Origin of the sequence: Metapseudomonas cellulosilytica, assembly GCF_049334135.1 — a bacterium.
Lineage (GTDB): Bacteria > Pseudomonadota > Gammaproteobacteria > Pseudomonadales > Pseudomonadaceae > Metapseudomonas.
Genome location: NZ_JBHZGN010000008.1, coordinates 166,254 through 223,924, shown reverse-complemented (window position 1 = coordinate 223,924; position 57,671 = coordinate 166,254). Strand labels below are relative to the sequence as shown.

At 62.4% G+C, this 57,671-nt stretch carries 47 protein-coding genes and 1 pseudogene (2 of these 48 cut by a window edge); 26 read left to right on the top strand and 22 right to left on the bottom strand.

What is annotated here, in order from left to right:
* Positions 1-238, bottom strand: partial view of an ergothioneine biosynthesis protein EgtB gene (egtB, locus tag ACFW0H_RS12920; protein ID WP_422914297.1) — the 5' end (the start) only. 1,871 nt of this gene lie to the left of the window's left edge; the window shows 238 of its 2,109 coding nt (coding positions 1-238); its start codon is at positions 236-238; its stop codon lies beyond the left edge, outside the window.
* A gap of 540 nt (positions 239-778) precedes the next feature.
* Here egtB and ACFW0H_RS12915 point away from each other — a divergent pair.
* On the top strand, positions 779-1,276 hold the full coding sequence (locus ACFW0H_RS12915) for a BRO-N domain-containing protein (RefSeq protein ID WP_422914296.1): 498 nt from the start codon (positions 779-781) through the stop codon (positions 1,274-1,276).
* Positions 1,277-1,550: 274 nt separating this feature from the next.
* Here ACFW0H_RS12915 and ACFW0H_RS12910 read toward each other — a convergent pair whose 3' ends face one another.
* Complete coding sequence (locus tag ACFW0H_RS12910; RefSeq protein WP_422914295.1) at positions 1,551-2,456, bottom strand: LysR family transcriptional regulator; 906 nt, start codon at positions 2,454-2,456, stop codon at positions 1,551-1,553.
* A gap of 288 nt (positions 2,457-2,744) precedes the next feature.
* Here ACFW0H_RS12910 and aspA point away from each other — a divergent pair, with 288 nt between their 5' ends.
* The 4 genes from aspA (at position 2,745) to ACFW0H_RS12890 (ending at position 7,886) form a co-directional block, all read left to right on the top strand.
* Positions 2,745-4,172, top strand: coding sequence for an aspartate ammonia-lyase (aspA, locus tag ACFW0H_RS12905; protein ID WP_422914294.1), 1,428 nt, complete (start codon positions 2,745-2,747; stop codon positions 4,170-4,172).
* A 79-nt stretch (positions 4,173-4,251) separates the two neighbouring features.
* Entirely contained in the window at positions 4,252-5,547 is a 1,296-nt protein-coding gene (locus ACFW0H_RS12900; RefSeq protein WP_422914293.1) for a dicarboxylate/amino acid:cation symporter, read from the top strand.
* Positions 5,548-5,597: 50 nt separating this feature from the next.
* Positions 5,598-7,061, top strand: coding sequence for a cysteate racemase (cuyB, locus tag ACFW0H_RS12895; protein ID WP_422914292.1), 1,464 nt, complete (start codon positions 5,598-5,600; stop codon positions 7,059-7,061).
* A gap of 129 nt (positions 7,062-7,190) precedes the next feature.
* Complete coding sequence (locus tag ACFW0H_RS12890) at positions 7,191-7,886, top strand: RraA family protein (protein WP_422914291.1); 696 nt, start codon at positions 7,191-7,193, stop codon at positions 7,884-7,886.
* Positions 7,887-8,529: 643 nt separating this feature from the next.
* On the opposite strand, the gene ACFW0H_RS12885 is transcribed toward ACFW0H_RS12890, so the two are convergent.
* From ACFW0H_RS12885 to ACFW0H_RS12870, 4 genes are all read right to left on the bottom strand, one after another.
* The gene (locus tag ACFW0H_RS12885; RefSeq protein ID WP_422914290.1) at positions 8,530-9,033 is read right to left on the bottom strand and encodes an Hsp20/alpha crystallin family protein; all 504 of its coding nucleotides are present in this window, start codon (positions 9,031-9,033) and stop codon (positions 8,530-8,532) included.
* 27 nt (positions 9,034-9,060) lie between these two features.
* Positions 9,061-9,432, bottom strand: a complete 372-nt coding sequence (locus tag ACFW0H_RS12880) for an Hsp20/alpha crystallin family protein (RefSeq protein WP_422914289.1) — start codon at positions 9,430-9,432, stop codon at positions 9,061-9,063.
* Positions 9,433-9,459: 27 nt separating this feature from the next.
* Positions 9,460-9,915 carry an Hsp20/alpha crystallin family protein gene (locus tag ACFW0H_RS12875; protein WP_422914288.1) on the bottom strand — a complete coding sequence of 152 codons (456 nt, stop codon included), beginning with the start codon at positions 9,913-9,915 and terminating at the stop codon, positions 9,460-9,462.
* 485 nt (positions 9,916-10,400) lie between these two features.
* On the bottom strand, positions 10,401-11,294 hold the full coding sequence (locus tag ACFW0H_RS12870) for a LysR family transcriptional regulator (RefSeq protein WP_422914287.1): 894 nt from the start codon (positions 11,292-11,294) through the stop codon (positions 10,401-10,403).
* Positions 11,295-11,432: 138 nt separating this feature from the next.
* On the opposite strand from ACFW0H_RS12870, the gene ACFW0H_RS12865 reads away from it, so the two are divergent.
* The 5 genes and pseudogenes from ACFW0H_RS12865 to ACFW0H_RS12845 all read left to right on the top strand — a co-directional run.
* Entirely contained in the window at positions 11,433-12,530 is a 1,098-nt protein-coding gene (locus tag ACFW0H_RS12865; protein ID WP_422914332.1) for a 4-oxalomesaconate tautomerase, read from the top strand.
* A gap of 234 nt (positions 12,531-12,764) precedes the next feature.
* Entirely contained in the window at positions 12,765-14,069 is a 1,305-nt protein-coding gene (locus ACFW0H_RS12860) for a CitMHS family transporter (RefSeq protein WP_422914286.1), read from the top strand.
* 107 nt (positions 14,070-14,176) lie between these two features.
* Positions 14,177-15,448: an OprD family porin gene (locus ACFW0H_RS12855; RefSeq protein ID WP_422914285.1), complete on the top strand. Its 1,272-nt coding sequence runs from the start codon at positions 14,177-14,179 to the stop codon at positions 15,446-15,448.
* 202 nt (positions 15,449-15,650) lie between these two features.
* A complete protein-coding gene (locus ACFW0H_RS12850; protein WP_422914284.1) occupies positions 15,651-16,334 on the top strand; it encodes a TerC family protein in 684 nt (227 codons plus the stop codon).
* A gap of 114 nt (positions 16,335-16,448) precedes the next feature.
* Positions 16,449-16,592, top strand: a pseudogene (locus ACFW0H_RS12845) (damage-inducible protein CinA); the annotation flags it as partial.
* 8 nt (positions 16,593-16,600) lie between these two features.
* On the opposite strand, the gene ACFW0H_RS12840 reads toward ACFW0H_RS12845, so the two are convergent.
* A complete protein-coding gene (locus tag ACFW0H_RS12840) occupies positions 16,601-17,671 on the bottom strand; it encodes an AbrB family transcriptional regulator (RefSeq protein ID WP_422914331.1) in 1,071 nt (356 codons plus the stop codon).
* A gap of 115 nt (positions 17,672-17,786) precedes the next feature.
* Between ACFW0H_RS12840 and ACFW0H_RS12835 the strand changes: the two genes are divergently transcribed.
* Positions 17,787-18,695 carry a LysR family transcriptional regulator gene (locus ACFW0H_RS12835; protein ID WP_422914283.1) on the top strand — a complete coding sequence of 303 codons (909 nt, stop codon included), beginning with the start codon at positions 17,787-17,789 and terminating at the stop codon, positions 18,693-18,695.
* A gap of 274 nt (positions 18,696-18,969) precedes the next feature.
* Here the strand turns inward: ACFW0H_RS12835 and msrA are convergent, their stop codons facing one another.
* The 5 genes from msrA to ACFW0H_RS12810 form a co-directional block, all read right to left on the bottom strand.
* Positions 18,970-19,419, bottom strand: coding sequence for a peptide-methionine (S)-S-oxide reductase MsrA (gene msrA / locus ACFW0H_RS12830; RefSeq protein WP_422914282.1), 450 nt, complete (start codon positions 19,417-19,419; stop codon positions 18,970-18,972).
* Positions 19,416-20,342 (bottom strand): homocysteine S-methyltransferase family protein, encoded by a 927-nt coding sequence (locus tag ACFW0H_RS12825; protein ID WP_422914281.1) that lies wholly within the window; start codon positions 20,340-20,342, stop codon positions 19,416-19,418. Before ACFW0H_RS12825 ends, msrA begins: the two co-directional genes overlap by 4 nt.
* Positions 20,339-21,385: an ABC transporter substrate-binding protein gene (locus ACFW0H_RS12820; protein ID WP_422914280.1), complete on the bottom strand. Its 1,047-nt coding sequence runs from the start codon at positions 21,383-21,385 to the stop codon at positions 20,339-20,341. Before ACFW0H_RS12820 ends, ACFW0H_RS12825 begins: the two co-directional genes overlap by 4 nt.
* A gap of 8 nt (positions 21,386-21,393) precedes the next feature.
* Positions 21,394-23,448, bottom strand: a complete 2,055-nt coding sequence (locus ACFW0H_RS12815) for an ATP-binding cassette domain-containing protein (protein ID WP_422914279.1) — start codon at positions 23,446-23,448, stop codon at positions 21,394-21,396.
* A 347-nt stretch (positions 23,449-23,795) separates the two neighbouring features.
* Positions 23,796-24,686, bottom strand: a complete 891-nt coding sequence (locus ACFW0H_RS12810) for a LysR family transcriptional regulator (protein WP_422914278.1) — start codon at positions 24,684-24,686, stop codon at positions 23,796-23,798.
* Between the two features lie 177 nt (positions 24,687-24,863).
* On the opposite strand from ACFW0H_RS12810, the gene ACFW0H_RS12805 reads away from it, so the two are divergent.
* The 3 genes from ACFW0H_RS12805 (at position 24,864) to ACFW0H_RS12795 (ending at position 27,717) form a co-directional block, all read left to right on the top strand.
* Entirely contained in the window at positions 24,864-25,889 is a 1,026-nt protein-coding gene (locus tag ACFW0H_RS12805; RefSeq protein ID WP_422914277.1) for an alpha/beta hydrolase, read from the top strand.
* 25 nt (positions 25,890-25,914) lie between these two features.
* Positions 25,915-27,135, top strand: a complete 1,221-nt coding sequence (locus ACFW0H_RS12800; protein ID WP_422914276.1) for an MFS transporter — start codon at positions 25,915-25,917, stop codon at positions 27,133-27,135.
* Positions 27,136-27,375: 240 nt separating this feature from the next.
* Complete coding sequence (locus ACFW0H_RS12795) at positions 27,376-27,717, top strand: cyclophilin-like fold protein (RefSeq protein WP_422914275.1); 342 nt, start codon at positions 27,376-27,378, stop codon at positions 27,715-27,717.
* A gap of 212 nt (positions 27,718-27,929) precedes the next feature.
* Here ACFW0H_RS12795 and ACFW0H_RS12790 read toward each other — a convergent pair whose 3' ends face one another.
* Positions 27,930-28,424 (bottom strand): winged helix-turn-helix transcriptional regulator, encoded by a 495-nt coding sequence (locus ACFW0H_RS12790; RefSeq protein WP_422914274.1) that lies wholly within the window; start codon positions 28,422-28,424, stop codon positions 27,930-27,932.
* A 113-nt stretch (positions 28,425-28,537) separates the two neighbouring features.
* Here ACFW0H_RS12790 and fabF point away from each other — a divergent pair, with 113 nt between their 5' ends.
* On the top strand, positions 28,538-29,812 hold the full coding sequence (fabF, locus tag ACFW0H_RS12785) for a beta-ketoacyl-ACP synthase II (protein ID WP_422914273.1): 1,275 nt from the start codon (positions 28,538-28,540) through the stop codon (positions 29,810-29,812).
* A 186-nt stretch (positions 29,813-29,998) separates the two neighbouring features.
* On the opposite strand, the gene ACFW0H_RS12780 is transcribed toward fabF, so the two are convergent.
* Together ACFW0H_RS12780 and ACFW0H_RS12775 are read right to left on the bottom strand one after the other, a co-directional pair.
* Positions 29,999-30,430 carry a hypothetical protein gene (locus ACFW0H_RS12780; RefSeq protein ID WP_422914272.1) on the bottom strand — a complete coding sequence of 144 codons (432 nt, stop codon included), beginning with the start codon at positions 30,428-30,430 and terminating at the stop codon, positions 29,999-30,001.
* Positions 30,431-30,525: 95 nt separating this feature from the next.
* Positions 30,526-31,884 carry an aminotransferase-like domain-containing protein gene (locus ACFW0H_RS12775; RefSeq protein ID WP_422914271.1) on the bottom strand — a complete coding sequence of 453 codons (1,359 nt, stop codon included), beginning with the start codon at positions 31,882-31,884 and terminating at the stop codon, positions 30,526-30,528.
* A gap of 139 nt (positions 31,885-32,023) precedes the next feature.
* Here ACFW0H_RS12775 and ACFW0H_RS12770 point away from each other — a divergent pair, with 139 nt between their 5' ends.
* The 6 genes from ACFW0H_RS12770 (at position 32,024) to ACFW0H_RS12745 (ending at position 36,402) form a co-directional block, all read left to right on the top strand.
* Positions 32,024-32,428 carry a VOC family protein gene (locus ACFW0H_RS12770; RefSeq protein WP_422914270.1) on the top strand — a complete coding sequence of 135 codons (405 nt, stop codon included), beginning with the start codon at positions 32,024-32,026 and terminating at the stop codon, positions 32,426-32,428.
* An 82-nt stretch (positions 32,429-32,510) separates the two neighbouring features.
* Positions 32,511-33,140, top strand: a complete 630-nt coding sequence (locus ACFW0H_RS12765; RefSeq protein WP_422914269.1) for a LysE family translocator — start codon at positions 32,511-32,513, stop codon at positions 33,138-33,140.
* A 120-nt stretch (positions 33,141-33,260) separates the two neighbouring features.
* Complete coding sequence (locus ACFW0H_RS12760) at positions 33,261-34,118, top strand: PhzF family phenazine biosynthesis protein (RefSeq protein ID WP_422914330.1); 858 nt, start codon at positions 33,261-33,263, stop codon at positions 34,116-34,118.
* 33 nt (positions 34,119-34,151) lie between these two features.
* Positions 34,152-34,763 carry a DinB family protein gene (locus ACFW0H_RS12755; protein ID WP_422914268.1) on the top strand — a complete coding sequence of 204 codons (612 nt, stop codon included), beginning with the start codon at positions 34,152-34,154 and terminating at the stop codon, positions 34,761-34,763.
* A 273-nt stretch (positions 34,764-35,036) separates the two neighbouring features.
* Positions 35,037-35,666, top strand: coding sequence for a helix-turn-helix domain-containing protein (locus ACFW0H_RS12750; RefSeq protein ID WP_422914267.1), 630 nt, complete (start codon positions 35,037-35,039; stop codon positions 35,664-35,666).
* Between the two features lie 103 nt (positions 35,667-35,769).
* Positions 35,770-36,402, top strand: a complete 633-nt coding sequence (locus tag ACFW0H_RS12745; RefSeq protein ID WP_422914266.1) for a LysE family translocator — start codon at positions 35,770-35,772, stop codon at positions 36,400-36,402.
* 142 nt (positions 36,403-36,544) lie between these two features.
* On the opposite strand, the gene ACFW0H_RS12740 is transcribed toward ACFW0H_RS12745, so the two are convergent.
* The 7 genes from ACFW0H_RS12740 to glaH form a co-directional block, all read right to left on the bottom strand.
* Complete coding sequence (locus ACFW0H_RS12740; protein WP_422914265.1) at positions 36,545-41,221, bottom strand: CHASE domain-containing protein; 4,677 nt, start codon at positions 41,219-41,221, stop codon at positions 36,545-36,547.
* A gap of 30 nt (positions 41,222-41,251) precedes the next feature.
* Entirely contained in the window at positions 41,252-42,172 is a 921-nt protein-coding gene (locus ACFW0H_RS12735; RefSeq protein WP_422914264.1) for a diguanylate cyclase domain-containing protein, read from the bottom strand.
* A gap of 392 nt (positions 42,173-42,564) precedes the next feature.
* Positions 42,565-43,962: a GABA permease gene (gene gabP / locus ACFW0H_RS12730; RefSeq protein ID WP_422914263.1), complete on the bottom strand. Its 1,398-nt coding sequence runs from the start codon at positions 43,960-43,962 to the stop codon at positions 42,565-42,567.
* A gap of 273 nt (positions 43,963-44,235) precedes the next feature.
* Positions 44,236-45,513, bottom strand: coding sequence for a 4-aminobutyrate--2-oxoglutarate transaminase (gene gabT, locus ACFW0H_RS12725; protein WP_422914262.1), 1,278 nt, complete (start codon positions 45,511-45,513; stop codon positions 44,236-44,238).
* Positions 45,514-45,597: 84 nt separating this feature from the next.
* A complete protein-coding gene (gabD, locus tag ACFW0H_RS12720; RefSeq protein WP_422914261.1) occupies positions 45,598-47,046 on the bottom strand; it encodes an NADP-dependent succinate-semialdehyde dehydrogenase in 1,449 nt (482 codons plus the stop codon).
* A 37-nt stretch (positions 47,047-47,083) separates the two neighbouring features.
* Positions 47,084-48,334, bottom strand: a complete 1,251-nt coding sequence (lhgO, locus tag ACFW0H_RS12715) for an L-2-hydroxyglutarate oxidase (protein WP_422914260.1) — start codon at positions 48,332-48,334, stop codon at positions 47,084-47,086.
* 141 nt (positions 48,335-48,475) lie between these two features.
* On the bottom strand, positions 48,476-49,453 hold the full coding sequence (glaH, locus tag ACFW0H_RS12710; protein WP_422914259.1) for a glutarate dioxygenase GlaH: 978 nt from the start codon (positions 49,451-49,453) through the stop codon (positions 48,476-48,478).
* A 182-nt stretch (positions 49,454-49,635) separates the two neighbouring features.
* Between glaH and csiR the strand changes: the two genes are divergently transcribed.
* The 5 genes from csiR to capA form a co-directional block, all read left to right on the top strand.
* Positions 49,636-50,337 (top strand): DNA-binding transcriptional regulator CsiR, encoded by a 702-nt coding sequence (csiR, locus tag ACFW0H_RS12705; protein ID WP_422914258.1) that lies wholly within the window; start codon positions 49,636-49,638, stop codon positions 50,335-50,337.
* 305 nt (positions 50,338-50,642) lie between these two features.
* Positions 50,643-51,980 (top strand): purine-cytosine permease family protein, encoded by a 1,338-nt coding sequence (locus tag ACFW0H_RS12700; RefSeq protein ID WP_422914257.1) that lies wholly within the window; start codon positions 50,643-50,645, stop codon positions 51,978-51,980.
* Between the two features lie 62 nt (positions 51,981-52,042).
* Positions 52,043-53,218, top strand: a complete 1,176-nt coding sequence (locus tag ACFW0H_RS12695; protein ID WP_422914256.1) for a porin — start codon at positions 52,043-52,045, stop codon at positions 53,216-53,218.
* Positions 53,219-53,930: 712 nt separating this feature from the next.
* Positions 53,931-55,676 carry a caprolactamase subunit beta gene (gene capB / locus ACFW0H_RS12690; RefSeq protein WP_422914255.1) on the top strand — a complete coding sequence of 582 codons (1,746 nt, stop codon included), beginning with the start codon at positions 53,931-53,933 and terminating at the stop codon, positions 55,674-55,676.
* Positions 55,677-55,689: 13 nt separating this feature from the next.
* Positions 55,690-57,671 carry the 5' portion of a caprolactamase subunit alpha gene (gene capA, locus ACFW0H_RS12685; RefSeq protein ID WP_422914254.1) on the top strand. The gene runs 103 nt beyond the window's last position, so only the first 1,982 of its 2,085 coding nucleotides appear in the window; its start codon is at positions 55,690-55,692; its stop codon lies beyond the right edge, outside the window.

Genomic DNA, 57,671 nt, shown 5'->3' with positions numbered 1-57,671 from the left:
CCTCGTAGTAGGAGTTGAAGAGATAGGCGAAGCCGGGATCGAAGACGGGGTAGCCGGGCAACCGCTCACGCAGCAGGAAGGTCTCGAAGAACCAGGTGGTATGGGCCAGGTGCCACTTGGCGGGGCTGGCATCGGGCATGGACTGCACCACCATGTCCTCTTCGCTGAGGGAAGCCACCAGCGATTCGCTGTGGCGGCGTACTTGCAGGTACTGGTCGAGCAGTGCGGTGCTGTTCATCGGCGTCTCTCTGCAACCCTGTTGCCAGGGCTGTTGGATGCGCGGAATACAGGCGTCCGGGCATTCGATGCGAACGACACGGATCGTCACCAGGCGGGGGGTATAAAAGTTCTGATGCGCAGCGGCCGGGGAAAGTTCGGCTTGTTCGCATCATGGCTGGCATTCAGAGAGGATAGGCCGAGCGAAGCGATGAACCGCCATGGGCTGATGGATAACCTGTCCTTTCATCAGCAGCGCCCCTTGCCCCGCCCTCCCCGCTTACCTATCCTGCGGGCCGTCACGGTCAATCCCGTGGCCGGGTTTGACAGCCCGAACTAGTAGGCGCGATTGCGCCGCTCGGTGCATGCGAAAAACGGCGGATGTTTTTTGCAGGCCCTTGTACGCAAGCAGTTTTTACTGCAACGCTCCATGGCAGATCGCGCGGGGAGACCCTCGTGGTCTGCCGGTTCCTACTAGCCGGTCTGTCAACCCCGCGCGATTTGCCACCCTTCGATTGACAGCGAATGGCGGCAAGCTCATGGACCTAGTAGGAGTTCCACCATGCATGACGCATACACCCCAATCGTTTTCCAACGCCACTGCCACCAACTGCGCGCCGTGATGATCGACAACCAGCCCTGGTTCGTCGCCTTCGACTTCGCCCTGATGATCGCCGCCGCCCGCCCCTACCGCCTGACCAAACGCATCTACCCCCACCAGCGCCGCTACGCTGTCCTCCAGCACCACAGCGGCCGCTGCGAAGAACTGGAACTGGTCAACGAAGCCGGCCTCTACCGCGCCCTCTACCGCTTCGGCCACCCCGAACACTGCGCCCTCAGCCAGTGGCTCAGCGATGAAGTCGTCCCCACCCTCCACGACCACCACCGCACCCCAGACGCTAGCCCGCAACGGGCTTTCATGAGCTGGGCGGAGCAGCGCATCGGCGTGGTGAAGTGGCAAGGGGAAATCTGGATCGCACGCAAGGACTTGCCGCGATTCATGCTCGCGAATGAAGACCGCGCCCTGAGTGAACGACCGAGCTGGAGGCAGTTGCCCTAGGAGGCGGATGAAACACGAACGCCGCAGCAAGGCTGCGGCGTTTTGAGTGGTGGGTGGAAGCAGGTTGAGGAGATGGCAACTAATGGGCGGTAGCTGCTGTTCATGACAGGCAGAAACCGGCCCAGGCAGCCGGTTGCAAACTGTGGGTATCGGCCAAAAGACGCCACACTACGACTGATGCCGCAGGCCTAAGCAGGGTGGCTTAATCCCCTACCTTGCGCCAATCGATATTCATCCAAATCATGTGCGCAAACAAAAGTGCGCCTTTTCAACGCTAGCGCACGTCCTTTTCCAAAGATTTCCATAGCTCAAGCATTGTTTGGTTGGTGTTGCTAATCGACTTGAACGACCAGATTTCAAGCTCCGCGCTCCATTCGTTGCCGCCGGCTCGAACTAGCTTGCCGCCCGCTATTTCCTCTTCGACAGCCGACTCCGGCATCCAGGTGATCCCATACCCTTCACGAGCCATTCTCATGAGGTGCATAGCCATGTCCGCTTCATAGAAGCGCTTGAGGTGCGATTGCTTGGTGGCAATCCGATGAATAATGTCCACCACGCGACCGAGGAACGACGTGGCGGTGTATGCAAGATAGGGGATGGGCTGGTCGGGTGAGCCCGGCAACTCAAACAGCGGCTTTCCGCTGGCGTCTGGAGCAGAAACGGGAATGAGCGCATCTGTCCCCAAACGAAGCCCAACAAATTTGTCGGGATCAAGGAAAATAGGCACTTGTGGGTGGCTGTACCCAATCATCAAGTCGCAATTTCCTTCGGCGAGGGCAATTACGGCGTCGTGGACGTTTGCTGCCAGGACACGGGCGTTGAAGTAGCCATTTCGGCGCTGGAACTCGACAAACCACTTGGGCACAAATGTCATGGAAAGAGTATGGCCAGCCACTACCTGGATGGAGCGTCCAGGCATGCGGTCACCCTTCCTCAGCGCAGATCGCAGCTCCATAAAGGTTGCCAAAGCATCTCGTCCTTGATCACAGAATGTCCGCCCTGCCTTGGTGAGCTGAACTGGGTAGGTTCCGCGATCCACCAACTCGACTCCTACCCACTCCTCTAGGGATTTGATTCGTCGAGACAATGCAGACTGCGTAATGCAGCGGATCTCGGCGGCCCTTGAAAAGTTCTTGGTTTCAGCGACCGCCAGCAGGTCGTCTATCCATTTGGTTTGCATATTAGGCTCAGCAGTAACGGATGGAGGCGCACGAGCGTTGCAGGTGCGATCAGCAGATGCTGTCGAAATCAGCTTTGCATCCCTGACGAACCTTCTCCAGTAGGTCTCTGGCGACGCCGGCTCCGAGGGAACGGCGCCTGTCGAAAATGACAGCATGAAGGCAGAAATTAGCGTCCTTTCGCGGAGGTTGGATAACTATGAAAATCTCGCATAGAACTATGGCGCATACTCATCAACTGCTGGCCGGCATCCTCGTAGCCTGTACTCGTTGGTCCAAACGAGGCAGCCATGAATACCTACTCCAGCATTCCCGCTTATCGCATAGAGCATGACCTGATTGGTGATCGCGAAGTCCCCGCGAACGCGTACTACGGCATCCACACACTGCGCGCATTGGAAAACTTCCCCATCTCTGGTGAGCAGCTTTCCAGGTACCCCGCCATCGTCGTCGCCCACGCGGATATCAAGCAGGCGGCCGCGTTGGCCAACCGTGACCTGGGGCTTCTCGATCACGAGCGCTGCGCAGCCATCGTCGGGGCCTGCCAAGCCATTCGCGCCGGCGAATTGTTGGATCAATTCCCGATCGACCTGATTCAAGGCGGTGCGGGTACCTCCACCAACATGAATGCCAATGAGGTGATCTGCAACAAAGCGCTTGAGATGCTCGGTCGTCCGCTGGGTGATTACGACTTCCTGCACCCGAACGAGCACGTCAATCTCAGTCAGTCCACGAATGATGTGTATCCCACGGCACTCAAGATGGCCACCTATCGCAGCGGCCTGGATCTGCTGCATGCCATGGGCCATCTGCAGATGGCCTTCGAGGCCAAAGCGGTTGAATTCCGGGACATGCTGAAAGTCGGGCGGACTCAGTTGCAGGATGCCGTGCCGATGACACTGGGCCAGGAGTTCCGCACCTACGCCATCATGATTGGCGAAGACCGTCAGCGGCTGCAGGAAGCCCTGCAACTGGTCCGCGAAATCAACATGGGGGCGACCGCTATCGGGACCGGAATCAATTCGCCGGCAGACTATGTCAACCGCGTGCGTGAGCACCTGTGCGCGATTTCTGGCCTTCCGCTGGTCACTGCGCCGAACCTCATTGAAGCCACCCAAGACGTCGGCGCCTTCGTCCAGATTTCCGGCGTACTCAAGCGGATCGCCACCAAGCTCTCCAAGGTGTGTAACGACCTTCGCCTGCTGTCCAGTGGACCGCGCGCCGGCTTCGGGGAGATCAATCTGCCGGCTGTGCAGGCCGGCTCCAGCATCATGCCCGGCAAGGTCAACCCGGTGATTCCCGAGGTGGTCAACCAGGTGGCGTTCGAAGTCATCGGAAACGACGTGACCATCAGCTTCGCTGCGGAGGCTGGCCAGCTTCAACTCAACGCGTTCGAGCCGGTAATCGCCTACTCGATGTTCCGCAGCATCACCCACCTCACCCGGGCGTGTTCCGTGCTTGAGGAGAAGTGCATTCGAGGCATCACCGCCAATCCCCGCCGCATGCTCGACCTGGTGGAGAACTCCATCATCCTCGTGACGGCGCTCAACCCCTACATCGGTTACCGCAACGCCACCCGAGTCGCTAAGGAAGCACTGGTCTCCGGGCGCAAGGTTGCTGACATCGTCATCGACCAAGGACTTTTAACCGAGGCCCAGCTGGAACAGATCCTGAAGCCCGACGCGCTGACAGGCCCCCGCGACATCAACACCCTTTGAAGCAAAGCCTGGTGAGGGTGAGTTGCAATCTTCGGGGGGCGCGTCTCGGCGTGGTCCCCGCACAACAAGAGAGGTCCACATGAACAACAAGAAACTACCCAAGTACATTGCCATCGCGATACTCCTCGGCATCGCTGTGGGTTGGGGCTGCAATAAGTTCGCAGGCAACCCCGAAACAGCGAAGGAGATTGCGGGCTACTTCAGTCTGGTCACCGACATCTTCCTGCGCATGATCAAGATGATCATTGCACCGCTGGTCTTCGCGACCCTGGTGGGTGGTATCAGCAGCCTGGGCAACTCCAGTTCGGTGGGCCGGATTGGCTTGCGCTCAATGGCTTGGTTTGTGAGCGCATCCGTCTTCTCTCTGGCCCTCGGGATGTTGCTGGTCAACCTTTTCCAACCAGGCGCTGACCTGAACATGGCTATTCCTGATACGCCTGCCGCTGCGGTAGTGGTCAACGCCGGCGACTTCAGCCTCAAGGCCTTTATTGGTCATGTCTTCCCGCGCAGCATTGCGGAAGCGATGACCAACAATGAAATCCTCCAGATTGTTGTTTTCTCGATCTTCTTCGGGTTGGCATTGGCCTTCGTCAAACGCCAGGGTCACGATGCTATCGGTGGCCTGGTCGATGAACTGGCCAAGGTCATGTTCCGCATCACCGACTACGTGATGATGTTTGCCCCGGTCGGGGTTTTCGCAGCCCTGGCAGCCGCCGTCACGACCCAAGGCATCGGACTCCTCTTCGACTATGGCAAGCTGATTGGCCAGTTCTACCTCGGCATCGTCGTGCTCTGGGCCGTGCTCTTTGCCGTCGGCTTCTTCTTCCTGGGTCGTCCGGTCTTCACCCTCGGCAAGCTGATTCGCGAGCCTGTCCTGCTGGCGTTCTCCACCGCAAGCAGTGAGTCCGCCTACCCGAAAACCATCGATGCACTAGAAAAGTTCGGCGCACCCAAACGCGTCTCCAGCTTCGTACTTCCGCTCGGCTACTCGTTCAACCTCGACGGCTCCATGATGTACCAGGCATTCGCGATCATGTTCATCGCCCAGGCCTACAACATCGAACTGAGCTTCACTCAGCAGATCTTGATCCTGCTGACCCTGATGATCACCAGCAAAGGGATGGCCGGTGTTGCACGAGCATCCGTCGTGGTCGTGGCGGCTACCCTGCCGATGTTCCATCTGCCCGAAGCTGGCTTGTTGCTGATCCTGGCCATCGACCAATTCCTGGATATGGGCCGTACGGCAACCAACGTTGTAGGCAACAGCATCGCGACAGCCGTGATTGCCAATCTGGAGGCTGAGCGCGACCACGAAGCGGACGCGCTAGGCGCTCGACATCATCAGGTCGCGCACACCGCCACCCAGAGTGCCTAAGAACGGGTTGCTAACCCACAGGTCCCCTTCCCTGCCTAACTGAGTAAGAAATGAAACAGTCGAGAAGCAAGAACACCGGACGGACGCTGGGCATCATAGGCGGGCTGGGCTCGCTAGCCGGCGGGGACCTGTTCCTGAAACTGATCAAGAGTGAGCCGGTGCTAGCTGACCAAGGTCGCTATCACCTCTTGTTCGAACAGCACCCGTTCAAAGACCTGGCGTTGCCGCTGAGCAGCAATGCCAGCATGACGTCCAGGAAGCTCTATGTCTTTCAGGTCTGCCAAAGCTTCGCAGAGGGTGGTGCCGATGCAGTCCTGATTCCATGCTTCGCCAGCCACACCTTCGTGGACGAGTTACAGGCCGAGTTGGAAATCCCGATTGTGGACATGATGGCCGCGCTCAAGCAGCACGTGCGCCTGGTAGCCGAACCACGCGTTCGCTTGGGAGTTCTCGCGTCGGACTATGTTCGATCGGCCGGTCTGTTTGAGCGCCATTTCGGCAGTGCCTATGAGTTGGTGTATCCGTCCGAAGCTAATCAAGCCGCCCTCATGGAGGCGGTTTATGGCCCGGCCGGTATCAAGGCAGGCCACCTGGACGGCGTAGCCATCGAACTCCTGCATCAAGCCTGTCTCGACCTTCACAATCAGGGCGCCAAACTGCTTCTGCCGGGTATGACGGAGCTGTCTCTTGTTGTGCCCAACCTTCATCGCAGGGGCATCAGTTGCGTCGATGCCAATCAGGTCTACGCCGACTACGCGACCGCTAGCGAATCACCAGGAAACGCAGCTCCTTTCAAGCTCGGCATCGTGGGTGGAGTTGGACCGGCCGCAACAGTGGACTTCATGGGCAAGGTGGTGAAGAACACCCCAGCGGGAAGAGACCAGGACCACATCAAGATGGTCGTGGAGCAAAATCCGCAGATCCCGGATCGAACGGCGAACTTACTGCACAAGGAGATGGACCCTACCGTCGCGATGTATTCCACCTGCAAGCGATTGGAGTGCGAGGGAGCGAACGCCATCGCCATCCCATGCAACACGGCCCACGCTTACGTTGAGCGTATCCAGGGGCATCTGGGTATTCCCATCATCAACATGCTTACCGAGACCATCGACTTCATTCGGCGATCCTATGGTTCCGAGAGAAAGGTCGGCCTACTGGCGACCTCTGGAACGATCCAGAGTCGCGTTTACCACCATGCCGCTGGGCGTGTTGGGCTGCCGCTGCTGATTCCAGATGAGAAAGAGCAGGCTTTGGTGATGAACGCCATCTATGGCGAGCTAGGGGTAAAGGCCGGGCATACCTCTGGCCAATGTCGGGATGATCTTCTTGCAGCCGCTGAACATCTGACCAGGAAAGGGGCAACGGTCCTCATCCTTGGCTGCACCGAACTCCCGCTTATCCTGCCGCAGGCAGACGATTTTCATATCGGAGGGGTGAGCGTGGCACTCGTTGATCCCACCAACGTCCTCGCACAGCGATGTGTCGCGCTTGCCACGACCACCGCAGATTAAATCCCCGGGCAGTCGCGATCCTGGCGAATAAGCGCACCTCGTGGGATGAAAGCCAAAATCCTGTTCAGTTCCTGTCCGCTGGCTCGATGACCCAAGCTAGCTGCGATCCGTTTTTAGAGGTAGAACATCATGCTCAACGTCAAATCCAACCAGTCGTGGCCGGCTGGCTACATCATCAATCCGCCACCCCCTGCGCTCGACGCCAAATGGTTGGAGTCCTTTCGGGGCATGCCGAGTGCAATTGTTAGCGATTGCCTTGGGCGTAACGTCGGCGGGCTGGGGCTCAAGCCATTCCATGGTTCCCGGCATATGTGCGGCAGCGCGCTCACCGTACGAGTACGCCCCGGCGACAATCTCATGATCCTGAAGGCCTTGCAGATGGCCAGGCCCGGTGATGTTCTGGTCATCGACGGTAGTGGCGATCAGACCCGTGCGGTCATTGGAGGGATCATGCGAGCCATGGCCCTCAAAGCGGGTATTGCCGGCGTCGTCGTGAATGGTGCCATTCGCGACCTGGACGAATGGGCCGAAGGTGATCTTCCTGTTTTCGCACTCGGATGCGTTCACCGTGGCCCCAGTACGGACGGTGGTGGGGAAATTAATGTGCCGATCTCCTGCGCCGGTCTGGTGGTTAACCCCGGCGATCTGATCATTGGTGATGCTGATGGGGTAGTGGCGGTATCGCCCGCCGAGCTGGACGCGCTCCTGTCACGCTGCGGGGATTTGCTCGACCGGGAAGCGGGGCTAATGCAAGCCATCGAGGCGGGAACTCTCGATCCTCTGCGCTTTGACGACCTGCTCCGCAGCAAGGGCTGCCCCATCTGAGTTGTGGAGATGCTTGATTCGTCGGGAATCAAGCTTTCGCCGGCACGGTTCACCAGCGTGCCGGCGTCTTTTTTAAGCAGCGGATACGACGAGGCGCAGCCCGCATCGGGGCGCCCACCGTCATCTTGGCTTCGGCCCAGTTGCCTTGGTTTTTCGGCCGCGGGAGGCCGGCTTTACCGGTACGTTCCTCCCATACTCATTCCACCAGGTCGTTAGCGCCTCCATAGTTGGCCCAAGCCCACGGGCCTTTTGGGTGACAAACCAGCAGTCGACGAAGCAGCTTGACTAACTTTTCCAGTGAATGTGCGAATAAAAAATGGGGCCCCTTTTCGACATAGCAACCAGGGACAGACACAGGCTGCGCGGAAAGTGCGGACCACCGCTTGCCAGCCTAAGGTTGAAGCATACTTTGAACAAGGGCAGTCCCAGCATCGAAGAAGTCGCGCCACTGACGCCATCTCAAGCCAGGATCATGAGCTACTGCCTCTTCACGCTGCTGTAATCCGGAGTGGTGAGTTCTGGCGCCTTCTACTTCCTCGGTTGAAAACTGCCCGCCCGAGAGTTTGTCGCGGGCGGGCTACTGCGGTGTCGAGGCAATTTCCCTTGCCTGTAACCGGCAGGATGATCGCCAGGCGGCGCGGTGTCAGCCCTGGCGAACCTCAATGCGCCGGCCACGCGCACGCGCTTCCTTGGGCAGTTCGATACGCAGCACGCCGTTGCTGCACTTGGCCCTGGCCTTCTCGGCAATGACTGGCGCGGGAAGCTGGAAGCGGCGCCGGAAACTGCCGAACGTGCACTGGCGGACGCGGTAGCGCCCATTCCCCCGTTCCTGCTCGACACGCTTTTCACCGCGGATGAACAGAACATCTCCCCGCACTTCCAGCTCAAGATCCTCCTTCACCATTCCTGGTACCTCCAGCCGGACAACGATTTGTTCGCCATCCTCATAGAGATCGCCCGCCAGCAATCCCCAGTTCGAGGCAAGTGCTGGTGGCGAGGAGGCATCTTCCAGTGCGCTCCTGCTCCGATTGACGGGAGTGAAACGCGTCAGCGCCTCACTGGCACGATCGCGAAGCTGGCGCCAACCCTCACCCAGCGAATGCCAGGTTTCCTCCAGGCCATGCTTGAACTCAGCTAGTTTATCCATGGGATCGACCTCCTCGAACTCAGGGGCCTACTCGCTTCTCACGGCGATCTTCCGCGGTTGGGCATGCGCGTGCTTGGGAATACGCAAACTCAGCACACCGTCTCGCAGCTGAGCGTCGATCTGTGTCGCATCCAGCTCGGAGCTCAAGGTGAAGGCTCGCCGGAAGCGCGAGAGCTGGACTTCGGCATAGACGGCCTCCAGCTGTTCGGACATCGCCGGCATGATCTCCCCTTCCAGCACAAGCGTGTCACCTTCCACATTGACCACGAGACGCTCTTTGGGCACCCCCGGAAGGTCCGCGAACACCTGGATTCCGTTGTCATCCTCAAAGACATCGATACGCGGCAGCAGTGTTTGGGGTTCAGTCGCGCCGCGCACGACCGCTTGCTTGTCGTTCATGGTGACTCCTCCGTCAAACCGATGCTGTTACTGAATGGCTATGCGCCTGGGCTGCGCAGCCTCGCGCCGAAGCAGCGAGATGCGGAGAACACCGTCGCAATAGTGAGCCTCGACCTTGTCGGTATCGACCTCATCGTTGAGGCTCACGGTGCGCTTGAAGCGTCCGGAATAACGCTCGTTGGCGTACACGGAGCAATTGCTCTCATCCGTACTGCGTGCTGGTCTGCGCTCGCCGGATATCGATAACAACCCTCGATGAATCTGCACATCGAGGTCGTTCGGATCGACGCCGGGAACGAAGGCGTAGACTTCCATGCTGGACGGCGTGCCGCCCACGTTGATCGCAGGAAAAGCACCACTGGCCAAGGCACGAATGCTGCCCGGACGCCCGAGGCCAGGCCCCAGGACTTGTTGCAGTTCGCGCTGCAGCCTTTCGAACTCGGCAATGGGATCGCTCGACAGATTAAGAAGGGACTCGTACATGACAAACCTCCTTCCGGCTAACTGACATGATCTCGAACAGGAGACTCGAAGTACCCAACTCCGGCCCCTGACGACGGGAAATATGTAAGCGATCTCGAGCTTTTCAAGTCCTGGCTTAAACGAATATGGAATTAGATATTTCCACCCTTATTGCACGTTGAATCTTTGCCCTGGCCCCACAGGATGTAGCCCGGGGAACGGCTCAAATCCGGGCTTCTCGAGCTCGGCCAGGCTCGACGATGCAGCCAAACGCGCCTCGCCTTCACTCGTCCGGCCCGGCCCTAAAAACCGGGCGGGGGGTAGCAAGAGCTTCAGGCTGGGCGGTGGGGGTGGCAAGGACGGCATGGACGGAGAAGATGGCAGGGGCGACAGGGTCTTTGGCAGCTCACCAGCTCGCGGCTTGAGCCTTTCGACAACGGATTTGAGCTTCTGGGCGATGACCGTGGCGGCCGCTCTCCTGGCTCAAGCAAGCATGCTAGAAGACCTTATTCACGCCATCGCTTGAGCAGCATCTCGATAAAGAGTTCTGCGGTGCTCGACAAGGGTTCACCATCTCGACGCACCAGGCCGATAGTGCGTTCGATATGAGGGGGAGGTAACTCCCGGGAACAGAGGTTTTCATGTTCGGCATCAGGCATGGCCATCCGTGGCAAAATCGCTACACCAAGGCCGCATTCGACCAGACCCAACGAGGTGGATAGATGCTGCACTTCGTAAAAGCCGTTGAGGCGGATTCCATGGCCTGAAAGGGCACTGTCGAGCAACATGCGGTTGCCGCTGTCCCGGCTCACAGTGATGAGTCGCACCCCCTGCAAATCTTGCCAACTCACCTCAGGCAGCGCTGCGAGAGGATGGTCGCTGCGCATTGCGAGTACGAACGGGTCACGAAGCAGGGGCGTGAAGCTAATGTCTGGGTGCTGGGCGCTGATCATGTTGATGCCAAAGTCGGCGTCTCCACTCACCACTCGTTCAAGGCCTTCATTGGCGCTTACGTCGAGTATTCGGATGCGAATGCCCGGATACGCCTCATTGAAAACTCGGATCACACTGGGCAGGAAGTAGAACGCCGCGGTCGGGATGCACGCGATCGTCACGGTACCTTTTTGGTGTGTCTTGAGCTCACGTATTCCCTGTATCGAGGACTCGTAGTCCTCCAGCATCCGTCGAGCCCGGGGCAGGTATTCCTTGCCTATTTCGGTTAGCCAGGTGCGCCGTGTGGTGCGCTCCAGCAGCTTCGCTCCAAGGGTTTCTTCCAGTTTCTGAAGGCGGCGAGACAGCGCCGGCTGGGATAGATGGAGTGCCTGGGCGGCTTCCTGGAAGGACTGTGATTCAGCCACTCGCACAAAAGCTGCGAGGTCGAGGAACTCTATTCTATGCATGAAAGGACCTCTATGGTTCTGCTTTGCGCATTAATGCTCATATCCTATCAATTGCAGTTGATATTTGCATTTGAAGCATTAAAAGGGCGCTGACAAGCTGTAGTCATCGTTGGAACGGTCACGGATTAAACCAAGATGATGAACAGCATCCCTTGCATGATTATGCGTGGCGGCACCTCGCGCGGCCCCTTCATCCACATGACCGATCTGCCTGATTCGCAGGAAGCTCGTGCCCAGGTCTTACTCGATTTGATGGGCTCCGGCCATCCGCTTCAGGTGGACGGCATTGGCGGCGGTAACTCCCTTACAAGCAAAGTGGCCATGGTTGGACGCTCCAGTCGCCCGGACGCAGATGTGGACTACCTGTTCGCCCAAGTGGACGTGACCGAGCGCCGGGTGGATTTCACGCCCAACTGCGGCAACATGCTCTCGGCCGTTGGCCCATTCGCGATCGAGACTGGCCTTGTGGCGCCCACCTACGGCGAGACGCGAGTGCGAGTGTTCAACATCAACACTCAGCGCATCATTGAGTGTTTCGTACCCACTCCGCGTGGTCGCGTGGAATACGAAGGCGATACCAGTATCAGTGGCGTTCCAGGTTCTGCAGCGGGTATTCGTCTCAGCTTCCTGGACGTCGCGGGTGCCAAGACCGGGGCCCTGCTTCCTACAGGCCATGCTATCGAGCAGATTGAGGGTGTCGACGTCACCTGCCTGGATGCCGCGACCCCGACGGTGATGATTCGTGCAAGCGACCTGGGTGTGGATGCTCACGCCGATCCGGCTGCACTGGATGCCAACAGCGCAATGCTTGAGCGTCTGGAGCGCATTCGCTGTGAAGCGGGCCGCCGCATGGGCATGGGAGATGTCAGCCAGTCGGTGCTGCCAAAACCCATTCTGCTGTCGCCGGCAGTTGGCGAAGACGGAACGCTGTGTGCGCGCTACTTCGTACCACAGCGCTGCCACAAGGCGCTTGCCGTAACTGGCGCGATCGCTCTTGGCGCCGCAGTGAATGTTCCCGGCAGCGTGGCCCATCGCCTCGCCCTGGAAACCAGTCGTGTAGAAGCCGGCAACCCCCTCGCGTCCATGCGTATCGAGCACCCCTCAGGTCATCTGGACCTGCGAGTCGAGTTGCGTGATGGCAACCCGATGGATATCGCCCGAGTCTCGCTGATCCGTACTGCCCGCAAGATCATGGATGGTCGTCTCTATTACCGCATGCCGGATGCAATCCACTGATTCCCAATGCTGTCCCGCGTCTCGATGCGCCCAGACAACAATCACAAGACGGGTCACAAAAAATGAAGTCTTCCATCACTCGCTGCTTACGTCACAACTGCGCTGCAACCGGTCATCCACGTTCATCGTGAGGATGCCTGGGGCGCTTGCACGCCCTGGCGATTAGCTGCTTCATGTGCGGCGGCTCGTACGCCCAAATGGAGCTGGAAACCATAATTACAAGAGTCCAACGCCATGCTTTCTCTGCTCGGTTTGTCCATGGTGGTCGTGTTCACTTACCTGATCATGACCAAACGCCTGTCTCCGGTCGTGGCCTTGACCGTAGTGCCCATCGTCTTCGCCTTGGTCGGCGGCTTCGCGCCCGAGCTCGGCAAGATGATGCTCGACGGTCTGAAGACGGTGGCGCCCTCGGCAGCGCTATTGCTTTTCGCCATCCTGTTTTTCGGCATCATGATCGACTCCGGGCTGTTCGACCCGCTGATCCGCCGCATCTTGCAGACGGTCAACGGCAATCCGGTGAAGATCGCCATGGGCACCGCTGTGCTGTCGCTGCTGGTGGCGCTGGATGGTGACGGCACCACCACCTACATGATCACCGTGGCCGCCATGCTGCCGCTATATAAGCGCATCGGTATGAACCCGCTGATCCTCGCGTGCGTATCCATGCTGTCACTGAGCATCATGAGCGGCATGAGCCCCTGGGGCGGTCCGGCCACACGCGCTATCGCCGTGCTCGGGCTGGACGCCAGCGAGTACTTCATCCCCATGCTACCGACCATGGTGGGCGGCGCCCTCTGGGTGGTGTTCACCGCCTACATTCTCGGGCGCAAAGAGCTGAAGCGGATCGGCAACACCCACCTGAAGACCGGTGGCGACGATTGCTACATCAAGGCCATCCTGGCCGATAACCCGAACAAGCGGCCGAAGCTCATCTGGCTCAACCTGCTGCTGGTGATCGCGGTGATGGTGGCGTTGGTGATGGGACTGATGAATGCGGCGGTGCTGTTCATGATCGGCTTCGTGGTGGCGCTGATGATCAACTACCCGCAGCTGGACCTGCAGAAGGAGCGCATCCTCGCCCACTCGGGTAACGCCATGACCGTGGTGCTGCTGGTGTTCGCCGCCGGGGTATTCGCCGGCATATTCTCCGGCACCAAGATGGTGGACTCCCTGGCCAACTCCCTGGTGGAGATGATCCCATCCTCCTGGGGCAGCTTCTTCCCGCTGGTGGTGGCCATCACCAGCATGCCGCTTACCTTCGTGCTCTCCAACGACGCGTACTACTTCGGCATGGTGCCCATCCTCGCCCAGGCCGCTGCGGCCTATGGCATCGATCCGGTGGAAATCGCACGCGCTTCCATCCTCGGCCAGCCGGTGCACCTGATGAGTCCGCTGGTGGCCTCGACACTCCTGCTGGTGGGCATGGTCGATAGTGACATCGGCGACTTCCAGCGCTTCACCTACAAGTGGGCGATCCTCACCTCGCTCGTCATTACCGTGCTGGCCCTGCTGACGGGTGCCATCACGCTGCTCGCCTGAGTTTCCGCGCCCGGCGACGTCGGGCAAGCCCCCTGAGATCTGGCCCCGTGGTGTGTTTCTGCGCGCCCGCTGGCCGAGTGCGTCCAGAACAAAAAGGTGAAGACACCATGAAAACCAACGCCAAGCCCCTGCCTTCCACCCTGGCGTGCCTAGTCGCTTGCCTGGCACCTGCCGCAGGGGCCTCCGGCTTCATCGAAGACAGCAAAGCCAACCTGCAATTGCGCAACATCTACTTCAACGATGACTTCAAGGACGAGACGGGCATGACCGCCAAGTCCGCTGCCAACGCACAGTCGAAGAAGGAAGAATGGGCCCAGGGTTTCCTGCTGGATATGCAGTCCGGCTTCACCCCTGGCCGCTTCGGTTTCGGTTTGGACGCCCTGGGACTGCTGGGTGTGAAGCTGGATTCCGGCGCCGGCCGCGCCGGTACCGGGCTTTTGCCCCTGCACGATGACGGTCGGGCCGCGGACGAATTTTCCAGCCTGGGCCTGACCGCCAAGGCACGCTTCGCCGGTACCACGCTCAAGCACGGCACTCATCAGCCCAAGCTGCCGGTGCTGGTGCGCAACGATGCGCGCTTGTTGCCGCAAACCTTCGAAGGCACCCAGGTCACCAGCGCCGATATAGCCGACCTAAGCCTCACAGGTGGTTACTTCGACGAGTTCCGCATGCGCGACTCCAGTGACAACCATTCGATCACTGCCGACGGATACGCAGGTGATGACGGTGAGGGCTTCTGGTTCGCCGGTGCCGACTACAAGCCCAGCAAGGCCCTGACCCTGAGTTACTACTATGGCGAGCTGGAAGAGTTCTACCAGCAGCACTTCATCGGCCTGGTCCACAGCCTGCCCTTGGGGCCAGGCAGCCTCACCACCGACCTGCGCTACTTCCACAGCCAGGATGCGGGAGAGGCACGCAATGGCGAGCTGGACAACGACATGTACAGCGGCCTGCTGACCTACACCCTGAAGGGCCATGCCTTAAGCGCAGGCTACCAGCAACTGAATGGCGAAGGCGGGCTGCCATTCGTCAACGGCGCCACGGTCTACAGCTTCAGCAATGCCGGCGTCGGCAAGTTCATCGAGGAAGACGAGCGCACCTGGATGCTCGGTTATGCCTACGACTTTGCGGCCATCGGAGTGCCTGGACTGACAGCCGGAGTTCGCTATTTCAAAGGCCGGGATGGCACGACCGAACTGCGCGGCAACGAGGTGAACGCCCACGAGTGGGAGCGGGACATTGACCTTGCCTACGTGGTGCAGCAGGGAGCGCTCAAAGGGCTCGGTGTGAAGCTGCGCAACATCGCCTATCGCTCCAGCTACAGCAGGGGCCGCGACAACAATCGCCTGTATTTCACCTACGACATCGCGCTCTGGTAGGTCCCGAATGCGGGCTTACCAGCCCGAAGTGGCGCTTGGAAGAGCGGGCGCCGCGCCCGCGTGCCCACAAGGCGCGCGGGCCCTTAATCCTCAAACCACGCTTTTCCGACCACCCGTCTCGACTACCCGTCGCGCCGGCGGAGGTTCCGGAGCCGGGGGCTGTGCCCCCGGCATTTTTTATCAATAGCGGAGATATGGATTTATGGAGTGGCTGAGTGAGCCTGTTTTCTGGATGGCACTTATGCAGATTGTCGCCATCGACATCCTGTTGGGCGGCGATAACGCAGTGGTCATTGCACTGGCGTGTCGACATCTTCCGGAGGAACAACGACGCCGAGCCATCGTCGGTGGAGTAGCAGGGGCAATCCTATTGCGCATCGCGTTGTTGTTCTTCGCCATGCAGCTACTGGCCTTGCCGTATCTGAAACTGGCAGGTGCGGCGCTGTTGCTCTGGATCGGCGTGAAATTGCTGCTGCCCGAAGACGAACAGGCCCACGAAGTCAGGGCAGGTGCGAGCTTCTTCGCTGCAATCAAAACGATCATCATCGCCGACGCTGTCATGAGTCTGGACAACGTACTTGCCGTGGCTGGGGCCGCCGGCGGCAATCTGGTTCTCGTCAGCCTGGGCGTGCTGATCAGCATCCCGATCATCGTCTGGGGCAGCCAACTGGTGCTTAAGCTGATGGACCACTTCCCGCAGGTTGTGCTGCTGGGCGGCGGCTTGCTGGGCTGGATTGCCGGGGGCATGGCCGTAACCGACATCGCGTTGGCGAACTGGATTCCGAACGAGGCCTGGTCCAAGCACCTGGCTGCAGCCTGTGGCGCTGCCCTGGTGATGGGCACAGGTCTATTGCTGCGCGCGCGTACATCAGCAGTGGTTGATTAGTTTAACGGCTGATTTCCAGGAGCTCGGTGCTCGCCAGGTATGGAGTCGGATCCAGGCTGCGGTAGCGTTAGCAATCCGGCGACCATCCTGGCCTCTACTCATCGCCGAGGTCCTGTAGCTTCGACACTGTTGCTGGTGGGGATGCTGGATTGCGATATCGGCGACTTCCAGAGGTTCACCTGGAAGTGGGCAATGCTGACTTCCCTGGTGATGACTCTTCTGGCCCTGCTCACTGGCGCCATCAATCTAAGCAATTGACGGTGCGTTCATCGAGACAGGCGGATGATCTGTCGCGCCAAGTATGGGCCGATCAGTACGACGCCGAACAGGCGCATGGTCTGCATGGCCAGCACCAGACCGACATCCGCCTGGGTATCCAGAGCAATGATTGCCATGGAGTCCAGCCCTCCCGGACTGGTGGCGAGATAAACGGAGAGGAAGTCCTTGCCCAGCAGATTCGCAATGAAAAGTGCGGACAGTGCGCAAAGAGCAATCAGGGCAAGTGCGCTGAGGAGCATGGACGGCAGCCGACGGACGACGAAGTCGAAGGTCTCGCGATCGAATCGTAATCCCACGTAGCAACCAAGGGCTCCGTAGGCCAGGCACAACAGCCACTGTGGTAGGTCGATGATGAATACACCGCCCAATTGCATCGCCGACCCAGCCAGTAGCGGCACGAGCAGAGCACCTGCCGGGAAGCGCGCACCGATCAACACACTGCCGATCAGAACAAGGATGGTGAGGATGCCATTGGCAGGCACAGTGACGCCAAGGGCGGCTGTGCCTGCCGGGATTTGCGGGGAAGTGACTTCGCTACCGAGGGCATGGCTGACGACTGCACCTATCAGCACGACGCAGACCACTCGCACGTACTGCATCGTGGCGACCACTCGGGAGTCTGCTCCGTGATCCTCGGCCAGGGCCACCATGGCGGACGCCGCCCCGGGAGACAGACCCCAGGCCGCGGCGCTACCGGGTAGGTCACCGTAGCGCACGAGGAAAAGCGCGACGAGCAAGCTCATCACCACCGTTATCGCCGTGGCCAGCAGCATGACGGGCCAATCATGAGCAATGCTGGCAAGCGTTTCGGCGCTTAGCGAATGAGCCACCAGCAAGCCGATGCAACCCTGACCGAGCTTGAATGCGCGCGCTGGTACGCGGATGCGCGCGCCCCGCACGCCAAGTCCAATGGCTACCAGCATGGAGCCGAGGAAGTCAGCCGCTGGCATTCCGATCAGTCGCAGCACTTGACCAGCGATTACCGCGAGAATGAGCAGAAGCAGCCACTGCCGCATCAGGGCAATGGAGTCGAGAGAGGGACGGGTAGGCAAGGCGATTCTCCGTGCGCGCTGTGGGGCCGGGTGTGTCCAACGCGCATTGGCAGTATTCTGGTGCTGATTCATCAAGTCTATTTTCTAATTGTGATAAACCGATAATTCAGAGTTATCGATTATGGATCTGCGAGACCTTGCCTATTTCGAGACCATTGCTGAGCTTGGCCACCTAGGCCGCGCTGCGGAGCGCCTGTGTCGTAGCCAACCTGCCTTGACCAAGAGCATTCAACGCCTGGAGGAATCCCTTGGAGCCAGCTTGTTCCAGCGCGATGGTCGACGCATCAAGCTGACCCCCGCTGGGCATTTGCTCCTGGAGCGAAGCCGTCAGCTACGGCACAGCGTTGATGAGACGCGCCGTGAGGTACGCGACTTCGCCAATGGTTTGGTAGGAAATATTCGACTGGGCTGTGCAGTCTCTATGGCCGAGTACCTGCTGCCACAGCTCACTGCGACACTGCTGAGCTTCGCTCCCAATGTGACACTGACACTTACGGTTGGGATGGACGATGTGCTTCGCGAGGGGCTGTTGCAGGGAAATCTGGACCTGGTCATTAGCCCCTACGTCGACAAGGTAGAGGGACTGGAAACCCATGCTCTGCTGGAGGACCAGGCCGTAGTTGTGGCACGCCGTGATCATCCGCTTTTCAGCGAGCCTATCAGCCAGCGCGAGCTGTGCCGTTATCGCTGGGTGCTGCCACCTCTCTCAGCCAGTGCGCGCAAGTGGATTGACAATGCCTTCATCAGCCGGCAGCTGCCGACACCCATGGTGCAGGTGGAAAGCACGTCGATCTCCTTGATGCCACGTTTGATTGCCCGTACTGACTTACTCAGTTTCATTGCACGTGAACACCTGTTAGGTGGGAAGGCGGAGGCCAGTCTGCGGGAAATCCCTCTGGCGGAAACCACCATGACGCGGGTAATCGGGGTGAGCTATCGCTCCGAGGGTTACAAGTCGCCGGCGACGGCAACTTTCCTGGATATTCTGCTGACTCATCAGGCCAGCCTGTTTCTACAGCTTGATTCGTGAGGTCCGGCCAACCGTCTCCGGCATGGGAAGTCCACGCGACGGGGCATCAAGCAGGAGTGCTGGCTATTGCTGCGCAATCTGGAGTATCTGCGCCAGCCCGAGCAACAAGTCTACGTCCGCTTTTGGCCGGATTGCTGCCCTACGCGAGAAGCCACTTCCGGCCATAAGCGAAGCTCCAGCGTCCACGAGATCCCCCGGCTGTTGAGCGGAACAAATGCGCATCACCGTCAATGGGGTTCGCAAGGTCAACCCGTCCCCCTCACGGCGCCGTAGGTCAGATCGAACAGGACGTGAGCCCGTTCTTCTCCAGGTAACGCTGCTGTTCCTCGTCAGCGGGCTCGAAGCGCCCCACGGGCAGGATGACGGTGGTGATGGGACGGGCGAAACGGCCCGAACCGTCCTGGCGGCTGAGAGCCTCTTGGGCGGCTTCGGCCTGCTGCGGCGAATGGGTGAAGATGACCGAGCGGTATTTCACGCCCACGTGTTCGCCCTGCCGATCCCGCGATGTGGGGTCGTGCAGCCCCCAGAAGGCTTCGACCAGCGCCGGGTAGGCGAGCCGCCGCGGATCGAAGTCCACCTGCACCACCTCGATCAGGGGCTCCTCGCGGCCCGCCTCGCTGGCATAGCCGACGCGGGTGTCCTGCACCCCATCGAACCTCCGCAAGGTAGCTTCCGCCTGCCAGAAACATCCGGCACCAAAGGTGGCGCGTTCCCGTTCGCTCATGCCAGAGCCTCCTTGTATGCATGGGTCAGTAGATGCAGGCGCAGCTCAGCGATGTGTTCAGGGCCGATGCCGCAACAGCCGCCGACTATGTCCGCGCCCTGCCCTACCCAGCGCCGGGCCCAGCCCAGGTAGGCGTCGGGACCGAGGTCAGGGCGGATATCCAGCAGCGTCTCGTTCGCCTGCGCGTCTTCCCTCACCGGCGGGAAGGCATTGGCATAGACGCCCAGCTGCAGCTCGCTGCGTTCTCCGGCCAGCACCTCGCGCGCCTTTTCAAGCGCTGCGCCCATGCTCTCGGGCTGGCTGCAATTGAACAGCAGTGCACTGGCGCCGAGCTCGAGCGCCACGCGCGCGGCCTCTTCCAGCGGTTCTCCGGAACGCAGCTGCGGGGGCGCTTCGCTCGCAGCATCCACCAGCGTGAATGACAACCAGAACGGCTTGCCGTCATCGCCGATAGCCTCGCGCACGGCCCGCGCCTCGGCGATGGAGCTCTGGGTCTCGGCCAGCCACAGGTCCACATGTGGCCGCAGGCCGACAATCAGCTCGCGGTGAATGGCGGTGGAACGCTCCTGGTCGAACAGGTCCGGACGATAGGAGCCCAGCGCAGGCGGCAGGGAACCCGCCACCCGCACCGCCACTCCGCTTTCGTCCGCCGCTTCTCGTGCCAGGCGTCCGGCAAGGTCGGCCAACGCCGCGCCCCGGCTGGCGAAACGCTCTTCACCGATATGGAAAGGCACCAGTGCGTAGCTGTTGGTGGTGATAACCCGCGCACCGGAGGCGATGTACGCGCGGTGGACCCGGGTCACATACTCGGGCGCCTCCAGCAGGGCCAGCGCCGACCATTCGGGCTGGCGGAACGGCGCGCCGATGCGATTGAGCTCCCGTCCCATACCGCCATCGAGCAACGTCAGCGAAGGGCGACTCATTGCGCGGCCACCTTTTCGCCGGCAGCCAGCAACCATTTGTCCACCGTGGCGCGATTCGCCTGCACCCAGGCCTTGGCGGCGGCTTCGGCCGGTTGCTTTTCTTTCTCGATCTTGAGGATCAGGTCGTTCAGCGCCTGGGGTGCGATGCTCACGTTCTCCAGGAAGGCAGCAATCCGCGGCGCGCGCTTCTGCAGGCTGACGGAGGCGAGGATGTGTACCTTGGCGTCCGGGTAGGCACAGGTGATCCTGCTCTTGTTCAGCCAGTCAGCATCGACGGTCGGGCTGATGAACTTCCAGCAGCCGTCGGCCTTGTACAGCGGGTCACCCTTCTTGTTGTCCTGGGCGTAGCCATCGAATGGCGGCTCTTCCAAGCGGCGGAGATCGTAGGCAGAGAAGATCCAGTCCGGCGTGTAGGCGTAGAAGATCACGCCGCGCTCGGACTTGTAGGCGGCATCCAGCTTGGCGTAGGTGACCGCCGCTTCGGTAGAGACCGATTCGAAGTTGCTGGCAAAGCCATAGTCCTTGGCCTTGATCTCGCCGATGTAGGTGGACTCCCAGCCCGCAGGCCCCACCAGCAACTGGGCCGTGCCACCGCCCAGGGGCGTGAACAGCTTGGCGAGTTCCGGCTTCTGCAGGTCGTACACCGATTTCACCCCGTACTTGTCCTGGATGTAGCCGGGTATGTAGAAGCCCTGCACGCCGACATAGGGCTGCTTGTTGGGAACCAGCGAGCGCGTTCCACCGGTCACGTACTTGGCCCAGGCAGCGGACTGGTTGGGCAGCCAGATATCGGTCAGCACATCCACTGAGCCATCGCCCTTGGCGGCAGCGGCGAACAACACCGGCACGTCGCCGGCAAGGTAGGACACCTCACCGTCCAGACGTGTGCTGATGACTTCGCCGAGGATGTGCTGGATCGCGACGGCGCCCGTCCAGTTCTGTTCGCCGATAACGATCCGCTCCTTGGCATGCACCGTGGCCGCAGGCAGCAGCGCGCCCAGGATGGCTGCGCCGGCAAGGGCGCGGGAGAAAAACTTACCCATGAAAATACTCACTTTTGGCTGATGATCCGATGACGTTTGCGCAGGGATGCCTGGATGATCCGGTCGGGAACCAGGGCGCAGAAGACGATGGCGATACCGGCGAGCACACCTTCGCCCGCCTTGATATTGCGCAGCGCGGTCATGACGTCGTAGCCGAGGCCGCCCGCACCGATCAGTGCCGCGACCACAACCATCGACAGGCTCATGACGATGGTCTGGTTGATGCCCAGCAACAGGGACCCCGCAGCCAGCGGCAACTCAACCCGGGTCAAGGTCTGCCAGGGTGTCGCACCATGGGCCACGGCCGCTTCCACTGCGGCCTTGGGCACCTCCTGGATGCCCAGGGCCGTGAGCCGGATCATGGGCGCCAGGGCGAAGACCACGGTGGCGATCACGGCCGGGGTCTTGCCCACGGAAAAGAACGCTACCGCCGGAATCAGGTAGACGAAGGTCGGCAGCGTCTGCATGACGTCCAGCAGCGGGGTCACCATGCGCCGGGCCAGCGCCCGCTTGGCCAGCAGGATGCCCGTCGGGATGCCGATCAGCAGTGACAGCAATACCGATGAACCCACCAAGGCGACCGTCGACACCGTGCGATCCCAGAAACCGAACAGCCCGACGTAGGCCAGGGCCAGGGCGCTGACCAGGGACAGCGCCAGCCCAGCCGAACGCCAGGCCACATAAGCCAAGGCCAGCGCCGGTACCGGCCAAGGCAGCCAGCCGAGCGCCCCTTCTATCCCTTCGATGACGCTCCGCACCACGACGATGACGCCGACGAAGGCGGTCTCGAAGCTCGCCTGGGACCAGGCGATCAGCCGGTCGATGGCCCCTGCGACCGCCAGCATGCTTTCCCTGTCGGAGGGGAACTGCAGCAAGGGGCCCACCGGGTCCGGAATGAGGGCGCGCCACAGGGTCAGTGCCTGGGTGGCAAACAGCAATGCCAATGGCAACGCCCAGGAATGGAAAGGTGCTTTGCCGGTCCGACGCAACCGCCAGGCACCACCGGCACGGCTGGCGACGAACAGGAAAATGCCGGCCAGCAGCGCCAGGCTGCCGCTTGCCTGCAATCCGTTGCCCAAGAGGGCGAGCGCCGCCAGTTCGAACAATGACGCCAGCCAGAACAGGCCGCTCCGGCCGGCAGCGGCGAGGGCCGCCGGTCCGAGCAGGAGGCGGGTCACCCAGGTCGTCCAGGGTGCCTGCACAGCGGTGGAATCCGCCGCAATGCACACTGGCTGCACCGGCTTCGCGAGGGCCGGCTCCGGCCGTGGGCTGTCGCTGAAGAAGTCGGCGACGCCGGCATCAGCCGGCTGCTCCAGCAGCTCTCGGGGCGAACCGACCTGGACAAGCCTGCCACCGCGCAGCACTGCGATGCGATCCCCCAGGCGCAGCGCCTCGGAGGGATCATGGGTCACCAGCACGGTGGTGATGCCGCGCTCACGGACAAGCCGGAGGAAATGCGCCTGCAAATCGCGGCGGATCGTCGGGTCCAGCGCGCTGAACGGCTCATCCATCAGCAGGATGTCCGGCTCGGTCACCAGGGCCCTGGCCAGCCCGACCCGCTGCTGCATGCCGCCGGACAATTCATGGGGGAAGTGGTCGCCCCACTCGCCCAGACCCACTGCCTGCAGCTGGAGCTCGGCCGCCGCATGCCGGGAAGCCTCCGCTTCCCCCCTCAGTTCCAGCGGCAAGGCGACGTTGTCGCGCACGCAACGATGGGGAAGCAAGCCGAAGTTCTGGAACACCATGCCGATGCGCCGCGAGCGCAGCTCGCGCAACGCCGGGGCGGACAGCTCGCTGATGGCCTTGCCGTCGATCAGTACTTCGCCGCTGCTGGGCTCTATCAGGCGGTTGATGTGGCGCAGGAGCGTGGACTTGCCGCTGCCGGACGTGCCCATGAGGCAAAGGACCTCGCCGCGCCGAACAGCCAGGTTCACCCGCTCCACCGCGCTGCACGGCGTGCCCTTGCGGACGTTCTCATACACCTTGGTAATGCCCCGCAGTTCCACGGCGATTTCGGACGCCTGGACACCCGCCGTGGGTCCTTCCGCAAGCGAACGGGGCAATGTCTCCCCGCTTGCCGCTTCATCTTGTTTTCGCACTGTGTAATCGACTGCGTGCACTTGATTTCCCGAGAGTCCAACAGCCCTGCCCTGCGCAGCGCTTCTTGCGTTTCATCTGGGAATTGCAGTCTTTGTGCCACCGCCCGAGTACCCGTCACCCGCGGCTTGCAGGCATTCCGTGGAGCCGAGCGTGCTGCGTGACCAACAACCATTGCCCGACAACTGTTGCTGGCCAGACAGCAGCTCGCTGGGGCGAACGGCTCGGGAAAGAGTGGGACGGCACAACTTGCCCTAGGCATGCATTTGGTAAACGCGGCACCGTCCGCTCGTGCCGAACATCCCCTCCTCCGTCAATTCACCCGCAGCGCATCGACCACCAGGGAAAAAGCCGGCGACGGTTGCCTTCGACTTGGGTAGTACAGGTGATATCCCGAGAAGTGGGGGCACCAGTCCTCCAGCACTCGGATCAGGCGCCCTTCAGCGATGTACGGGGAGAACTCGTCCTCCGGCAGGTAGGCAATGCCCATTCCGCCGAGGGCGGCATCCACGATATGGGGTGTGGTGTTGAACACCACCCGGCCATCGACCCGCACCTTGAGCTTCTTGCCTCGGCGCTCGAACTCCCAGGCATCCATGCCGCCATGGGTCGGGAAGCGGATGTCGATGCAGCGATGCTTCACCAGATCGCGCGGATTCCCGGGGATGGGGTTTTCGGCGAAATAGTCCGGGGCGGCGACGGCCGCCATGCGCACGTGCGGGCCGATGGGGATGGCGATCATGTCCTGGTCCAGGGTTTCGCCAAAACGCACGCCGGCATCGAAGCGATCGGCCACGATATCGCGGAAGCCGTAGTTGATGTCGAACTCCAGCCGGATGTCGGGGTAGGCCTTGAGCAACGGCATCAGCTTCGGCAGCAGGGTCGATTTGACGATGTGGTCGCCGCAGGTGATGCGTACCGTACCGGCCGGCTTGTCGCGCAGTTCGGTCAACGCATCCAGTTCGGCCTCGATTTCGTCGAAGCGATGGCCGATCGCTTGCAGCAGGCGTTCACCCGCAGCCGTCAGCGCAACGCTGCGCGTGGTGCGGGTGAGCAAGCGAATTTCCAGGCGCGCCTCCAGCGCCGATACCACCTGGCTGATGGCTGACTGAGTGACGCCCAGTTGAGATGCAGCTCGGGTGAAGCTGCCTTCGCGCGCCACCGTCACGAAGGCCATCAGTTCGTTGAAGTTGTGCCTGGGCATGGCGACGTACCTGGCGGGAAATTAATTAGCCAAATTTATAACCGCATTAAGCATTCATTAGCTAATCAAAATCCCGTCGCTTGGCAACAATAACGCCTCCCCAACCTGTCTCGCCTTGCTGCAGAGCCATCCGCTGACGCCTCCGAGACAGGCCATTCACCCGAACAGGACGATCCGATGAAAAGATTCCTCGTATTGCTTGGGCTTTTGCTCAGTTCGTTCGCCGCCATGGGAGCCGACATGTCCAACGGTGCGGACAACTTCTACAAGAGCGACAAGGTGACCCTGCACAAGGTCACTTTCATGAACCAGTATCAGATGAAGGTCGTGGGGAATCTCTTCGTTCCCAGCGGCCTGGACAGGACGGCAAGAAGCCCGGCGATCATCGTCGGGCACCCCATGGGCGCAGTGAAGGAACAGAGCTCGAACCTGTATGCCCAGAAGCTGGCGGAGCAGGGTTTCGTGACCCTGGCGCTGGACCTGTCGTTCTGGGGCGAGAGCGAGGGCCGGCCGCGAAATGCCGTGCTGCCGGATATGTATGCCGAAGACTTCAGTGCCGCCGTGGACTATCTCGGCACCCAGCCTTTCATCGATCGACTGCGCATCGGCGTACTCGGCATCTGCGGCAGTGGCAGCTTCGCCATCAGCGCGGCCAAGATCGACCCGCGCATGAAGGCGATCGCGACCGTCAGCATGTACGACATGGGCGCCGCCAACCGCAATGGGCTCAAGCATTCGCAGACGCTGGAACAGCGCAAACAGGCAATCGCAGCCGCAGCGGAACAGCGCTATGTGGAATTCACCGGCGGCAAGCGCCAGTACACCAGCGGCACCGTGCATGAACTGACCGCCGATACCCATCCCATCCAGCGAGAGTTCTACGACTTCTACCGCACTGCGCGGGGTGAGTTCACCCCGGCCGGCTCTTCACCGGAGCTGACCACTCACCCGACGCTGACCAGCAACATCAAGTTCATGAACTTCTACCCGTTCGAAGACATCGAGAGCATTTCCCCAAGGCCGATGCTGTTCATCGCCGGTGAGAACGCGCACTCGAGGGAATTCAGCGAAGAGGCTTTTCGACTGGCCGGCGAACCCAAGGAACTTCATATCGTGCCCAACGCCGGACACGTCGACCTGTACGACCGGGTGAACCTCATTCCCTTCGACACGTTGACCCGATTCTTCCAGGACAACCTGTAGTAACCCGAGCACAGCGAAGCGCTTCATGAAAATCCAGGCAAGTGACTCCCCGGCGGGCATCGTTTCCATCCCCCAGGCAAATGCGCAGCCCGCCCATTGGGGTGGCGTGCTTGCGATGACCCTGTGCGTCTTCGCGCTGATCGCCTCGGAGTTCATGCCCGTCAGCCTGCTGACGCCGCTGGCGGCCGATCTCCAGGTCGACGAAGGCGTTGCCGGACAAGGCATCGCGATCTCCGGCGCATTGGCGGTACTGACCAGCCTGTCGATTGCGCGGCTCGCCGGCAGCATGGACCGCAAGACCCTGCTGCTGGCCCTGACCGCGCTGATGGCGGTCTCCGGCACTGTCGTCGCGCTGGCGCCGAACTATCCGACGTACATGGTGGGCCGTGCGCTCATCGGCGTGGTCATCGGTGGCTTCTGGTCGATGTCGGCGGCGACGGCGATGCGGCTGGTCCCGGCTGATCGCGTGCCCCGGGCCCTGGCCATCTTCAACGGCGGCAACGCCCTGGCCACCGTAGTTGCCGCGCCGCTAGGCAGTTACCTGGGCTCGGTCATCGGTTGGCGCGGCGCCTTTCTCTGCCTGGTGCCGGTGGCGGCGGCAGCCCTGGTCTGGCAGTGGGCCAGCCTGCCAGCCATGAAAGCACAGGTGCGCACGCCGGCTTCCGGCAATGTCTTCAAGCTGTTCAAGGATCGATCCGTGGCGCTGGGCATGGCCGGCTGCGGGATCTTCTTCATGGGCCAGTTCGCCCTGTTCACCTACGTACGACCGTTCCTCGAAACCGTGACGCAGGTCGACATCTCCACACTGTCACTCATCCTCCTCGCGATCGGCCTGGCCGGCTTTGCTGGCACCCTGATCATCGGCGCGTTCCTCAGGCGCAGCCTGTACGGGACATTGGGCATCATCCCGATGCTCATGGCGGTGATCGCCGTGGCGCTGATTCCCTTTGGCAGCTGGGCCGCTGCCGTCGCGGCGCTACTGGGCCTCTGGGGATTGTTGGCCACCGCAGCCCCGGTGGGCTGGTGGAGCTGGATCGCCCAAGCCCTGCCCAGGGACGCCGAGGCCGGAGGTGGACTGATGGTGGCCGTGATCCAGCTGGCCATCGCACTGGGCTCCACGGTGGGCGGTTTGCTGTTCGACAGCAGCGGTTACCGCAGCACCTTCGTCGCGAGCGCAACCCTGCTGCTGCTTGCAGCCCTGCTGACCTTCGTCACCGCGCGTGGGTCAGTTGCGAGGCACGCCTGAGTCGCGCAGAACGAGTAGAACGCCATGAACATGACCGGCATGAATGTCCCTCGTGGAGGCCACCATCGCTTCAGACCGGGCCCCCGCCACCGCCGAGACAGGCGCAGTCATGTAACGTGCCTGTTGCTCGGCCTGCTCATGCTGGATGGCTGCGAAGCCGGCCAACTACCGGCGCAGGGCTCACCCGCTGCAACTACCGCGGATGCCGTATTGGCGTCCAGGAGACCGGAGGCGTCACGCATGTGGATGACTGTCGGCGAACGTCGCTTCGCCATCACCCTGGCCGACAACGAAACCGCCCGCGCCTTTGCCGCGCGGCTGCCACTCACGCTGGACATGGCCGAGCTCAACGGCAATGAAAAGCACGCCGACCTGGCGCAACCATTGCCCACGGACGCGAGCCGCCCGGGAACGATCCGCAATGGCGATCTCATGCTGTACGGCTCGGACACAGTGGTCGTCTTCTACCTGACGTTCGACTCACCGTACGCGTATACCCGCCTCGGCCGTGTGGATGCCCCCACCGACCTGAGCCAGGCGCTTGGTTGGGGCGATGTAAGGGTTGTGTTTTTGTCGGACTGATCGAGGTTCTCCATTTCAGGAGCCTCGTCATTTCGAATTCCCGGGCTAGCAGGGTGAAGCCGATCCAGACCAGGCGAAACGGGCGGCCTTATGCACGGGGAAGGATTCGTCCCCTTCCAGGGGGCTACCGCAAGTCCACGTTCTACGAGCGTGGATGTTTACTCGGCAAGGCTATTCGTTAAGGGCGCCGGAGCCAGCTCACGCGCCACCACTCAATCCTGAACCTTCTTCATGCGCCCCAGCCGTTCCCGCATGCCCTGACTGGCGCCTGGCCCATGCACCAGTTCGCACTCATCCCACGGCACCACTCGGCTCTCGACGACATCGACCATCATGGGCTGTAGCGTCCGACCTGTCGCCCTGTCCACAACTTGGACACTCACCTCGTCCTGGGAGAAATGCCTGTTTCCCCACGCGATCAGCGCGAAGAGAACACCCTTGAGGTCACGACCTCGCTCTGTCGGAACGTACTCGTGCCGCAACGGTTTGACGCTGTAAGCGCGCCGCTCCAGTAACCCCGCGTCCACCAGCGCGTTGAGCCTGCGGGTGAGCATGTTCGGCGAAATGTCCAGGCTCCTGGAAAAGTCGTCGAACCGACTCAAGCCCTGCAGGGCATCGCGCATGATCAGCAGGCTCCACCACTCGCCAACGCGCTCCAAGCTGAGCGCGATGGGGCATTCAGAATCCAGAAGAGTCTTGCGCTGCATCGAGATTGCTCACCGCTCGTATAGGGAGAAATTTTAGGCTGTACGTCACTATCATTATGATAGTAGCCTCCTTCATCCAGATACTACCAAACAGCGAAAGGAGCGAAACCCTCATGCGAAAGCGTATTGTCGTTACCGGAATGGGAGCGGTCACACCGCTTGGCTGTGGCGTCGAGCTCGTCTGGCAACGCTTGTTGGCAGGAAGATCGGGGATTCGTCAGCTTCCGGAGGCGCTGATAGGCGACTTGGCAGTGCGAATCGGCGGCCAAGTGCCTGGCATCGAGGAGGACGCTGCTGGCGGGTTCGACGCCGACCGTGTGCTTCCCCAGAAAGAACAACGCAAGGTTGATCGTTTCATCCTGTTTGCGCTGGCGGCTGCGGAAGAAGCACTGGCGCAAGCGAAGTGGGCGCCGGAATCGATGCGCGAACAAGAGCGCACTGCCACCATCATCGCTTCCGGAATTGGCGGCTTCCCAGCAATTGCTGACGCCGTGCGTACCACCGACAGCAAGGGACCCCGTCGTCTCTCGCCGTTCACGATCCCTTCGTTCCTGTCCAATCTGGCTGCCGGTCAGGTCTCTATTCACCATCGCTTGAAAGGGCCGCTTGGAACACCGGTGACGGCTTGCGCTGCAGGCGTACAGGCGATTGGCGATGCAGCTCGCATGATCAGGGCAGGTGAAGTGGACGTAGCGCTCTGCGGCGGCGCCGAAGCCGCGATCCACCGGGTCAGCCTGGCCGGATTCGCTGCCGCTCGTGCCTTGGCCAGCACATTCAACGACAAACCGGAATGCGCATCCCGTCCGTTCGACGGAGCACGAGACGGCTTCGTAATGAGCGAAGGCGCCGGTCTGCTGGTAATCGAGGAGCTCGAACATGCGCTGGCACGCGGAGCCAAGCCAATAGCCGAACTGGTAGGTTACGGCACCAGTGCCGACGCCTACCACATCACCTCGGGGCCGGAAGATGGCGACGGCGCACAAAGGTCGATGCGGCAGGCATTGCAACAGGGAGGCGTCGCGCCAGGGCAGGTCGGCCACCTGAACGCCCACGCCACATCGACTCCCGTGGGCGACAAGGGCGAGCTAGCAGCCATCAAAGCCGTCTTCGAGGGCGGGCCATCACCGGCGATCAGTGCGACCAAGTCTTCAACGGGACACCTGCTGGGCGCAGCAGGTGGAATCGAGGCGATCTTCACCGTGCTCGCCCTGCGAGATAAGGTCGCTCCGGCTACGCTCAACCTGCTCAGTGCCGACCCCGCTGCGGACTGGCTGAACATCGTGACCAACGGCCCCCTCTCGCTTGAAACCGACTATGCGCTTTCCAACGGTTTTGGCTTCGGAGGTGTAAATGCCAGCGTCCTGTTCCGCAGGTGGACCGGTCAATGAACGATCGCGAACCACGATTTCTGCCGGTTACGACCGGCAGAAATCGGCCGATTCTGTTGAAAAAGGCGGTTTTGTGGCGGCCAGCCTGCTAGCTACATGGGCTGACGAAGTAGCTGTCCGCCACCGCACTGCATTTCACAGAGCCTTCGGGCTCAGGTTCAGCGCGAGCCTGCGTCAGGGCGATGCCTACGCCAGTCGGTCCCACATCTGAGCCAGCCCCAGCAAGTGGGCGAATGCGAATACCAGGCAGATTGCCGAGCTGATGATGATGAATCGCTGACTTCGTCCGGTGCCGGCCAGCAAGAATGGGCCGGCAATGCCCCGCAACAGGTACACCAGTGAGATCGAGACCAGGACGGGACGCAGGAACGGTAGCGGGCCAAGCAACGCTGCGCCGGAGAGGGCGTAGATAGCCCAGGCAAACAGGACCAACGCTATCACGATGGTGATCGCCGCCGGGTACATCCTTCCAGCCTCGGCGGCGCGGGCGAAACGCTCGCCAGCACCGAAAAACCGATACCAGTGCGGCCCGCCCATCACGACGCCGATATGCAACGCAGCAGCAAGTGCATCAAGCGCTGCTGCGATGATCAGCGCCAGGTTGTACTCGTGAACCATGAACTGCTCCTCCCTGGAGTTTGCTCCACATCCGTTGTGCTGCCGATCATATCGCTACTCGACAAGAAGGTGCCTGTTCGCGGTCTCGCCAGACCTCATGCAACCGAGACCGTATTGTTCCTCACAAGCCTTGCCAGGAGCGTCAGTCCTTCCGTCAAGTCTTCGAAGGGCGGGCCGCCGAGACAAAGGCGAATTCCGGCCGCCTGGTCACTACGGTCGACCAGGACCGATTCGGGGGGCGTCACTCTGATGCCAACCGAGGCGGCCGCTGTCGCGAAGCGATCGGCAGCATCGCGCGGCATCGGTAGCCAGACGTGATAGGCATCCGGATGCGAAACGAGTTCGACCGCGCCGAGGAGCGAAGTGGCCAGGCTCGATCTGCGGCGCGCTTCATGGCGCAAGTCCTGCGGGATGGATGCGATGACGCCACTGGATAGCCAGTCCTCCACCACGGCACAGGACAATGGCGCCGGCGCCATGGGGACGTCTTGCAAGACTTCTTGCGCCGCGGCAGTCATTCCCGCCGGCAGCGTGAGCATGCCGATCCTCAATCCGGGACCGAGGGACTTGGACAGCCCATTGACGTGGAACACTCTCTCGGGAGCCAAGGTCGCGAGTGCCGGCGCAAGTGGCGGTCCCAGTGCGTAGACGCCGTCCTCGATGATCCAGGCATCCGACCGCCGGCATACATCGACGATAGCCTGCCTTCGTGCCATGCCCATCGTTGCCGTGGTCGGGTTATGCAGCGTCGGTGTGAGATAGACCGCTCTGCTGGCGGTAGATGCGACGCCACCGAGTGCATCAGCGAGCGCCTCCGGCACCATCCCCTCTGCGTCGATCTCGACGCCTTGCATCCGATACCCCTTGCGCCGGGCCAGGGCAATCGCGCCGGGATAGGTGACTCTTTCAGTCAGGATCACCCCGTGAGGGCCACAGGCCAGATCGAACGCCAGTGAAATGGCCTGGCGGGCGTTGCTCGTGAGCGCCAGATTCGACGGATCGACCATTACACCGAGCGTTTCAAGCCAACGGGCTAACAGACGTCGATGCTCCAGATGCCCAACGGGCGGCGAGTAGAGATTGAGATGATCTGCGTCGATCTTCCGCGCGACCCCAGCCAGGGTCCGCGCCAGCAGACGGGCGGTAAGCATCGCCGGCGGCACATTGGACGAGAGATCGATCTCCCGATCCTCATGCGCCTGACAGATCGCCACGAATGTTCCCCTGCCCTTGACGCTGCGCACCAGCCCCCGCCGCTCGAGGGTTGCATAGGCTTTTGTCACCGACCCCAGGCCGATTCCCAGTTGCCATGCGAGATCTCGATGGGCAGGTAGGCGGTCGCCCCCCTTCAGTCGTCCCTCGATGATGTCGTCGGCCAGAGCGAGTACCAGCCGCTCGGCGACGCTCGCTTCGATCTCCGCAAGGCGCGGCATCCAGGGCGATTGGAGAAGCATGGTTTCCGTCCAGATTGATTAATAGTGTCGCGTGACACTATTTAAATAGATCAAAAGTGTAACGTGCATTAGGGTTGTTTGCGAAATTCAACTGTTTCTCGAACAGCCTCACAGCGATGACGGGGCAATGGAGGGTCGGATGTTCAGCCATGTGACTGTTGGCGCGCAGGATCTTGAGCGCGCTGGCCATTTCTATGATGCCACCCTCGCTCCGCTCGGCCTGAAACGCCGCGCAGTCGTGCCGGATGGCGGGCCTGCGGCGCTGTGTTGGGTGACAGCTACAGCACCGCTGCCACGCTTCTATGTCTACATCCCCCGCAATGGCGAGCCATCGACGATTGGCAACGGCAGCATGGTCGCCTTCCTGGCCGCCTCGGAACAGGCTGTGGAAGCTGCCTACGCTGCAGGCCTTGCGAGTGGCGGGACGGACGAAGGAACACCTGGACCGCGTCCTCACTATGGCGATGGCTATTTCGGCGCGTACCTGCGCGACCCCGATGGGAACAAGGTTCACATCGTCTATCGCGGCGACCTCCAGGAATGATGAAGAAATCCCACACCATGGAGCGGATTGGATCGCCGAAACCATTGCATATGTTTCGGGATACGCGCTCGAGGATGTCTCAATGATCGGCAGTCCGCTCGCGCTCGCCTTTGGCACTTATTTCCTGGCCGCTGCCAGTCCGGGGCCGAGCAACATGGCGATCATGGGGGCGGCAATGCGTGATGGGCGCACAGCCGCCCTCATCCTGGCGTCCGGTGTCATGACAGGTTCGCTCTTTTGGGCGGTGCTGGCGGCGACCGGACTCTCCACCTTGCTGGCCACCTACGCCAAGGCGCTTTTCGTCATCAAGGTGATGGGCGGTATCTATCTGCTCTATCTGGCGATGCGTGCTGGCAGGTCCGCCATGGCGCCGGCCTCGGCGTTCACCAGCGTGGATGCCGGAGGGACGACGCCGCGCTATCTGCCGCTATACCGCCAAGGCGTCCTCATGCACATCGGGAACCCCAAGGCGATCATGTCCTGGATGGCGATCATGTCGCTGGGACTCCGGGAGGACGCCCCCAACGGCACCTTGCCGGCGATCCTGGGCGGCTGCGCTTTGCTCGGGGTCGTCATATTCGGTGGCTACGCCATCATCTTTTCGACCGCCCGGATGACGGCTTGCTACACCAGGCTTCGACGCTGGATTCAAGGGCTTTTCTCTGCGCTGTTTGCCATTGCGGGGTTGAAGCTTCTGGTATCGCCAGACTGATGCCCCGGCGTGCCGAAACCGATAGTCGAAGCGGTTGATCTCGTCCCCTCATCAAGGCTGATCGGACTTGCCCGTGTCGTCACGAACCTAAGGAGTGGTGTTGTGAATTGTGTGATTCAGATGATCGACGTTTTCGGCGCCGAACCTCTTTCCGGCAACCCGCTGGCGGTAGTCATGGGTGCCGACGCGCTGGAGACCGATGAAATGCAGCGCCTGACGCGCTGGTTCAACCTGTCGGAGACAGCCTTTCTGCTATCGCCCACGCATCCGGAGGCAGACTACAGGGTGAGGATTTTCACACTGGAAAGAGAAATGCCTTTTGCCGGGCACCCGACATTGGGTAGTTGCCATGCCTGGCTTTCGACTGGGCGGGCGCCGATGAAAGAGGCGGAAATTATCCAGGAGTGCGGCGCTGGACTCGTTACGATTCGTCGTGATCAAGGACTGCTGTCCTTTGGCGCTCCGCCGCTGATCCGTTCCGGCCCTCCCTCGAAGGAAGAATTGACCGAGGCGGTTCAGTTTCTGGGGATCGGGACGCACGAGGTCGTCGATGCCGCCTGGATCGACAACGGTCCCGGATGGTTGGGAATCAGGTTGGCTTCGGCAGAGATAGTGCTTTCCCTGAATCCGCAACGAAGCTGGCCTCGCAGAATCGACATCGGCGTGGTGGGGCCTCATTCCCGTGGTGATGCTGCATTCGAAGTTCGTGCCTTTTTCAGCGATCACCTGGGCGCTACTGTGGAAGACCCTGTCACGGGAAGCCTTAACGCCTCACTGGCGCAGTGGTTGTTCGCCGCGGGCGTGGCTGAGGAGGCCTATATCGCCGCCCAAGGCACTCGCCTCGGTCGCAAAGGGCGCATCCATGTGGCTCGCGATAACGCCGGCCAGTTCTGGATCGGCGGCAAAACGCACACACAGGTTAACGGCCGACTTCAGGCGCTCCCCGAGTGTCAGGCAGGGTGCATGCCGCATGGATGACAGGGGCGGTCCGCGCAAACACTGAAGAGTGTTTTGAAGAAGGTCATCCATTCATCAATTGTGTTCAAACAAGGACTTGCAAGCATGTCTTCGGCTCCGGAAAACCAACCTGCATCCCACGCTGTTCTGTCTGCATCCGCCACGGACACTTTGAAAATGTTGGTGCGCTACAAAGCCTGGGCGAATGAGCTGACGTTCAAAAGCGTAATGGACCTGCCGGATGGCGAGGCGCTTCGCCCCAGGCCGACACGCTTTGGAAACATGGTTCATACACTGAACCATGTTTACGTGGTGGACGACATCTTTAGACACCATCTGCAAGGCAAGAAGCATCACTACACGTCCCGCAACACCGAACATCCGTCTCCGTTGGGCGATCTCTGGAACGCGGTTCGGGCAATGGATCACTGGTACATCGAACTCGTCGACTCCTGGTCGGTCGAGGACCTGTCCAAAGTCGTCCATTTCGAGTTTGTCGGAGGGGGTAAGGGCGTCATGACACAGGAAGAAATCGTGTTGCATCTGGTCAATCACGCCACCTATCACCGCGGATTCGTCGGCGACATGATGTATCAGGTTCCCTTTACGCCACCGTCAAACGATCTTCCGGTATTCATCAGGGATCACTATCGCAAGGCTCGGTGAGCCTATCCCGCAATGGTGAGCAGCATTCATTGGCTGCCGGCCTGGTTCGCCTCTGGAACGCCTCACTCAACACTTGTGGGCAGGATCAGGCCGACAGAACCAGCGAGAGGCCAGGTTCTTCGCCAGCAAATTGCTTTGGTTTTCCTGGGCTATGTATAAGGCAGGGCTCAATGGACGGTAGCGACCATCATGGCGGCCAGACTTTCGATTCGGTCTTATACGTTTGCTTCTCATACCCACTCGCATGACCACCACCAACTGGTTCTACCTCTGGTGGGAACCGTCGATATTCATACCGGCCGACACGCGGGACGAGCCGCACCCGGGCAGTGCATTATCACGCTCGCAGGAGACGAGCACCGTTTCGCTCCTGGCAAAGGCTCCTGTTTCCTTGTTGCCGACCTGGATGAGCTGCCATCCAGCATGCAGTCCTTGCAGGATTCCTTTGTCAGGGTGTCTGAATCGATGCAGGCATTTTGTTTCTTTGCCCAGAAACAACTTGAACAGTGTGTAAGCCCCGCTCTGGAGCAGAGCATGGGCGAATGGTTTGTGCAGCTCATGAGCGAGCAGACCTTCCTGCCGACGATGGATCCCCGAATTGCAAGGGTCGTGGAAACGCTGGAAAAGGATCTCAGCGTATCTCCGTCGCTAGCCGAACTGGCTTCTGTAGCCTTCCTCAGCGTCAGTCAACTGAAAGCGCTGTTCAAGAAGGAGACCGGCAAGACCACTGGCGAATACTTGCTGACACTGCGCATGAACAAGGCAAGGGCTTTGCTGGTTCACACCGACTATCCGGTCAGCCTGATTGCCAGCCAGCTGGGCTACCAGGACCTATCCGCCTTCAGCCGTCGCTTCGCCAGCCACTTTGGTTATCCGCCCAGGAAGCTGCGCTTCAAGCAGTAGCAATAGCGGCTTTCAGCCACACAGAACCGGCTTTTCGGCAAACTCGAAATGCTCGTCGCGCGGTACGTTGACGGGGTGCCAGATACAGCCGGAGCCCCTGAAAATGCTGGATTCATCGATAGTCGTATTCGTCGCGACCTCAATGCTGATCATCCTTTCACCCGGCCAGGACATGGTCCTGGTGCTTTCCCACTCAATTGCCCGTGGCTCCAGTGCGGGCGTGATTACCGCTGCTGGCGTCGCTACTGGTTTGCTGGGGCATACGGTTCTGGCGGGCCTGGGCCTCGGCGCCTTGTTGCAGGCGTCTGAGCTGGCATTCAGCATCATGAAATATGCCGGTGCAGCCTACATGCTGTATTTGGGCATCAAGGCATTTCGGGCACCGCCAATTGACCTTGGCAGCTCGACCAAGGCGAAGGGAAATCTGCCCTCGCTCTTCTTGAAGGGCGCTTTATCCAATCTCAGCAACCCCAAGATTGCGATCTTCTACTTCGCTTACCTGCCACAGTTCGTGAAGGTGGATAACGCACATCCGACCGAGGCCTTATTAGCATTGGGGGCTACCTTCGCGCTGCTGACCTTCGTGGTGAAGATGCCGATTGGATATTTTGCGGGGACGTTATCCGGAAAAATCCAATCACGCCCGGCAGTTCAGGTTTGGCTGAATCGGACATGCGGTGGTGTGCTGGTGGCGATGGGCTTGCGCCTGGCTACGGAAAGTCAAACCGTAGCCTGATCAGCGAACATGGTTGGCATCGCGGGAAAGAGCGGAATGCGATCATGAACGTGATCCAGTCGGCGCGGCGAAGTGCGAGGCCGACGCCTTCAAACAGCCCGGGCCGGTAGCGGCCTCTCGACAGTGGCCGCTACCGCCTATTTCAAGCGCGACAGGAGTCCGGCTGTGCTGCCAACAGCGGCTGAAGAACGCCGATGGCCGCGTGGAAGTCCAGGCGATCCATGGCAAGGTCCAGTTCAGCCAGCTTCTCGCCACCCAACTGGGCAAGCAATGACGATCGCATGCGGCCGTAGAGTAAGCAGGCCTCGAAATCCTGTTGGTGCAGCAGCTCGTAGAGCTGCGAGATCTGGGCGGGATTGCAGTCTGCAGGGGCGTCTTCATGCGCCTCGGACAGTTCTTGGCTGGCGAGCCACGCTTTCGCAGCCGTCAGCGTTGCGTCCAGGTCCTCGGCGATCACAGCGAACAGCTTCTCGGCCTCTGTGCGATTGCCGGCATGAATCGCCGTTTCCAGTTGCAGCGCGGTTGCGGCGAAGCGCCGTGCACCCAGTGAGCCGAGCGAGCCCCGTAGCGTGTGAAGCCGGGTCGCCGAGTCACGCTGTCGCCCCTCCTCCCAGGCACGTTGAGCCTCGGTGATGGGAGCGTGCCCATCGGCTACGAACTCCCTGACCAATGCCATGAGGGTACCGAGATAGGCCTGGTCGTTCTTGCTGAGGGCCATTAACGGAGCGACGTCAAAGGCCGCCAGTTCGTCGACCGCAAGCCCCGAGGACACTGGCGCGGGGACTGCGGGGAGCGATCTGGCCATGGGGATATCAGTGGGCAGATGTCGAACGATGGCAGCCAGCATCTGCTCGACGTTGATGGGTTTGGCGATAAAGCCATCCATGCCCGCTGTTACGCACTGATCACGTTCGTAATCCAGCACGCCCGCGGAGATGGCCAGGATGGGCAGCCGCAGGTGCAATTCATCGCGGATCACACGGGTCGCGGCGAAACCATCCAGCACCGGCATATGCACGTCCATGAGCACCATCTGGTAGCGTTGCGAATCGGCGCGCAACCTGTCGACCGCCTGCTGGCCATTGTCGGCGACTTCCACTGTCGCACCGGCGTGCTCCAGCATGCCTCTGGCTACCGCCTGATTCAGCGCATTGTCTTCGACCAGGAGCAGGTGCACACCCTGCAAGGGTTTGGCGGAGCCCGTGCTGCCGCTCTCGGGGAGGTCGCCGATCTGCAGCTCTGTCCGTGTGGCCAGTGCTTCAAGCAGGGTGTCGAACAGGTTGGAGCTGGTGACCGGTTTGATCAAGACCGCATCGGCTATGCTCGCCGCGGGTGACTGGATCAGTTGGCCCTGCGCGAAAGCGCTGACCATGACGACAGTGGGTAACGCGCGCATCGGGAGCAGCGCCCGGATCGCCTGCAGGGTACTGAGGCCATCCATCCCGGGCATCTGCCAATCGGCTATGACCACATCGTAGAACTCGTTGCGCAGTTGCAGCCTGCGCACCCGTTCCACGGCCTGCTCACCCGACGCCACCCCTTCGACCTGCCAGTGCCAGCCGGCGATCATCTTGCACAGGTACTCGCGGTTGGTCGGGTTGTCATCGACGACCAGAATGCGCAGATCGCCCAAGCTGATTCGCGATCGTTGCGCACTGTCTTCGTGGGCCAGGCTCGATTGCAGCAGAAGCGGAAGCACAACGCGGAATTCACTGCCTCTGCCAACCGTGCTGTCTACGCCGATGGTGCCGTCCATGAGGGTCACCAGGCGCTTCGAGATCGCCAGACCCAGCCCCGTCCCGCCAAAACGACGGGCGATGGTGCTGTCGGCCTGCGCGAATGGCGCGAACAGGCGCTCCATTTGTTCGGCGCTCATACCGATGCCGGTATCACGCACCCGGAAGCACAGCGTGACGGTTCCCGCATCGCCCGCCACCCGCTGCACCAGCACGGCAACCTCGCCACGCTCGGTGAACTTGATGGCGTTCCCCACCAGATTGACCAGCACCTGCTGCAAGCGCTGGGCATCACCGATCCAGGCTTGCGGTACGTCGGGCTCGACCCCGATCACCAATTCCAGGTCCTTGTGCGCGGCATTGACCGACATGACGGTGGCCAGTGAATTGAGCACGTCGTCCAGGCGGAACGGGGCGGGGTTGATCGTCAGTTGCCCGGCCTCCAGCTTGGAGAAGTCCAGTACGTCATTGAGTATGACGAGCAAGGACTCACCGGCGCCCCGTAGCATTTGCACGTACTTGCGTTGATCGGCGGTCAGGGACGTGTTGGTCAGCAGTTGGGCGATGCCCAGCACAGCACTCATCGGTGTGCGGATCTCGTGGCTCATGCTGGCGACGAATTCGCTCTTGGAGCGACTGGCGAGTTCCGCACGCTCCTTGGCATTGCGCAGCTGCTGCGCCGCTTCCCGCTCCTGGCTGATGTCCTTGCCAATGCCGAGGAACCCGACAATGGTGTCGGCCGAATCTCGCACCGCAGTGACCGTCAGCTGAACGGGGAGTTGCGAGCCATCCTTGCGCACGTAGGTCCACTCGTGCGTTTCGGCCCGCCCCTGGCGCGCCATGGCTACGAACACCTCGAAACCGGTCACCGGATGCCCCAGTTCCTGGCTCAACTCGTTACCACGTGCTTCCACCTCCTCGCCGAGATGCAACAGGGACGTCCCGTGCTGGTCGACCAGCTCGTCGGCGTGGTAGCCCAACATCCGCTCCGCCCCGGTATTGAAGGTCTTGATGGTGCCGGTGACATCAGTGGCGATGATCGCGAACTCACTGGCGGCATCCACCAGGGTGCCGAAGCGGATCTCCGACTCGGTGAACGCAACGGTCAGTTTCTCGGCGAGGGCCCGCGCGTCCTCACGCAAGGTGGTCAGGTTACGCACGACGAAAAACAGCAGCAGGCTGATGAGCGAACCGCAGACCAGGACGACATTCGCTTTCTGCCGGTCGATCGAGGCCTCGAATGCCGGGAGCGTCGTGAGCTTGAGGGTCCATTGGTGATCCGCCAGGGTGATGGTCGATTGGCGGGTGAGCGGATTGGGATACTGGGCTTGCTGCTGCGCCGACAGCGAGCCCCGGGAGTACATTTGGGCCGTCTCGGCCTCCGCATTGCCATCGAAGATCTGCAAGGCATATTCAGCGGGCTGGCTACCGAGCGTGCCCGCCATGAAGTCATTGATCCGCAGCGCGCTGTACACATAGCCTTCCAGGGCCAGGCGGCGCTCAGCCACCGTCGCGATCGGCATGCCATTGCGATAGATCGGCAAATACAGCAGCGCACCTACCTGTACATCGTTATCCGTCTCCTGCACCAACTTGACCTTGCCGGACAGGGTGGCCCGGCCTGAATCCCTTGCCTGGGTCATGGCGGCGCGCCGCACCGATTCGGTCAGCATGTCGTAACCAAATGCCCGCAGGTTCCGGCCGCTGAACGGCTCGAGGAACAGGATCGTGCTGTATTCCTCACGCTCGCCGGGCGGCCAGACCCGAAAATCGGGGAAGCCTTCGGCCCGCACGCGACGCTCCAGCGCCGCCTTGTGGGCAGGCGCGAATTGCGCTGCGTAACCGATGCCCTGAATACCCGGATAGGTTTGCGCGACATCCTGGGTCAGGATGAATTGCCGCCATTCGTCACGCTCGACCGACTGGGACGCGCTGAACAGGCCCTGGCCGCTGCGCAACACTTGTTCGTAGGCTTTCAGGCGCTCACCGATACGCTGTTTGACATCGTTTTCCAGCAGCGCGAACCGCGCCGCGGCATTGGCGTCGGCCTGTGACGCCATGAAATGCCAGGCCAGCACGGTCAGGCCGAGGCTGACGGACAGCGCCATCCAGTACGGGCGAACCTGGCGAAACGGCACGGCGCGTCCCGTTGCATGGGCGCTCCTGGACCGTTCAGCGAGATCGGCCGCCAGCACCAGGCCGGTGACGCTGGTGAGCGCAATGAATATCTCCAGGGTCAGCAGGGATTCATGCAGTGTGCCGCTGGTAAAGGGCCCGTAACCCTGGGTCGTGCTCCAGACGGCGCTGCCGGTCACCGGCAGTACGACCGCCGTGACGCCGCGTACCCCGTAGCGGTAGGCGGTCCAGGCGATGGCGGGCAACAACAGATAGACCAGCGCGTGGTAGCTGGCATCGCTGGGAAAGCGCCTGCCGAACAGGGCCAGCAGCACCAACGTCAGCGCTATCGCCGACAGCGCCATTTCGAGGGCCGATCGCCTCGCTCCGGATGCCCCCGACCGGGCGCCCCAACTGAGCAGCAAGGGCGTCAGAATCAGGATGCCGGCGACATCGCCCAGCCACCAGGTCGTGGCGATGATGGTCTCCGCGGGCGCTGGCGCGATGCCGCTGAGGATCAGGCTGCTGGTGCCGATACCAGCACTGACCGTGCACATCAGCAGGGTGACCAGCACGAACTGGGCGACCGCTTGCGGTGATGCCAGGAAGCGTCCGGACTTCACCCAGGTGCGCAACAGATAACGGCCGAGCACGGCTTCAAGGGTATTGCCGATGGCAATGGTCAATGACGCAACAATCACCGTGCCGCCGGGCGCGACCTGATTGGCGGCGAACACGGCAAAGTTGGCGGCAAAGGCACCAATGGCAATGGCTGGCCACACGCGATAACCGAACAGCAGCAGTGCGGCGAAGGCAATGCCCGAGGGCGGCCAGACCGGCGAAGCATTGGTGTTGGCGAAGGCCAGGAGCAGCCCCAGGCGGGCGGCCCCATAGTAAAGGGCGGCAAGCGCGAGGACGACGCCCAGCCAGCGTGCGAGGGTTGTCGGGTGCAGAGCACTACGCTGCATGGGGAATGTCCTTTCCGATCGGCCCTGAAGTCACGGCCGGGTACTTACGATGGCGCGGTTGCGGCCTGCGGCCTTGGCCTGGTAGAGCGCCTGGTCGGCCAGGGCGATCAACTGCAGCGTGGTGCTCTCCACACTCGGCACCAGGGAGGCCACACCAACGCTGATGGTGACCTGGTCAGCGGTCTCGGACGCCTGATGGGCGAGTTGCAGATTCCGTACGACCTCACAGAGGCGCTCGCCGTACTTTCTGGCGCCATGGGTATCGCTGTGCGGCAGGATGATGACGAACTCTTCGCCACCGTAGCGCGCCACCAGCTCCCCGGGTCGACGGGCGACCGTATCGATGGCGGTGGCGACCCGCTGCAGGCAGACATCGCCCTGGGGGTGGCCATAATGGTCGTTGTAAGCCTTGAAATGGTCGATATCGATCAGTGCCAGCGCCAATGGCGAGTGCTGCCGACGGTGCCGTTCGAATTCCTGGGCCAAGGATTCATCGAAACAGCGACGGTTGTACAACCCGGTCAAGCCGTCGCGATTGGCGAGCTGGCGCATCATGGCCGTGTGTTGCTGCAGACGCAGGTGGGTCTGAACCCGTGCCCGCACCACAGGTGGATTGAACGGCTTGGTGATGAAGTCCACGGCGCCGGCCTCCAGCGCCCGGATTTCGCTGTCCATCCCGGTGTGCGCCGTGATGATGATGACGGCGCATTCCTTGGTGGCTGCGTCGGCCTTGAGTGCGGTACAGACCTCGTAGCCGTTCATGCCGGTCATTTCCACATCCAGCAGAATCAGCGCCGGCTGCCGTGACTGCGCCAGCTGAATGCCCATCTCTCCGCTGGTGGCGAACAGGATCTGCCCCTGGTCCTTGAGCATGCCGCTCAGCAAACGAATCGTATCGGCGCTGTCGTCAATGATGAGGATCAGGTTCGGTTCGGCATCTGGCTCGGGCATTGCGACATCCTTTTCGTAGTTATTGCTGTTCGCCCCAAGGCTTGCCACCCGGTAGCACCAGGCGCTGCCCTGAACTGCTTGTTACCGCCGAGGTCGGCTCCAGGTCGCCGCACCAGCGCAATCAGCCCACCCGAATGCAGTGTGCATCCGAAGTGAAGCCAGCTGAAGTCAAATCTGCAGGACCTCGCCTATCCGCTAGCCTTTGGTCCGTCTGTTTTGATCTGGGCGGAGACTCGTGATGATTCGAAGCCCCCTCAGTCCCGAATCCAGCCCAGGTTGTTAGTGTAGATACATTTCCTGCAACCCTTACGGTTCATGCGTGAGAGCCGCCCCAAGCAAAAAGACACGCCCGAAGGCGTGTCTTTTCGTTCAACTCGAAGTTTCCCGGGGCGTCAGCCCTGCGCGCTGCGCAACGCCGCCCCACCCTGCTCTGCCCGCGCGCGGCGGCGGGTGATGAGCAGGCCGGAGCAGACCACAAGGATGCCGAGAAGCATGGTGGCGACGACTTCGACGCGGTGATCCGGGCGCAGCAGCATCAGCACCAGCACGCTGCTGATGAAGAGGATCACGCCCCAGGTCAGCCAGGGGTACAGCCACATGCGGTAGCTCAAGGTCTTGCCTTCGGCCAGCAGGCGCTTGCGCATGCGCAGTTGGGAGATGGCGATGACCAGGTACACCAACAGGGCGATGGCGCCGGAACTGGCCATGAGGAAGCCGAACACCTTGGAAGGCACCATGTAGTTGGCGATCACGGTGAGGAAGGCGGCACCGGTGGAGAGCAGCACGGCGTAGATCGGGGTGCCGCTGCTGGTGGTCACCTGGGCGCAGGCCGGCGCGTCGCCACGGCGGCTCAGGGAATAGAGCATGCGCGAGGCGGTGTAGAGGGAGGAGTTCAGGCAGCTGGTCACCGAGGTCAGCACGACGAAGTCGATGATGGCCTTGGCGTGGGGCACGCCCAGGGTTTCCAGCACGGTGACGTAGGAGCCATCGCTGGCCAGGCGCGGATCGTTCCACGGCACCAGCGCGATCACGATGAAGATCGACAGGATGTAGAACAGCGTGATCCGCCAGATCACCGAGTTGGTGGCCTTGGAGATCTGCTTGCCGGCAGCATCGGATTCAGCGGCGGCGATGGTCACCACCTCGGCGCCGAGGAAGGAGAACATGGTGATCAGCATCGCGCTGAGCACCGCGCCGAAGCCGTTGGGCATGAAGCCGCCGGTGTCCCACAGGCGCGAGACGCCGCTGACGCCCGATTCGGGCAGCAGGCCGAAGATGGCGCAGGCGCCGAGGATGATGAAAGCGACGATGGCGGCGACCTTCACCAGGGCCAGCCAGAACTCGAACTCGCCGTAGTTCTTCACGCTGAACAGGTTGGTGGCGGTGAGCAGAAGGGTGATCGCCAGCGATAACACCCAGATATCCAGTTGCGGTACCCAGGTGTTGATGATGGTGGCGGCGATGTTGGCTTCGATGGGGATGATCAGCACCCAGAACCACCAGTACAGCCAGCCGATGGTGTAGCCCGCCCATTTGCCGATGGCCTGGTCGGCGTAGGTGGAGAAGGAGCCGGTGTCCGGCGAGGCGACGGCCATTTCGGCCAGCATGCGCATCACCAGCACCACCAGCGCGCCGGCGAAGATGTAGGCCAGGATGGTGGCCGGGCCGGCTTCGGCGATGGCGCGGCCGGAACCCACGAACAGGCCGGCGCCGATCACACCGGCGATGGAAAGCATGGTCACGTGTCGGGACTTCAACCCGTGACTCAGGTTGTTCTTATCTGTCTGCATGGCATTACCTTTGTTCTTGTCGTGCCCCTGGGGGCATCGTCGGTATCCGCGATCACCAGACGCGGGACGAAAAAAGCCCGCCCTGCCCGGGACGGTGGGCCGGGCAAGACGGGTGAGCAGGGACCAGGGTGACGCTCTAAAACTCAAGGTCCGCTGCGCGTCGGAATGACGGTGTTGAGCGCGGCTTCGAAATGCTCATTCAGGGCACCTGAACTCCGCTTTCTCAGCCGCCCTCGCCTAGTCATTCGCTAGCTCGCAGGACCTTTGTGGTTCTCAGGCGAGTTCGTCGAAGCACTCGCCGATGATGGAAAGCCCACGCTCCAGGTCGGCATCGCTGACGGTCAGCGGTACCAGGATGCGCAGGACGTTGTAGTAGGTGCCGCAGGAGAGCAGGATCAGGCCTTTTTCGCGCGCCTTGGCAACGACCTTGCCGGTGAGCTCGGCGGCAGGCTTGTTCAGGTCGCCGCCCTCGAACAGTTCCACGGCGACCATGGCGCCGAGGTTGCGCACGTCCACCAGGCTGTTGTGGCGCTCGCCGATCTTGCGCAGGCCGGCGGTGAGGATCTCACCCACCGACTTGGCGCGATCCAGCAGCTTCTCGCTTTCAAAGGCTTCGATCACCGCCAGGGCTGCGGCGCAGGAAACCGGGCTGCCGGCGTAGGTACCACCCAGGCCACCGGGGGCCACGGCGTCCATCACATCGGCACGGCCGGATACGCCGGCCAGCGGGAAGCCACCGGCGATGGACTTGGCAAAGGTGGTCAGGTCGGCGGCGACGCCCATCTGCTCCATGGCGAAGAAGGTGCCGGTACGGCCAGCGCCGGTCTGCACTTCGTCGGCGATCAGCAGGATGCCGTGCTGGTCGCACAGCGCGCGCAGGCGGGCCATGAAGTCCTTCGGCGCGACGTTGAAACCGCCCTCGCCCTGTACCGGCTCGAGGATGATCGCGGCGATGTCGCTGGGGGCGGCATCGTTCTTGAAGATGCGCTCGAGGCTGGCCATGGCCTCATCCACCGACACGCCATGGAGGGCATTCGGGTACTGGGCGCGGTACACGCCGCCCGGCATCAGGCCCATGCCGGCGGAATACGGCACCACCTTGCCGGTGAGGCTCAGGGTGTACTGGGTGCGGCCGTGGTAGGCGCCGGTGAAGGCGATCACGCCGTTGCGGCCGGTGGCGGCGCGGGCGATCTTGATGGCGTTTTCCACCGCCTCGGCACCGGTGGTGACCAGCAGGGTCTTCTTCTCGAAGCTGCCCGGCACCAGCTGGTTGATCTTCTCGGCCAGGGTCACGTAGGGCTCGTAGCCGAACACGTGGAAGCAGGTGTGGGTCAGCTTGGCCAGTTGCTCCTGCACGGCAGCCATGACTTTCGGGTGCAGGTGACCGGTGTTCAGTACGGCGATGCCGCCGGCGAAGTCCAGGTACTCACGGCCTTCAACGTCCCAGACGGTGGCGTTCTCGGCGCGGTCGGCGAAGACCTGGTGGATCTGGCCGACGCCACGGGGAATGGCGGCCATGCGGCGTTGTTGCAGGCTCTGGTTGGTGTTCATCGTTGACTCCAATATCGCAATCGCCCCGCACGGGAAGCCGCCGCAGCGACTTCCCGCACAGGAAAGGTGGGTGATCCGCCGTGCTTACACGCCGATGCAGAGGTATTTGATTTCCAGGTAGTCATCGATGCCGTACTTGGAACCTTCGCGGCCCAGGCCCGATGCCTTGACGCCGCCGAAGGGCGCCACTTCGTTGGAGATGATCCCGGTATTGATGCCGACGATGCCGTACTCCAGGGCCTCGGCCACGCGGAACACGCGGCCCAGGTCGCGGGCATAGAAGTAGGCGGCCAGGCCGTATTCGGTGTCGTTGGAGAAAGCGATGACTTCGTCTTCGTCCTTGAAGCGGAACAACGGGGCCAGCGGGCCGAAGGTTTCTTCCTTGGCCACGGCGGCGCTCTTCGGCACGTCGACCAGGATGGTCGGCTCGAAGAAGGTGCCACCCAGGGCGTGCGGCTTGCCGCCGGCAACCACCTTGGCGCCCTTGGAAACGGCGTCGGCGATGTGCTCCTGGACCTTGGCCACGGCCTTCTCGTCGATCAGCGGACCGGTGGTGACGCCGGCTTCCAGGCCGTTGCCAATGTTCAGCTTGGCCACGGCGGCCTTCAGCTTCTCGGCGAAGGCTTCGTACACACCATCCTGCACGTACAGGCGGTTGGCGCAGACGCAGGTCTGGCCGTTGTTGCGGTACTTGGAGATCAGCGCGCCTTCTACGGCGGCGTCGAGGTCCGCGTCGTCGAAGACGATGAAGGGTGCGTTGCCACCCAGTTCCAGGGACACCTTCTTGATGTCCTTGGCGCACTCGGCCATCAGCTGGCGGCCGATTTCGGTGGAGCCGGTGAAGGACAGCTTGCGCACGATGGGGTTGCTGGTCAGCTCACCACCGACTTCGCCGGCGGAACCGGTGACCACGCTCAGCACGCCTTTCGGGATGCCGGCGCGCTCGGCCAGTTCGGCCAGGGCCAGGGCGGAGTACGGGGTCTGGGACGCGGGCTTGAGCACCATGGTGCAGCCGGCGGCGAGCGCCGGGCCGGCCTTGCGGGTGATCATCGCCGAGGGGAAGTTCCACGGGGTGATGGCAGCGGTGACGCCGATGGGCTGCTTGATCACCATCAGGCGCTTGTCCGGCTGGTGGCCGGGGATCATGTCGCCGTAGACGCGCTTGGCTTCCTCGCCGAACCACTCGAGGAAGGAGGCCGCATAGGCGATCTCGCCACGGGACTCCACCAGCGGCTTGCCTTGCTCCAGGGTCATCAGGCGGGCCAGGTCTTCCTGGTTCTGCATCATCAGTTCGAACCAGCGGCGCAGGCGGTTGGCGCGGTCCTTGGCGGTCAGCGCACGCCAGGCCGGCAGGGCGCGCTCGGCGGCCTCGATGGCGCGGCGGGTTTCGGCAACGCCCATCTTCGGTACGGTGCCGATCAGCTCGCCGTTGGCCGGGTTGTTCACCTTGAGGGTCTGGCCGTTGTCGGCATCGACCCAGGCACCATCGATGTACGCCTGCTGGCGGAACAGGGTGGAGTCTTTCAGTTGCACGCTTGTCATCCTCTGGTCGGGTAACGGTGACGACGGCTCAGCCGGCGGCCCGCTGGTTGTTATGGGTGGCTGGCTTCAGAAAACTGGTGCCGGATGCGGCGATCTGTTCGCGAACCTTGTCGACGATGTGGGCGCCGATCGGGATGGCGGAGGTGGCAGCGGGCGACGGTGCGTTGCACACGTTCACGCTGCGCGGGGTGTTGACGAAGAGGAAGTCGTCGATGAGCTTGCCTTCGCGGGACACCGCCTGGGCACGCACGCCGGCCGGGTATGCGGTGAGGTCGGCCTTGGTGATGCTCGGGCAGTATTTCTGCACTTCCTTGAGGTAGCCGCCCTTGAACAGGGAGTTCTTCATCTCGATCAGGCCCGGGCGCAGGTTCTTCGCCAGCACCTTGAGGATGCCGGGGGACGTCAGAGTCTCGAACAGGTCTGAGACGGAGATATCGGACTTGCGGTAGCCCTCGCGCTTCATGGCCAGCACGGCGTTGGGGCCGACGGTGACGGTGCCGTCGATCATCCGCGTCAGGTGCACGCCGAGGAAGGGCATGGACGGGTCCGGGATCGGGTAGATCAGGTGGTTGACGATCTGGTTGTGCTGCTTGGGCAGCAGGTAGTACTCGCCACGGAACGGGCAGATGATGAAGTTCGGCTCGATGCCGAGCATGCGCACCACGCGGTCGGCCATCAGGCCCGAGCAGGTGATGAGGTAGCGGCCGTGGAATTCGTCGGTGCGGGTGCGCACCACCACTTCGTCGGCGCGCTCATCGAGGCCGGTGACCTCGGCGTTGTAGCGGATTTCGCCACCGGCGGCCTGGAATTCGCGGCCCATGGCGGCGGTGACTTCGGCATAGCTGACGATGCCGCTGGAGGGCACGAAGATGCCGCCCATGCCGACGATGTTCGGCTCACGCTCGCGCAGCTCGCCAGCGGACAGCCAGTAACGCTCCAGGCCGTTGGCCGCGGTGCGTTCCCAGAGCGCCTTCATGCGCTCCATTTCCAGCTCGTTGGTGGCCACCAGCAGCTTGCCGCACTCGTCGTAACGGATGCCGTGCTTGTTGCAGAAGGCCTTGGTGGCCTTGTTGCCTTCCAGGCAGAAGCGCGCCTTGAGGCTGCCGGGGGTGTAGTAGACGCCGGCGTGGATCACGCCGCTGTTATGGCCGGTCTGGTGCCGGGCCGGACCGGATTCCTTCTCCAGGAGGAGAACCTTGGCATCCGGGTAAACCTGCATCAGCTGCATGGCCGTGGACATGCCCACGATACCGCCGCCGATGATGATGAAATCGTACACAGCCATTACCTCGCGCACTGGCGTAGCTGACCTGTCCTGTAGGAGCGAGCTTGCTCGCGAAAGTCCGTGCGCGGGACCTTCGCGAGCAGAGCTCGCTCCTACAACGGTTGCGCACGGTGGCCTCCCACCGTGCTTCATTGATTATTGACCGCGCTGGTAACGCGGCTTCTGGTAGCTGATGAAACCGCGTTGGCGCATCAGCTCGCGACGCAGGCCCTCGTGGGGGATGAAGCGGTCGCGGCCGTGGAGCCAGAACAGGTTGTTGATCAGCAGGAAGCTGCCCACCGGCACCGGCACGGAGAGTTTCTGCGCGCTGCCTTCCAGGGACTCGGACAGGGCGTTCAGCCAGATGCCTTCCTCGAAGTTTTCCGGCTGCACGAACTGGTCGATGTAGCGCATGGTCGGGCGGCCTTCGGCGTCGGTGTCGAACACCGGGTGGAACACGTCCTCGCTGACCTTCTTGCTCGGCGGCGCGGTCCAGCGCATCTCGCGGCGGGCCAGCGGGTGGCGGAAGAACTCGTCGCACTGCTCCCAGTCGTCCAGGTGCAGGATCAGGGAGTTGCCGCCCTCCATGTTCTTCTCGTCGATCTTCAGCATCAGCACGTAGTCGGTGATCTGGTTCACGAAGGTGCCGTCGTTGTGCAGCTCCATGACACGGTGCGGCTGACGCAGGTAGCTGTCGGAGTTGTCGGTATTGACCACCACGAAGCGGGCGTAGAACTGGCCGCTCATGGCGTCGTAGTTGGAACGGCCGATCAGGTGGGCGCAGGCGGTGGTGAACTTCACCATGTCCTCGGCCTGGCTCACGTCATCCAGCCCGACGGGGGTGATCAGCATGCCGCCGGAAGCGCGGCTGAGGATGGTGTTCAGCAGTACCGGACGCAGGGTGCCCTCGCACAGCTCGTCGAGGATCTGGCCGACACGGAAGCGCAGGAACGACTTGTACTCCAGCGCCTGTACCGGCCACTCGCCCACCGCCTTGACGAAGGCCTCGACCGTTTCGCGGGCGAAGGTCAGCTCGAGCAGGCGCGGCGACTGCTCGGAGGGTGCGACGGTGAACCCGCGGGTCTCCAGCGGCATCGGCATCACAAGGTCCTCGATCTTCGTAAAGGCGTTCATGGCGGTTTCCTGGCAAAGGGGTGGTAGGCAGCGCCCGGATCAGGTGGGCGAGCAAAAAATATCGCCACAACACAAAAATGTCTACATTTTTGCAAAACGAAAATAAAACGATCGTTTGTCCACTGTTTTTCGTGGAAAAGACGTTTCGGTATGATCGGCAAAACGTTTTGAGGAACAGCACCTTGGAAGCACTCGCCCCTCGTCAGAACTCGGCTTTCAGCGGGTATGAGTGGCTCAAGCAGGACATCATCCGCGGCGTGTTCAAGCCCGGCGAAAAGCTGCTGATGAGCGCCCTGAAGGACCGCTACGACCTGGGCGTCGGCCCGCTGCGCGAATCGCTGTCGCAACTGGTGGCGGAGAAGCTGGTGGTCGCCATCAGCCAGAAGGGCTACCGCGTCGCCCCCATGTCCCTGGAAGAGATGAAGGACATCTACGACGCCCGCGCCAACCTGGAAGCCATGATCGTTGGCCTGGCCATCGAGCGCGGCGACGACGCCTGGGAAGCCTCGGTGCTGGCCCAGTCCCACACCCTGGCCAAGGTGATGGAAGTGAAGACCCGCGAACAGCGCCTGGACGTCTGGGACCAGCGCCACAAGGCCTTCCACACGGCCATCGCCTCGGGCTGCGGCTCCAAGCACCTGTTGCAGGCGCGCACCTACCTGTTCGACCAGGCCGAACGCTACCGCCACCTCTGGCTGACCCAGACGGTGTTCTCCGAAGAAGCCCTGGAACTCAAGCGCCAGGAACATGCGGCGCTGGTGGAAGCCATCCTCGCCCGCGACGCGGCGCGCGCCAGCGAGATGATGCGCACCCACCTGATGACCCCGGTGCCGATCATCGCCGAGATCATGCGCGCCGGGGGCATAGGCAATCCTTCCCGCTGACCGCGACGCCGAGTTGTTCCTGTAGGGACGAATTCATTCGGCTAGCGGGCAAAAGGCTCACCCTGCCCTCCCCTGATTGGGGCTGCTGCGCAGCCCTTGGCGAATGAATTCGCCCCCACAAGAAGTGCATGCCCTGGCTCGGTTCCGCTCTTCTGTGGGGGCGAATTCATTCGCGAAGCAGCCCGCAGGGCTGCCCCTCCAGTACACCTAACCGCAAAAACTCATACGCCAAACGCAAATCCACACCGGCCGGTTTTCCTTACCGTCTTGGAGCCTCTCACTCCAACAACAAGAAGGTTACGGTCATGGCTGGTGCACTCTCGAACAACGATTCATCCCCCGAACATTCCCAAGGCGCGGTGCCGGACTCGCAGCGGCTCGGCCGAGGCTCGTTGACGATGGCCTGGTGGGGCATCTGCAGTGCGATGTTCTACCTGGTGGTCGCCGCCGCCCTGGCCATGGGCTACGGCACCATGAACGCGCTGATCGGCCTGGTGCTGTCGGTACTCAGCTACGGCGCCATCAACGCCGTGATAGCGCGCCACGCCATCGCCAGCGGGTTGTCCGTGGCGCAGTTCTCCCAGGTGCTGTTCGGCCGCACCGGGGCCGCGCTGGCCACCCTGATCTTCAGCGCCACAGCCATCTACTACGGCGTCTTCGAGGGCTCCGTGATGGCCGTGGCCCTGCATCACTACCTGCCGGGCTTCGAACTGCACGCCGCGTTCCTGCTGGTGGTGGTCTACAGCGTGCTGCTGATCTTCGGCAACGCCATGCGCTGGCTGGACAAGCTCAACGGCGTACTGCTGCCCTTCTATCTGCTCGGGCTGGTGGCTGCCGTGGCCATGGCCATCGATGAGTACGGCTATTCGTCCGCCTGGCTGGAACTGGCGCCCGAGGGCGGACCGGTGCCGAACGGCTGGTGGAACTGCTTTACCTACTTCATGGGCGTCTGGGTGCTGATGATGTTCACCTGGGACTACGCCCGCTTCGGCAAGCACGAAGACAGCCGATACCACGCGCGCTTCAATTTCGGCGTGCCCTTCTACGCCGTCGCCTTCCTGCTCAACGGCCTGGCGGGTATCTTCCTCGCCGCCACCATTCCCACCGAGGGCGGCCTTTCCGAGGTTTCGGTGGTACTGGCGATCGTCCAGCTGATGGGACTGGCGGGGCTGCTCTTCGTCTGGATCAGCCAGACCCGCATCAACACCGGCAACTTCTTCCTCGCCGCCACCAACCTACAGGCCTTCTGCGCCCACCTGGGACTGGCACGGGTACCCTACGCGGCCTGGGCGCTCCTGACCGGCGTGGTGGCCTACCTGCTGATGCTGTTCGACGTGTTCAGCTACATCCTCCAGGCCCTGGCCTACCAGAGCCTGTTCATCGTCGGCTGGGTCGCCATCGCCCTGGCCCACCTGCTGGGAAGCCGGGGCCCGCGCTATAGCCTCCACGGCCTGCCCGCGTTCCGCGCGCGCGGCCTGCTGGCCTGGATGGCCTCCGCGGTGGCGGGCATCGGCCTGCATCTGTCCGGCGACGCCGCCCTGGCCACCGCCTCGGCACCAGCCGCCTTCGTCGTCGCCTTCCTCGGTTACCTGGCGGCTCCTCTGCTGCTGCGCCGCGCCCAGCCCCAGGGCGACCTGGGCTGATACCCGGCCGCCCGCCGGGGCGGCCCTCCCCCCACAACCACAAGAAAAACCCGGAGCGGTACATGTACCCGCAATGCACTCGGCTTACCTCGATTTTTGCAACCCTGCTCGCCCTCGGCCTGGCCCAGCCCGCCAGCGCCGTGGAGATCACCGACAACCTCGACCTCGGCGGCGCCGTCCGTGGCCGTCTGGACTACGACCCGGACCGGGATATCTCCAAGTTCAGCTTCGACACCGTCTTCCTCACCGCCGACTACCATTCGGACACCTGGATCGCCGCCGCCAAGTACCGCTTCTACGGCGACGCCTATCCCTACGAATACACCGACAAGGTGGGCGACATCGCCTTCGCCGAGTACGCCTGGGTCGGCTACCGCTTCACCCCGCAGCAGCAGTTGCAGGTCGGCCAGACCGCCATCCCCTTTGGCCTCCTGCCCTACTTCGGCAGCACCTTCTTCGAGACCCTGGGCAACGTGATCGGCCTGGAGGACACCCAGGACATCGGCTTCAAGTACCTGGCCAAACGCGGAAGCTGGGACTTGCAGGCAGCGTACTACCCCATCCCGGCCGAGCAGGGCCGGGGCACCAGCCGAGGTGGCCGCACCTACGGCACCAGCGTCGCCACCGCCGACGATTATGTGGTGGACGGCAGTGACAACCACGAAGAGGACATCCTCGTCGGCCGCCTGGCGCGGGCCTACCAGGCGAATGGCTGGAGCGGCGAGGTGGGCGCCTCCGTGCTGGCCTCCACGCTGGAGAACCAGGACACCGACCGCGACGGCCGGCGCTACGCAGCCGCCCTGCACGCCACGGCACAGCACGGCCCCTGGGGCTTCCAGGCCCAGGCGGCGCGCCAGCGGATGAACCCGGAGAACCCCGGCGACGACCGCCTGGTGACCTTCGGCAGCTTCGACGGCACCTTCAACGTCGCCGCCAAGGGCAACCTCTACGTGGCGGACGTCAGCTACGACGTGCCGGGACGATACGGCTGGTTGTCGGGCATCAAGCTGTATGCGAACTACAGCCTGTTCGACAAGGACGAGCGGGACTTCCAGGACTCCCAGCGCTTCATCGCCGGCTCCTCCTTCACCTTCGGACCGCTCTGGATCGCCCTGGAATGGCTGCACGGCAAGAACGACCCGTACATCGGCGGCGGCAGCTACACCCAGAGCCTGGGGGCGGGCGGCATCGACCGCTGGGAGAACCAGCTGTACAGCAATATCGGGTACTACTTCTGAGCCTCTCCTGGCGGGACAGCTGCGCTGTCCTTGGCGAATGAATTCGCCCCCACAAGGCACCACCCCGGCTTTGGCGCTGCTTTTCCTGTGGGGGCGATTTCAATCGCGATGCGGACCGCAGGTTCGCCCTGCAAACCCGAGGGGGACAGCTGCGCTGTCCTTGGCGAATGAATTCGCCCCTACAAGGAGCTGCCCCGGGCTCAGGCGCCGCTTTGCCTGTGGGGGCGATTTCAATCGCGATGCGGACCGCAGGTTCGCCCTGCAAACCCGAGGGGGACAGCTGCGCTGTCCTTGGCGAATGAATTCGCCCCTACAAGGAGCTGCCCCCCGGCTCAGGCGCCGCTTTGCCTGTGGGGGCGATTTCAATCGCCAAGCGGGCCGCAGGTCCGCCCTGCAATCCCGAGGGGGCCAACTGCGCTGTCCTCAGCGAATGAATTCGCCCCCACAAGGCACCACCCCGGCTTTGGCGCTGCTTTTCCTGTAGGGGCGATTTCAATCGCCAAGCGGGCCGCAGGTCCGCCCTGCAGACCCGATAGTGGCAGCCGCGTTGACCTTGGCGAATGAATTCGCCCCCACAAGCCCCAGTGCGCCAAAACGCAACAAGGGGTACACCCAGCGACAAGCCAGCCACCCCACCCCGGCCGTAGCGTATGCACCACGGGCCGCCGCCGGCGGTCCTCACCCGAAGCACAAGAACAAGCGTTGGTGCCCTATGAAAACAGTTGATCCGATCACCCTCGCGGTTGTCCGAGGCGCGCTGGAAACAGCGCAGCGGGAGATGACCCTGACCCTGGAAAAGACCGGCCGCTCCAGTGTGTTCAACCTGGCCCATGACTATTCCAACTCCCTGTTCGACCATCTCCCGGAGATGATCCTGCAGGGCCAGGACATCCCGATCCACCTGGGCTCGCTGATCCCCGCCATGAAGTGCGTAGCCGGCTTCTTCGGCGACGACATCGCCGAAGGCGACGTGATCTACCACAACGACCCGGCCTACAAGGGCAGCCACATCCTCGACTGCTGCATGTACAAGCCGGTGTTCTACAAGGGCGAGCTGGTGTTCTGGACAGTCTGCAAGGGCCACCTCACCGACATCGGCGGCCCGGTGCCGGCCGGCTACAACCCCGACGCCAAGGAGATCTACGCCGAAGGCCTGCGTATCCCGCCGGTCAAGCTGTGGGAAAAGGGCAAGCGTCGCGAGGACGTGATCAACCTGATGCTCACCAACATGCGCGCCCGGCCCTACCAGGAAGGCGACCTCAACGCCCAGTACGGTGCCTGCAAGGTGGGCGAGCGCCATCTGCTGGATCTCCTGGACAAGTACGGCGTGGACGAAGTGCGCGCCTGCATCGCCGAGCTGAAGAACATGGCCGACCGCCATATGCGCGCCCTGCTGCGCGACGTGCCGGACGGCCGCTACAGCGGCACCGCCGTGCTCGAGGACTCCGGCCACGGCCTGGGCGAGCTGGCCATCACCGCCCATGTGGAAATCCGTGGCGACGAGGCGCACATCCGCATCGAAAGCCCGCCCCAGGTGCCCTACTTCATCAACTCCTACGAGGGCAACTCGGTTTCCGGCGTCTACCTCGGCCTGATGATGTTCGCCCAGGTCGCCCCGCCCTATAACGAAGGGCTTTACCGCTGCGTCAGCGTGGATGTGGGCCCCAAGGGTACCCTGTGCAACGCCGAGGAACCGGCTCCCCACGTCAACTGCACCACCACCCCGATGGAGACCCTGGCCGACGCCGTGCGCCTGGCCCTGGAGCAGGCTTCGCCCGAACGCGTCACCGCCTCCTGGGGCCACGCCAGCGGCATCAACATCGCCGGCCACGACCCGCGCAACGCCAACAGCGAGTACGTCACCATGGTGCTGGCCTCGATCATCGCCGGGGCTGGCGCCAACAAGGTGATGGACGGCTGGCACGCCTGCGGTCCGCTGTGCTGCTTCGGCGCCCTGATGAGCGGCGACATCGAACTGCTGGAGCATTCCTACCCGGTGCTGATCCACCGCTACAGCCTGATGAGCGACAGCGGCGGCGCCGGCGAATTCCGCGGCGGCTCCGGCACCCGCCTGGAGATCGAGCCCCTGGACCACGCCATGACCGTGGTCGGCTTCGGCGAGGGCCGCCAGCTGCCCACCGCCGGCGCCGCCGGGGCGCGCAATTCGCTGCCCGAACCCAAGCTCGGCCGCCTTATCCACCGACACACCGACGGTGAGGAAGACCACTACATCCAGAACCCCATGCTCACCATCCAGCCCGGTGAGCGGATCATCAACATCAATCCCGGTGGTGGTGGTTACGGCGACCCGCTGCGCCGCCCCGTGGCCACGGTCCTGCAGGATGTCCGCAACGGTCTGGTCTCGCCCCAGGGCGCGGCCCTGGAGTACGGCGTGATCCTCGACGCCGACGGCCACCTCGATGAAACCGCCACCCGCGCCGCCCGCGGCCAGTTCTGACCGGAGATCCGACATGCGCAACCAATATCGCCTGGGCATCGACGCCGGCGGCACCTTCACCGACTTCATCCTGGCCGACCGCGACGGCGGCGTGCAGCTGTTCAAGGCCCCCTCCACCCCGCAGGACGGCACCCTGGCCATCCGCGCCGGCCTCGCGCAGATCGCCGACGCCACCGGCCGCACGCCGGCCGAGGTGATCGCCGACTGCGACCTGTGCATCAACGGCACCACGGTCGGCCTCAACGCACTGATCGAACGCACCGGCGTCAAGGTCGGCCTGCTCTGCACCGAGGGCCACGAGGACAGCCTGGAAATCCGCCTCGGCCACAAGGAAGAAGGCCATCGCTACGACGCCCACTACCCGCCGGCGCACATGCTGGTGCCGCGCCACCTGCGGCGCCCCATCGGTGGCCGCATCCTCGGTGACGGCCGCGAGTACAGCCCCCTGGACGAGCGCGCCGTGCGCGATGCCATCGAGTACTTCCGCGCCGAGGGCGTGGAGGCGGTGGCCATCTCCTTCGTCTGGTCGGTGCGCAACCCCAGCCACGAGAAGCGCGCCGCCGAACTGGTGCGCGCCGCGCTGCCCGGTGTCTTCGTCTGCACCGGCTACGAGGTGTTCCCGCAGATCCGCGAATACACCCGCACCTCCACCACCGTGGTCAACGCCTACCTGAGCCCGGTGATGCAGCGTTACGTCAAGCGTATCGACGGCCTGTTCGAGGAGCTCGGTGCGCAGCAGCCGGTACGCTACTTCCAGTCCAATGGCGGCCTGGCCCCGGGGCACGTGATGCGCGACCGTGCGGTGAACGCCATCAACTCAGGCCCGGCCTCGGCGCCCCAGGCCGGCCTGTCGGTGGCGCGGCCCTTCGGCATCGACAACGTGATCACCGTGGACATGGGCGGCACCTCCTTCGACATCACCCTGACCAACGCCGGCCGCACCAACTTCAGCAAGGACGTGGACTTCCTCCGCCAGCGCATCGGTGTGCCGATGATCCAGGTGGAAACCCTCGGCGCCGGCGGCGGCTCCATCGCCCACCTGGACGAGTTCGGCATGCTCCAGGTCGGCCCGCGCAGCGCTGGTGCCAAGCCGGGCCCGGTGTGCTACGGCAAGGGCGGTACCGAGCCCACCGTGACCGACGCCAACATAGCCCTGGGCTATCTGCAGGACGGCGCCCTGCTCGGCGGCAGCATCCGCCTCAATCGCCAGGCGGCACTGGACGCCATTCGCAGCCGGATCGCCGACCCGCTGGGCATCAGCATCGAGCGCGCGGCATTCGGCATCACCACCCTGGTCAACCTGAACATGGTCAACGGTATCCGCCGCGTGTCCATCGAGCGGGGCCACGACCCGCGTGACTTCGCCCTGATCGGCGCCGGCGGCGCGGCGGGCATGCACGTGGTGCGCCTGGCGGAGGAGATCGGCATGCAAACCGTGCTGATCCCCAAGGTAGCGTCAGGACTGTGCGCCTTCGGCCAGATCCTGTCGGATGTCCGCTACGACCGCCTGACGAGCCTGGCGATGCGCCTGGACCCGGACCACGTCGACCTGCCACAGCTCAACCGAACCCTCGCCGACCTGCGCCAGCAAGGCCTGACGAACCTGCGGGACGACGGTTTCGGCGACGGGTCCAGCAGTTGCCACTACACCCTGGAGATGCGCTACCTCGGGCAGATCCACGAGTGCAGCGTGGAGCTCGCGCGCCACCAACTGGACGAAGCGGGCCTGGCCGAACTGATCGAGTCCTTCCACCGCCGCCACCAGACGCTCTACTCCTACGCCGAACCCGGCAGCCCGGTGGAACTGGTGAACCTGGAGTGCTCGGTGATCGGCCACCTGCCGCGTCCGCCCCAGCCGGAATTGCAGGGCCCGGCCAACCCGCCGGCGGCGGTACCGGACAGCCTGCGGCCGATGCTCTTCAGCGCCGACGGCGACTGGCAGTCCACCGCGGTGTTCAACGGCAACCGCCTGCTGCCGGGACAGACGGTGCAGGG

Bases quoted from the DNA above. Each gene is read 5' to 3' on its own strand.
- ACFW0H_RS12860 (WP_422914286.1), top strand. From the start codon at position 12,765: ATGCTTTCTCTGCTCGGTTTGTCCATGGTGGTCGTGTTCACTTACCTG.
- ACFW0H_RS12695 (WP_422914256.1), top strand. From the start codon at position 52,043: ATGTACCCGCAATGCACTCGGCTTACCTCGATTTTTGCAACCCTGCTC.
- ACFW0H_RS12835 (WP_422914283.1), top strand. From the start codon at position 17,787: ATGGATCTGCGAGACCTTGCCTATTTCGAGACCATTGCTGAGCTTGGC.
- ACFW0H_RS12820 (WP_422914280.1), bottom strand. From the start codon at position 21,385: ATGGGTAAGTTTTTCTCCCGCGCCCTTGCCGGCGCAGCCATCCTGGGC.
- ACFW0H_RS12790 (WP_422914274.1), bottom strand. From the start codon at position 28,424: ATGCAGCGCAAGACTCTTCTGGATTCTGAATGCCCCATCGCGCTCAGC.
- ACFW0H_RS12900 (WP_422914293.1), top strand. From the start codon at position 4,252: ATGAACAACAAGAAACTACCCAAGTACATTGCCATCGCGATACTCCTC.
- msrA (WP_422914282.1), bottom strand. From the start codon at position 19,419: ATGAGCGAACGGGAACGCGCCACCTTTGGTGCCGGATGTTTCTGGCAG.
- ACFW0H_RS12780 (WP_422914272.1), bottom strand. From the start codon at position 30,430: ATGGTTCACGAGTACAACCTGGCGCTGATCATCGCAGCAGCGCTTGAT.
- ACFW0H_RS12805 (WP_422914277.1), top strand. From the start codon at position 24,864: ATGAAAAGATTCCTCGTATTGCTTGGGCTTTTGCTCAGTTCGTTCGCC.
- fabF (WP_422914273.1), top strand. From the start codon at position 28,538: ATGCGAAAGCGTATTGTCGTTACCGGAATGGGAGCGGTCACACCGCTT.
- ACFW0H_RS12800 (WP_422914276.1), top strand. From the start codon at position 25,915: ATGAAAATCCAGGCAAGTGACTCCCCGGCGGGCATCGTTTCCATCCCC.
- ACFW0H_RS12740 (WP_422914265.1), bottom strand. From the start codon at position 41,221: ATGCAGCGTAGTGCTCTGCACCCGACAACCCTCGCACGCTGGCTGGGC.
- ACFW0H_RS12760 (WP_422914330.1), top strand. From the start codon at position 33,261: ATGATCGACGTTTTCGGCGCCGAACCTCTTTCCGGCAACCCGCTGGCG.
- gabP (WP_422914263.1), bottom strand. From the start codon at position 43,962: ATGCAGACAGATAAGAACAACCTGAGTCACGGGTTGAAGTCCCGACAC.
- aspA (WP_422914294.1), top strand. From the start codon at position 2,745: ATGAATACCTACTCCAGCATTCCCGCTTATCGCATAGAGCATGACCTG.
- ACFW0H_RS12745 (WP_422914266.1), top strand. From the start codon at position 35,770: ATGCTGGATTCATCGATAGTCGTATTCGTCGCGACCTCAATGCTGATC.
- ACFW0H_RS12875 (WP_422914288.1), bottom strand. From the start codon at position 9,915: ATGTACGAGTCCCTTCTTAATCTGTCGAGCGATCCCATTGCCGAGTTC.
- ACFW0H_RS12825 (WP_422914281.1), bottom strand. From the start codon at position 20,342: ATGAGTCGCCCTTCGCTGACGTTGCTCGATGGCGGTATGGGACGGGAG.
- ACFW0H_RS12765 (WP_422914269.1), top strand. From the start codon at position 32,511: ATGATCGGCAGTCCGCTCGCGCTCGCCTTTGGCACTTATTTCCTGGCC.
- ACFW0H_RS12735 (WP_422914264.1), bottom strand. From the start codon at position 42,172: ATGCCCGAGCCAGATGCCGAACCGAACCTGATCCTCATCATTGACGAC.
- ACFW0H_RS12865 (WP_422914332.1), top strand. From the start codon at position 11,433: ATGAACAGCATCCCTTGCATGATTATGCGTGGCGGCACCTCGCGCGGC.
- ACFW0H_RS12700 (WP_422914257.1), top strand. From the start codon at position 50,643: ATGGCTGGTGCACTCTCGAACAACGATTCATCCCCCGAACATTCCCAA.
- ACFW0H_RS12775 (WP_422914271.1), bottom strand. From the start codon at position 31,884: ATGCTTCTCCAATCGCCCTGGATGCCGCGCCTTGCGGAGATCGAAGCG.
- ACFW0H_RS12885 (WP_422914290.1), bottom strand. From the start codon at position 9,033: ATGGATAAACTAGCTGAGTTCAAGCATGGCCTGGAGGAAACCTGGCAT.
- ACFW0H_RS12770 (WP_422914270.1), top strand. From the start codon at position 32,024: ATGTTCAGCCATGTGACTGTTGGCGCGCAGGATCTTGAGCGCGCTGGC.
- ACFW0H_RS12855 (WP_422914285.1), top strand. From the start codon at position 14,177: ATGAAAACCAACGCCAAGCCCCTGCCTTCCACCCTGGCGTGCCTAGTC.
- ACFW0H_RS12850 (WP_422914284.1), top strand. From the start codon at position 15,651: ATGGAGTGGCTGAGTGAGCCTGTTTTCTGGATGGCACTTATGCAGATT.
- ACFW0H_RS12915 (WP_422914296.1), top strand. From the start codon at position 779: ATGCATGACGCATACACCCCAATCGTTTTCCAACGCCACTGCCACCAA.
- capB (WP_422914255.1), top strand. From the start codon at position 53,931: ATGAAAACAGTTGATCCGATCACCCTCGCGGTTGTCCGAGGCGCGCTG.
- ACFW0H_RS12870 (WP_422914287.1), bottom strand. From the start codon at position 11,294: ATGCATAGAATAGAGTTCCTCGACCTCGCAGCTTTTGTGCGAGTGGCT.
- ACFW0H_RS12810 (WP_422914278.1), bottom strand. From the start codon at position 24,686: ATGCCCAGGCACAACTTCAACGAACTGATGGCCTTCGTGACGGTGGCG.
- cuyB (WP_422914292.1), top strand. From the start codon at position 5,598: ATGAAACAGTCGAGAAGCAAGAACACCGGACGGACGCTGGGCATCATA.
- ACFW0H_RS12880 (WP_422914289.1), bottom strand. From the start codon at position 9,432: ATGAACGACAAGCAAGCGGTCGTGCGCGGCGCGACTGAACCCCAAACA.
- glaH (WP_422914259.1), bottom strand. From the start codon at position 49,453: ATGAACGCCTTTACGAAGATCGAGGACCTTGTGATGCCGATGCCGCTG.
- ACFW0H_RS12795 (WP_422914275.1), top strand. From the start codon at position 27,376: ATGTGGATGACTGTCGGCGAACGTCGCTTCGCCATCACCCTGGCCGAC.
- ACFW0H_RS12890 (WP_422914291.1), top strand. From the start codon at position 7,191: ATGCTCAACGTCAAATCCAACCAGTCGTGGCCGGCTGGCTACATCATC.
- gabT (WP_422914262.1), bottom strand. From the start codon at position 45,513: ATGAACACCAACCAGAGCCTGCAACAACGCCGCATGGCCGCCATTCCC.
- ACFW0H_RS12910 (WP_422914295.1), bottom strand. From the start codon at position 2,456: ATGCAAACCAAATGGATAGACGACCTGCTGGCGGTCGCTGAAACCAAG.